The sequence below is a fragment of the Polymorphobacter multimanifer genome (assembly GCF_014205635.1).
Classification (GTDB): Bacteria; Pseudomonadota; Alphaproteobacteria; order Sphingomonadales; family Sphingomonadaceae; genus Sandarakinorhabdus; species Sandarakinorhabdus multimanifer.
In genome coordinates this window covers 55,026-110,735 of record NZ_JACIIV010000005.1, presented here as the reverse complement: position 1 = coordinate 110,735, position 55,710 = coordinate 55,026, and the positions used below count along the sequence as shown (strand labels likewise).

Below are 55,710 nucleotides of genomic sequence, written 5' to 3'. Positions count from 1 at the left end.
GATTCGGGCGACGGCGAAAGCCGGCCGAAGCGCGCCACCAAGGCACCCCCCGAGGGCGCCACCAACCGCGCCGCCCGCCGCTTCGCCGCCCGCGCCGATGGCCCTGCCGAAGCCCCCAAGCGCAGCGACCGCACCCGGCCCGGCCGCCCCGAACGCGCCGCCACCAGCGATCGCCCCCGCACCGAGCGCCCCCGCACCGAACGCCCCCGCACCGAGCGCCCCCAGCGCCCCGAAGGCCCTGCCCGCCCGGCCCGGCCCGAGCGCCCCCGTACCGAGCGCCCCCGCACCGAGCGTCCCGACCGCACCGATCGTCCCGTGCGACCCGCCCGCGCCGGCATGCCGGGCCGCCCCGGCTTTGCCCTCCACAACCGGCCCGAAGCCGCAGCCGCAGATGCCGCCGCCAACCCCGGCCGCCGCAACAACCCCGCCACACGGCCCGCCCGCCCTGCCCCCCGCAGGCCCGACACCCGCCCCGCAGATACCCCGCGCGACCGCGCACCCGCCCGCGCCGCCGCCCCCAGGCCACCCGAATCGGTCGAGCCGCAGCGCATCGCGCGGCTGCTTGCCCGCGCCGGCGTCGCGTCGCGGCGCGATATCGAGAAGATGATCACCGAGGGCCGGATCGCGCTCCACGGCGAAGTCATCACCACGCCTGCCACCATCGTGTCCGGCCTCATGGGCATCACCGTCAACGGCCTCACCATCGACAGCATCGAGCCCAGCCGCATCTTCCGCTTCCACAAGCCCGCCGGCGTGCTCACCACGGCGCGCGATCCCGGCGGCCGCCCTACCATCTTCGACGTGCTGCCTCCCGGGCTCCCACGCCTCGTCCCCGTCGGCCGGCTCGACATGAATACCGAAGGGCTGCTGCTGCTCACCACCGATGGCGGCCTCAAGCGCGCGCTCGAACTGCCGAGCTCGGGCGTGCCACGCGCCTACCGCGTCCGCGCCTATGGCGAAATCCACCAGCGCACGCTCGAAAGCCTCATCGATGGCCTCACCATCGAAGGCACGGTCTATGGCCCCATCGACGCCGGCATCGAGCGCCGGACGGGCCGCAATCTGTGGATTTCGATGATGCTCACCGAAGGCAAGAACCGCGAAATCCGCCGTGTGCTCGAATTTCTCGGCCTGCAGGTCTCGCGCCTCATCCGCATCAGCTATGGCCCGATCGAGCTCGGCGACCTCGGCCCCCGCGAGGTCGATGAAGTCCCCGCACAGCTCGTCGGCCAGCTGATGAACCAGCTCAAGCGCGGTCCGAACAGCTGATGCGCATCATCGCCGGCCAGTGGCGGGGCCGCGCGCTGGCAGCGCCGCCGGGCAAAGCCACCCGCCCCACCGCCGACCGCGTCCGCGAGGCGCTGTTCTCGATGCTCACCTCGCGCCTCGGCAGCTTCGAAGGCCTGCGCGTGCTCGATGGCTTTGCCGGCACCGGCGCGCTCGGCCTCGAAGCCTTGTCGCGGGGCGCTGCCCACTGCACCTTCATCGAAAGCGACGGTGCTGCGGCGCGCGTCCTTGCCGCAAATGTAGCCACCCTCGGCGCCGGGTCACAAGCCAGGGTCGTCTCGATGCGCGTCGAGCAGGTCGGGCGCGCCGACGCGCCGGCCGATCTGGTGCTGCTCGATCCGCCCTATGCGCTCGGCCTTGCCGTGCCCGCACTCGAGCGGCTCGCCAAGCAAGGCTGGCTGGGGCCGGCGACGCTGGTCAGTGTCGAGACAGGAAAGGCCGAGGCGCTGCAGGCCGAGGGTTTCGAGCGGCTTGTGGACCGGGTGCGTGGAAAGGCCCGGCTGCATTTGCTGCGGCCGGGCCCTTGAAGCTCTGAGAAAGGAAGAGGCGCGGGCAAAGCCCGCGCTGACGTGAGACCGGTTCGCTGAGCGAAGCTCAGCGCCCGGCTCGCCGCGCACGAGTCGGCAAATAACTTCGTTATTTGCTCGCCGTGCTGGCGGCAAACTGCCTCTCGAACAGCGGCGAAATCAGCGCCAGCGAGAACAGATGCGCATAGATCAGCCCGAGCATGCCCGATTGCACAAGCTTGCGCGCCTGGTCGCCGCGCAGGGCCTGCAGCTTCTCTTCGGACACCATGCGGAAGCCGCGATACACCGCCGGCTGGTCGAGCCCTTCGCGGTTGATGGTCACTTCACCGTCCATCAGCAGGTCGAACTTGGCCAGCTCGTCCATGAACGCGCGCGTGCGCATCACCGCCTGCTCGAACTGCTCGCAGAACTGCAGCACATTCTTGGTGAGCTCGCTCGGGTCGGTGCCGTCGAACAGCTTCTGCTCGGCATCGGCCGTCACCAGCCCGGCGCCATCGTCGAAGCACAGGCTCAGCTCTTCGCTCGTCGGCTGCAGCCGCGCGAGCATGAACGGGTGGCGGCGCACGAAGGCGGGCACATACTGGTTGGCTTCCCACATGTTGTCGGCGCCGACATAAAGGTTCTGGCCTTCCTGCAGGCCGACGAGCGCCAGCGGTGCTGGGTTTTCGCCCAGGCCGAACACGATCGGATAATGGCGCTGCACCACGGTGAACTCGTCGACAGTCACCGGGATCGCATGCGTGCCCTTGGTGAAGGCCATGTCATCGCGCGTCTTGAGGCCGAAACCCGCATGCTGCTGCGACGAGAGCGGGACCAGGTTCGAATAGAACAGGGGAAGCGTATTCTGCCCGGAAGAGCCCTGGGTTGGCGGTGTGCTTGCCATGAAATGACTTTCTCAAAGCGAATGGACGATCCGAGCCCCCATGGCCCCGATGAGTGGCGCATCCCTAGGAAACCCTGCCGCCAAGCGCAAGCCATGCTGACGAATGCCCTCCCTCGACAACCGATGGCCCGCCTGCAATGTTGCGAACAACAATTCGCACGCCGCCCGGAGGCCCATGGTCCGCATATTCAAGCTCTTGCCCGCCCTGCTGGCCCCCTTTCTGCTGGTCCCCCTGCTGGCCATATCCGCGCCCGCCGCGGCTGCCGACCCCGACATGCCCGCCATCCCCGATCTGCGCACCCAGGCCAGCGTGCGCGATGCCATCCTCTCCGCCCGGCTCGACACGGTGGTGCCGAAGCTCATGCGCAAGCACGGCGTCGACATGTGGATTCTGGTGGCGCGCGAATACAATGAAGACCCGGTGGTCAAGTCGATGCTGCCCGCCACCTGGATGTCGGCGCGCCGCCGAACCGTCCTCATTTTCCAGGATAGGGGCCCGGACGCCGGGGTCGATCGCCTCGCTGTCGCCCGCTATCAGGTCGGCGATTTCACCCCCGCATGGAACCCCGAAGAACAGAAGGACCAATGGGCACGGATCGGCGAAATCGTCCGTGAGCGCGATCCCAAAACGATCGCCATCAACATTTCCGACGAGTTCGCCCTCGCCGATGGCCTCAGCGTCTCGCAGCACCGCCAGCTGATTGCCGCCCTCGGCCCCGACTACGCCTCGCGCCTCGTCAGCCATGATGGCCTGGCACTCGGCTGGCTGGAAACCCGCATCCCCGCCGAAATGGCGCTCTACCGCACCATCATGCGTGCCGCCCATGCGCTCATCCCGATGGGGTTTTCGGAGAAGGTGATCACGCCGGGTGTCACCAGCACGCAGGATGTGGTCTGGTGGTATCGCGAGCGCCTCGCCGATCTTCGACTCGACCCCTGGTGTCAGCCGACCGTCTCGATCCAGCGCGCCGAGGTGCCCACCTTCAGCATCGCCGGCATGGCCGCCCCCAACCGCAGCAGCGGCCCGCAGATCATCGCGCACGGCGATCTGCTCCATGTCGATTTCTGCACCGGAACCCTGGGCCTCAAGACCGACACCCAGCAGATGGCCTATGTGCTGAAAGCGGGCGAGACCAAGGCCCCCGCCGGCCTCACCGCCGGCCTCCACGCTGCCAACCGCGTGCAGGATGCCGTGACAAGCAGCTTCGCCACCGGCATCACCGGCAACCAGCTGCTCGCCGCGGCGCGCGAAAAGGCGCTTGCCGCCGGGCTCGATCCGCTCATCTATACCCACCCCATCGGCATTCACGGGCATGGCGCCGGCCCCTGGATCGGCGCGTGGGAAGACCAGTCGGGCGTCCCCGGCCTCGGCGACTATCCGGTGGGCGCCGACACCGCCTGGTCGATCGAACTCGCGTCCTTCCACACCGTGCCCGAATGGAACAACCAGAAGGCGCGCTTCATGCTCGAAGTCGATGCCTTCTTCGATGGCAGCACGGTCAGGTACATCGACGGCCGCCAGACCGAGCTGCTCCTCATCCCGCGCAATCCGCAGCCCTGATGGTCAGGGCTCGGGAAGCACCTCGGGGTCGAATTCCGGCGGAGCGGACCATGTCACCCGGCTCGCCTTCAGGATCTTCACCGGCTCGGCGATCATCTGCCCCTTCATCGGCCCATCGCCCGCGGTGGGCGAGATCGGCGCAGACTGGATCGCCTTGACCACTGCCATCCCCTCGACCACCCGGCCGAACGCCGCAAAGCCCAGGGTGTCGCCGCCGGGAGGCGGTGCCGCATCGGGCTTGGCATCGAGCGAAGACAAGTCGCCGAGGATGATGAAGAAATCCCCGGTCGCCGAGCCCGGGGCCGCGCGCGCCATGCTGATCGCGCCATCGGTGTTGGAAAGCCCGGTCTGGCTCGTGGGCTCATGCGCCACCGGGGGGAGCGCCCGCTTCGCCTCGCCGCGCACGCCCCCCTGGACCAGCCCGAAGCTGCCCGGCTCGCCGATCTTCATCGCCCGGTAGAAGCCGGTGCCATCGAGCCGCTTCTGATCGACATAGCGGAGGAAATTCCGCACCGTCATTGGTGCCTTGCCGCCTTCCAGCCGCAGGATGATCGGCCCCAGCGCCGTCTCCAGCTTCACATGGGTGATGCCCGTTTCGGCCACCGGCTGCGCCGACGCCGCCGCTGCCCAGCCGAGCACGCCCATTGCCATCATCAACCGCATCCGCCGCTCTCCCGAAGCCGTGCGCCAGCCTGCCAAGCCGTGGCGCCGCCGTCCATCCCGATTCAGCACTGGACAGCGTGGCATGGTCGCCGCATGAACGAGGCGGGCAGCAGCGCCGGGGGGACCGTTCGCCTTGCAAGACTTGATGCCAGCCGCGCATGACTGACCTGCTGCACCCGCTGCGCCGCTTCCTCGGCAATGTCGGCCTCGGCCGGCTGCTCGTCACGCTGCTCGTCATCATCGCCGGCATCGGCATCGCGCGCTTCAGCTGGCAGCTTCCCGTTCTCGTCGATACCGAGCGCGGGCTTTACGACGTCCGCCAGTTCATTGCGGCCCCGGTGGTGGAGCAGGACCCGCGGATCTCGATCATCGTCTTCACCGAAGAGACGCTCGCCAGCACCGGCAAGCGCTCGCCACTCGATCGCAAGCTGCTGGCCGATGCGCTGCGCAGCATCGACACCATGGGTGCCCGCAGCATCGGCATCGACATTCTCATCGACCAGGGCCAGCCCGACGACGGATATCTGGTGGAAACCTTTCGCGCAATGCGCACCCCCACCCGCCTCGCCACCGTCGCCGAGAACGAAGCCGTCCCCACGCTGCCGCCCTGGCAGGACAAGTTCCTGCGCAGATTCCAGTCGCGCATCGCCACGCCACAGGTCGGCGGCGGCGATGTGCGCGTCGATGTCGATACCGACAATGTCATCCGTCGCTTTCCCGCGCAGCTGTCGGGTGCAAAGCCCCTACTCATGGACCTGATGGCCGCCGACGCCGGCTGGGGCGGCCGGCCGATGCGCGATTATGCCGGCGGCATCGCCTTCCGCCGCCAGAAGGATGACGAGCATCCCGTTTTCACGATGCTGCCCATCGAGCTGTTCGCCGATCCGGCGATGGCCGCAGCAATGGCGCCGCTGGTGAAGGACCGGCTCATCCTCATCGGCGCCGACCTGTCGATGGTCGATCGCTTCGAAACCCCGCTCACCCGCGTCTCGGGGCAGGACACGCCCGGCGTCGCCATCCACGGCCATCTCCTCGCCCAGCGGCTCGATGACCGCATTCTCACCCTGCTCCCCGACTGGGCCTATTGGATCGCCGCAGTCCTGGTGGTGGGCGCCGGCGCCCTCACTTCCATCTCGCCCTTCCGCGCCGCCATCACTGCCGGCATCGGTGCCGTGGAAATTGCCGGGCTCATCGGCCTGCCCTTCCTTCTGCAAAGCCTCGATATCGACACGATCGGGCTGCCGGCAGGCGGATGGGTGATCGGCTTCATCATCGCCTACGCCGCCACTGCGGCCTCCGCACGCTCGATCGGCGTCGAGCAGCGCGCCTTCGCGCAATCGGCCCTCGGCAAATACCTGCCCCCCGATATCGCGCAGATGATCATCCAGCAGCCGGAAAAGCTGGCGCTGCACGGCGAGAAGCGCCGCATCTATGCGCTGTTCACCGACATCGAGGGCTTCACCAAATTGTCGGACAGCCTGGCCGCCGAGGAGCTTTCGATCCTGCTCAATGCCTATCTCGACGATATCAGCCGCATCATCCTGGCGCACGGCGGCACCATCGACAAATTTGTCGGCGATGCCGTCATCGCCTTCTGGGGGGCACCCGTCGCAAGGCCGGACGATGCCGACCGCGCCCTCGCCGCGGCCCGCGCCATCCAGCAATATTCAGGCGAACAACTCGGGAGGAACACCGAGACCAAGGGGCCGCGCATCGGTCGCACCCGCATCGGCGTACATAGGGGCAACGCCGTCGTCGGCAATTTCGGCGGCACCGACCGTATCCAGTACACCGCCCTTGGGGATGCCATGAACACCGCTGCACGCCTCGAAGCCGCCAACAAGGCCACCGGCAGCTACACGATGGTCAGCCGCGAGGCGATCGCCAACATCCGTGAGCCGGTGTGCCGCAGCCTCGGCCGCATCACGCTGCGCGGCCGAGGCGATCCGATCGAAGTCTATGAGCCCGTTGCCGATGCGGAGAGCGCCGCCCAGCACAACGTCCTGTGGAAGCGCTTCGAGGCCGGCGATGCCGCCGCCCTCCAGGCCTTCCGCACCTTGGCCGCCGAACACCCCGATGATACCATTCTCGCAAAATTGGTCAGCCGTCTCGAAACGCTCGAACCAGGAGGTTCCTATGTCGTCTCTTAAGCCTGTTGTTGCTGCCGCCGTCGCTGCCGTGCTGCTGGCATCGGCCGCCGATGCCGCGCTTGTCGTCCGATCGGTCGGCAATGGCGCCGCGGCTTTCCCCGTCGGCCGCACCGTCATGCCCGGCACCGCCATCCAGCTCACCGCCGGAGACATGCTGACCGTGCTCGACGGCCAGGCCACCCGCACCTTTCGCGGCCCCGGCACCTTCGATCTCGGTCGCGCTGCCGCTGCCACCACCACGCTCGCGGCCGCCACCGCCGCCCTCGATGCCCGCACCGCAGAGCGCAAGCCGCGGCTCGGAACAGTGCGCGGCATCCGGGTGGTGAACAGTGCCAGCATCTGGGACGTCGATCTCGATGCCGCCGCCAGTACCCCGGCCCAGTGCGTTGTCGATCCGTCCAACGTGATCCTGCGCCGCGCGGACGCCAGCGGCGCCCGCACCCTCAGCATTGCCCCCGCCGGCAAGCCCGGCGCCGCCACGACGGTCAGCTTTGCCCAGGGGTCCGCCAGCGCGGTCTGGCCCAAGGCCATCCCCGCTAGCGGCAGCTACACCCTTGTCGATGGCGCCAACCGGCGCACCCTCACCTTCACCAAGGTCGCGGCCCCCACCGGCGATGCGACCACCGACGCGAGCGCGCTGATCAAGGCCGGCTGCACCCGGCAGCTCGAAAAGATGCTGGCAACGCTGGAAAAGCCGGCCGACTGAAGCCCTGCCTCAGTGCTTGGTGAGCGCCGCCTCGATATCGGCGATGCTGTGGCTGGTGAGGTCCTTGGCCAGTTCGGCGAGCAGCTTGGCCTCAAGCGCCTTGTGCCAATGCTTGCGAAGCTCGCCGAGCGTCTTGGGGGCGGCAATCACCACCAGCGCATCGAAGTCGTTCTCGAGCGCCTGCTTGTTCAACATCGCGGCCGCGGCCGCTGCAAAGCTGTCCTCCTCGAGGCGGCTTTCGTTGGGATTGGCGCTGCTGCTGTGATGGCGTGAACCGGCGCTCTTGTTGTCGCCGCTCGGCACCGGGGTCTCAAGCGCTGTCAGGCTGAGCGCGGAATCGGTTCCGGTGTTGCGATAAAGGTTGAGATGCTCGCCGTCGATGACGGCAACGATGGTTCCATGGGCAAGCTGCATATTTTATCCTGACGTGGACCAGAGGGTCCATGCACCCAACCGATTTTCGGCCGGTCGGTTCCGGGCATCATGCGGAGTCATCCGCCAGCCCGCTCAGCGCGCGGTTATCATCTCCCACCGGCCCGGCGCCAGCCCCTCCAGCGTCCAGTCACCGATCCGCCAGCGCACCAGCCGCAGCGTCGGATGGCCGATAGCTGCCGTCATCCGCCGCACCTGCCGATTGCGGCCCTCGGTGATGGTGATCTGCAACCAGCAATCGGGCACGGTCTTGCGAAACCGCACCGGTGGGTCGCGCGGCCACAGCGCCGGCGGGTCGATGGCCTCCACCAGCGCCGGCCGCGTCGGCCCGTCGTTCAGCACCACGCCGCGTCGCAGCTGCTCCAGCGCCGCTGCAGTCGCCGTGCCTTCGACCTGCACAAGATAGGTCTTGGGCAGCTTGAAGCGCGGATCGGCGATCCGGGCCTGCAGCCGACCATCATCGGTCAGCAGCAGCAGCCCCTCGCTGTCGCGGTCGAGCCGCCCGGCGGGATAAACGCCGGGCACCGCGACATGGTCGGACAGCGTCTGTCGCACCGCGCCCGAGCGCAGGTCGGTGAGCTTGTCGGTGAGCTTGTCGGTGAGCTTGTCGGTGAGCTTGTCGGTAAACTGCGAAAGCACCCCGAACGGCTTGTTGAATCGGATCAATGCCATCGCCAGCCCATAAGCCGGCAATCGCCCGACGAACAGCCCGCCGGATCAGCCTCACGCCCTCGGCGGCAGCGTCTGCTGGTGCTGGACGACCCGCCACTCGTCATGCGCCAGTCGGCGCATCGTCGTCGTGCAAAAGGCGGTATAATCGTCCGAATTCGCCCGCGCCGCCTTCACCTTGTAGGCAATGACGATCAGCCCTTCCTGCGGCCGCACAATCTGCTGCTCCGAAAACTCGACCGTTTCCCAGCGCGGCGTATGCGACACCGCTTCGATTGCCTGCTCGCCCTTCACCACGAACGGCGGCGCCGGCACCACCATCACGCATTCCTCGTCGATCAGCTCATGGTAATGCGCCGCATCGCCGGTCCACAGGCTCTCCTCGAACTCCCAGATCCGTCCATCTTCCATGTGTCGTTCCTCCAGATAAAAAGAGAAGGGGCGAGCCTGCGCCCGCCCCTTCATCAAGGCATGCCATCAGAAGCGCAGGATGCCCTGCACCGTGTAGCGGCGCCCCAGCGCGTCATAGGTCGAGGGGAAGGTGTTGCCGCTGTTGAACGCCGTGCTGCCCACCGATGCGCCGACGAGCGGCGGCCGCCGGTCGAACAGGTTGGTCACGGTGGCGATCAGCGTCAGGTTCTCGAGCACGTTCACCCGGCCGGTCAGGTCGAAGTTGTGATAGGCCCCGATCCGCCGGAAGCCAGGATCGACGACACAACCATCCGGATCGGCGCCCGTCGGATCGGCGCAACCGGCATCGACGGCAGCAACCACATCCTCGTCGAACTGCTGCTGCTCGAAGCGCACCGGATCGATGTAGCGCCACAGCAGCGACAGGTCGAACGAGTCGAGGCCGACCGTGGTCCGCACCGAAGACTGGAACTTCGGCTGGATCGAACCCGTGAACGAGCAATTGGGCGAATAGACGCCGATGCACTCGCGGTCTGCCGAGGACGGTGACGCCTGGAAGCGCGCATTGATCGTGTAGTTGGCATTGCCGACGATCGAGATCCGCGCATCCCCGAAGCTGGTGGAATAGCTCACCGTGCCATCGATGCCGCGGGTGAAGATGCGGCCGGAATTGGTGGTGGGGAGCGGCAAGCCAAGCGTGGTATCCGGCGGGCCATCGAGGCCGCCGGTCGCCGGATTGCGCCGGATGCCAAGGCATTCCGCGCTCGACGCACTGGCGGCGGACAGGTTGTTGAAGCACGCCCCGATCACATCGCCCGGCAGCGCCGAGGTGATCGCGTCATTCACCCGGATGTCGTAATAATCGACGGTGATCGCCAGCCCGCGCACGAATGTCGGCTGGAACACCACACCGGCAGTCCAGGTGTCGGCCTTTTCAGGGCGAAGGTTGGTGTTGCCGCTGAACACCGCATTGGCCTGTGCCGCGGTGGGGTTGAGGATGCCGCCAAGCGTCGAGCTGGGCGCACCCTGCGCCACGCAGACCGCCGCCAGCGTCGGGTTGGTCCCCGGTGCCGCACCCGAGCCTGCGCAGGGATCGATGCCGAGGTTGGTCAGCCCCACAACCGCGGGCGTGAACAGCTCGCCGATGTTGGGTGCCCGTACCGCGCGGCTGTAGTTGCCGCGCACCTTGAAGCCCCCTGCAATTGCCCAGCTGCCGCCGGCCTTCCAGGTGAAGGCATCGAAGCTCGGGTTGCCCGGCGCCTGCACGTCATATTGCGAGTAGCGGGCGCCGGCTTCCAGCGTGAGGTTCTCGAAGAACGGACGGTCCTGCACCAGCGGCGCGTTGATTTCGCCATAGACTTCCTTCACCGTGTAACCGCCGGTGATGTTGGGGTTGGCACCGCCGAAGCCGCCGAGCTCGCCGGGGGTCTGCGCCAGCAGGTCGGACGTCTGTTCCGCCCGGTACTTGCGATACTCACCGCCCAGCGCGAAGCCGATCGCGTCGCCCGCCGTGGGCAGCGCGAAGCCGAGATCGCCGGTCACCAGCGCCCGCACCTGCGCCAGGCTGGTGCGCACGGTCGAGCTGCTGCTCGCCGTCAGGAAGTTTGCCGCCTCGGGGCTGATCGACCCTTCCGGCCCGAAGAAGTTGGCCGGCACGCAGCCGCCCGCATCATTGAGGCAGGTGTTCGGGTTCGTCGCCAGCAGCGACTGGTTGGCGCGCGAGGTAAGCGCATAGCCGGCGATCGTCTGGATGTTCTCGCTCTCGCCATAGCTGCCGGACACATCCCAGTTCACCGTGTCGGTGATCTTGCCGCGCACGCCGCCATTGAAGTCGAACAGCGTCGTCCGGTAGTCGCTCTGCCGCGGCCCGAGCTCGGTGGTGCGCCGCGCAAGGCCCGCCGTCACCGTCCGATAGGCGGGGTCGGTCGGGCTGGTTGCCGTGGCCGCCGCAGCGCATTCGGCCGGGGTGAAGCGCGGCACATAGGTGCCCGACTCCCCGACATTGCTGGCGCAAAGCTGGCTGCGCACGCCCGCGGGAAGGAACGGGTTGGACAGCGGCACGGTGACGTCCGACCCGAAGACGCCCGAAGGTGCGATGATCGTCGAGACGGTGTTGCGCGAAAACAGCCCGCGGCCATAGACCTCGATCGCATCGTTGATCTCGTAGCGTGCCTGGCCGAACATGTTGTAGCGCTCGAACGGCGTGCGGAAGATGTTGAACGGGTTGAAGTTGAACGGCGAGAAGAGATTGCGCGCCGTGCCCGTCGCCGGGTCGATCTGCAGGTTGCCGTTGGGGACATCGGGGTTGGTCGACGGCAGGCCGGTGGCCGGATCGATCGGCCGCAGCCCGGTCAGCCGCGACGGGATGGCAGTGCCCGATCCGCCGGCACCGCCGGTGTAGCTGTCGATGCTGTCGAAGCTGAAGTCGCGGTCACCCTGGAACACGGCGTCGCTCTTCTGGTAGCCGAACGACAGCGTCGCGTTGCCGCGGCCATCCTCGAAATTGGCGCCGATCGTCAGGTCCCCGCGATACACCTGGCCGTCCCCGGCCTCGGTGATGCCATTGGAGACCTGCAGTTCCACGCCGCTGAAATCGCGGCGGGTGATGAAGTTGACCACGCCCGAAATCGCGTCGGCACCATAGGTCGTCACCGCACCGCCGGTGAGGTTGTCGACGCGCTGGATGAGCGTCAGCGGAATATTGTTGAGGTCGACCACGCCGGCGAGCCCGGAGGGCGTCAGCCGCGTCCCGTCGAGCAGCACCAGGTTGCGGTTCTCGCCGATTCCGCGAAGATCGACGAACGAAGCGCCGCCATTGCCGTTGTTCACCGCCGAGCCGATGCTCGGCACCACGCCCGGGATGTCGCGCAGCACTTCCTCGGCCACATTGGCGGCGCGCAGCTGGATCGTCTCGGCGGTTGTCACCGTCACCGGCTGCGACGAGACGAGGTTGGGGTTGCGGATCAGCGAACCGGTGACGACGATCGCCTCCTCCTCGACAACACCGCCGCTTGCGGCCGCCGTGGTCGGCTCGGCACCCGACGTTGCAGGCACATTTTCCTGTGGCGCCGATTGGGCAAGAGCGGGAACCGGCAGCAACGCCAGCGCCAGCGTGGCACTACTGCACCGCAGCGCGGATCCGAAGGAAGACGCGAACAAAGCCATGGGACAATCCTCTGGTAAGCAACAAGAACAAGCTGCAACCCGACCGGGCCCGGTGCAGCAGCCTTCCAAAGATCGGGCGACGCCGGAGTTCCGACAGGTCCCCACGACCCGTCGCAAAACGCAGCGAGTTTCGGCAACCGTGACTTTTTGAACACAGTCCGCGCGCGGGCGCAGCGCCCGAGCATGCGGATCGACCGGGCCGCAAGGCATGTTGCCCATCCCATCGAAAAGCTGCCCCAGAGGTTCGGCCAGCACGGCCTCTTCGAAGCAACAGCAAGCGACCGCCGGGCGCATCATGGAACACCGGAAATAGACTATCTCTGCAAGGCATTGGCTGGGGCGGGAGGATTCGAACCTCCGCGTGGCGGTACCAAAAACCGCTGCCTTACCGCTTGGCTACGCCCCAAGGCCGAAAGTTGCCCTAGGCCAGTGCTGCCGCTGCATCAAGCCCTACTCGGCCGGGTCGGGCGCTTCGGTCGAGGCATGGCCGGTGCCGCGCAGCACGGTCGCATAGACGCCGAGGCTGATCGCCAGCCAGAACCAGCCGGTTCCCGGCATTGCAAGCGCTGCGGCATTGGGAACGGCCACCATCGCCAGATAAACGGCCAGCCCGCGCGGCCAGCCGAGCGTGGCGTGCAGATGGTGGTGGAGATGGTCGCGGTCCCCCTCGAAAGGGGATCGGCCACGCGACATGCGCACCACCAGCAGCCGCACCGTGTCGAACACCGGCACCGCGAACAGCACCGCCACATCATCGGCACGCCAGTTCTCGAAGCCATGATTGTAGGTGAGGATCGCCAGCAGCCCGAGCAGTGCTGAAAGTGCATAGCTGCCGCCATCGCCCAGGAACAGGCGCTGTGTCATGTTGAACCACAGCAGCACCAGCAGCGCCGCAAGTGTTGCCGCCAGCAGCGGCCAATAGGGCGGTGGCAGATGCGCTGCCAGCACTGCGGACCAGATCAGCCCCAGCCCCAGCACCAGGCCGTCCTTGCCGTCCGCCATGTTCACGGCGTTCAACAGCCCGAGCAAGCACAGCAAGGTGAAGACCGTTCCCATCGATCCGAGCAGCAGCAGCCGCTCGGCACCGCCGAAGTGCAGGAATGCCAGCGCAAAATCCGGCGCGCTCGAGATGACAAGCACCAGCACCACCATCGCCGCCAGCAGGCGCAGCACCGGGGACAAATGGAAGCGATCGTCGCTCGCGCCGATCAGGAACATCATCGCCACCGCAAACGCCAGCCAGCCAAGATCATGCGCCACCACGTCCCCCGCCGGCATCATCACCCGGCTGGCAAACGCGGCAACCACCACCGCCAGCGTCAACGCCAGGCCGCCGACCAGCGGCGTCACCCGCGCATGGCGCTTGCGGCCGCCGTTCAGATCGGGCCAGTCCAGCAGGCCGAGGGCGGTGCCGAGCGGCTGCGCCATCAGCCCCACAAGCAACGCCAGGCCCCCGCCGATGACCGCCATGGCCAGGCAAAAGGGAATGAAGGCAGCGCCTTGCAAATAAACTCTCCGGCACTCTTCTACGAAGGTGCGATCGCAAACCCCCTAGCCCCGAACATGATTCGAGCGCAAGAGCAGCGTCGATGCCGCTCTCGTCCCTCCCCCGAACCGTCCTCGTCACCGGCGCCGCCGGGTTCATCGGCGCCCATGCCGCCGTCGCCCTGCTCGCGCGCGGCGACCGGGTGATCGGCATCGACAATCTCAACGCCTATTACGATCCCGCCCTCAAGCACGCCCGGCTGGCGCAGCTCATCGGCCCCCACCCGGCCTTCCGCTTCGTTCACGCCGATTTCGCCGATCCTGCGGCCCTCGCCGCCGCACTCGACGGGGAGGTTCCCACGCATATCCTCCACCTCGGCGCCCAGGCCGGCGTGCGCTACAGCCTCGAAGCGCCGATGAGCTATGCGCACAGCAACCTCACCGGCCAGCTTACCTTGCTCGAAGTCGCGCGCGCGCACGGCGTGGCGCACATGGTCTATGCCTCCTCGAGCTCGGTCTATGGCAATTCCAGCCCGCTGCCCTTCGATGCCGATCAGCCTGCGGACCGGCCGGTGTCGCTTTATGCCGCCACCAAGCGCAGCGCCGAGCTGCTGGCGGAAAGCTATGCGCACCTGTATCACATCCCCCTCACCGGCCTGCGCTTCTTCACCGTCTATGGCCCCTGGGGCCGCCCCGACATGGCGCTGTGGCGCTTCACCGAGCGGCTGCTGCGGGGCGAATCGCTGCCGCTCTACAACAGCGGCCGCATGCGCCGCGATTTCACCTTCATCGCCGATATCGTCGCCGGCACGCTGGCAGCGCTCGATCATCCGCCCGCCGATGACGGCACCCTCAAGCCCGGCGGGCTTGCCACCCCGCACGCGCTCTACAACCTCGGCAACGATACGCCGGAAGCGCTGGGCACGCTCATCGACATCCTCGCCGAAGCCACCGGAAAGACGCCGGTGCTCGACAATCTGCCCATGCAGCCCGGCGATGTCGAAGCCACCTGGGCTAATATCGCCCCGGCCCGGCAGAACCTCGGCTATGCCCCCACCACCAGCCTTGCAGACGGCATTCCCGCCTTCGTCCGCTGGTTCAAGGCGTATCACGCAGGCGCGTGAAATCCCCGGCGCCGGCGCCGCCGCGCCGCCGCCCCCACCAGCCCGAAACCCGCAATCAGCATCGCCCAGCTCGCCGGCTCGGGCACCATGGCACTGCCGGTCAGTCGCAGCGTGTAGGTGATCGGCGCATCGGCAAGAAACGATCCCACAGCACCGGCCTCGCTCACCGTATAGCCAGTCTCATAGGGAAACGGGTCGCCCGGGTTCTGGCTTACATAGGGTATGAACCGTTGCACGAAAAAGCTGGCCTTCCAGCTACCGCTCACGGGATCGAAAATCGCGTCGAGATAGCGCACATCCTCGGTGATCGTGTCGTTCCCGCCCTGTGGCTCGCCCGTCTCGGGATCGAAGAAGTCATAGAAGGTGATGTAATTGGCAAACAGGTTGCCATCCGAGAGCATGGCATTGCCCCCCGTCACCTTTAGCTCGACGTTGAGAGTCCCCGTCCGGTAAAACGGCAGTTCACGCGAAAAATTTGCCAGCCCGCCGAAGCCCGGCGCCGCCGTCCCGATGATCGTCAACGCCGATGCCGGCGCCGCTCCCGCCACCATCAATGCCAGTGCCGCCGCCCGCCAGTGCATCGTCATCACCCGACCCTCCCTGAACATGCTTAATCATATCCCAACAATGGCAACGCGCGAAGTCTCGATTGACGCCCCCGTCGCCGCCCGCCACGCTCAGCCATGGCCCGCTCGCTGAGACTTTCCGAATCCTGGTTCAACCGCGGCCTGTGGGTGCTGGCGCTGGTCTTCGCCGGCTTTCTCATCGGCCTCGGCGGCACCATCGTCGGCGATCTGCCCCAGGTCGAATCGCGAATCACCCAGGAAAGCTTTGTCGATCAGCGCGCCATCGCGCCGCTCCGCACACAGCGCGATGCCGCAGGCCAGGCCCTCGCACAAGCACAGGCCGCGCTCGATCAGGCCAGCCTCGCCGCAGATTCGAGCGCCAAGGTCTACGCCTCCGCACGCAACAATTTCGAAGCCTGGGTCGCCACCCGCACCGCCACCGAGCGCCCGGACCAGGACAACGAGCTGCTTGCCCGCACCGCCCAGCTCGACGAGCTGAAGGCGGACATGGACCGCACCCAGGCCGCCGTCGATCGCCAGCTCAAGGCCCGGCTCGATGCCCAGCAAGCCGCCGACCGCGCCGAAGCCGCCATGGCGCCGCTGCTCGCCGCCGCCGACGCGCGGTACGAAACCGCCCGCCGGGCCGCGGAGCTGCGCGTTTTCCTCTATCGCCTCGCGCTCACCCTGCCGCTGCTGGCCATCGCCGGCTGGCTGTTCCGCCACAAGCGAGGGAGCCAGTACTGGCCGTTTGTCTGGGGCTTCATCCTGTTCGCGCTGTTCGCCTTCTTCGTCGAGCTGGTGCCCTATCTGCCGAGCTATGGCGGCTATGTCCGCTATGCCGTCGGCATCCTGCTCACGCTGCTGGTTGGCCGCTGGGCGATCACCGCCGCCAGCGCGTATCTTGCCCGCCAGAAGCTCGCCGAAGCCCAGCCCGAAACCCAGCGCCGCCAGGAGCTCACCTACGACACCGCGCTCATCCGGTTGGCCAAATCCGCCTGCCCCGCCTGCGAACGCCCGGTCGAGGTCAAGAATACGGAGGTGGATTTCTGCCCGCACTGCGGCATCGGCCTGTTCGACCGCTGCACCAACTGCGGCACTCGCAAGAACGCCTTCGCCCCCTTCTGCCACGCCTGCGGCAGCAAGGCTTAACCCCCCAGCAGCGCCGCCACCGCGAGCAGCCGCCGCGCTTCCGCCACGTGCAGCACCTCGATCAGCTTGCCTTTATAGGTCGTCACCCCGCGCCCCGCCGCCAGTCCGTCCTCATAGGCGGCAATCAGCGCGGAAGCATCCGCCAGCTGCGCATCGCTCGGCGAAAACACCGCATTGCACGGCGCCACCTGGCTCGGGTGGATCAGTGTCTTGCCATCGAACCCGAACACCAGCCCCTGCCGTGCCTCGGCTTCGAAGCCCGCCGCATCATGAATGTCCGTGAACACCCCGTCGAACACCAGCCGCCCGGCCGCCCGCGCCGCCACCACCATCGCTCCCAGCGCATAGAGGAACGCCGTCCGCCCGGCATCGGGCACCGCGCGCAAGTCCTTCCCCAGGTCCGCCAGCCCGGCAATCAGCGCCATCACGCCCTCCACCCGCGCAATCGCCGCCGCTGCCAGCACGGCAGCCGGCGTCTCGATCATCGCCCACACCGGCAACCCGCCCGCCAGTTCGACCGCGCGCGCCGCCTCATCGGCACTGTCCACCTTGGGCACCACCACCCCGGCAAAGCCCGCTCCACGCGCCGCAGCGAAATCCGCTTCGTGCCAAGGGGTGGAAAGCCCGTTCACCCGCAGCAGCAGCTCGCGCGAGCCCCAGTCAGCCCCCGCCGCGGCACCCCCCGCCGCAGCACCCCCGGCCGCGGCCACCGCAGCATCGCGCGCCGCATCCTTGGCGTCGGGCTGCACCGCATCCTCCAGATCGAGGATCACGCAATCCGCCGGCAACCCCCGCGCCTTGGCCACCGCACTTTCCCGGTTGGCGGGCAGATACAGCACCGAACGGCGCGGACGCAGCGGATCGAACATCGGGGAACCTCCTGAAACAGCAAAGGCTCTACACCGGCTCAATCGTCCTGCCAGCCCCCAAGCTTCGTCCGCAGCTTGCCCAGCGCCGCCTTCTTGATCTGGCACACCCGCGCCGCCCCCACCCCCAGCACCTGGCCGATCTCCTCCAGATTGAGCTCCTCGACAAAATACAGCTGCAGCACCATCGCCTCGCGCTCGGGCAGCGTCTTCACCACCGCCGCAATCGCCCCGTGCATCCTCTCGCGCTCGAGCATGTCGTGCGCATCGGGCGTATCATCGGCAAACCAGCCGTTCTGGTCCGAATACACGTCATCGATGCTCTCGATATGCGTCGTCTGCATCGCCCCGAGTGCGGCGTGATAGGCGTCCAGCCCCATCTCCAGCCGCGCCGCCATCTCGCCATCGGTTGGCGCACGCCCCAACTCGAGCTCCAGCGCCGAACGCACCACCGCCCACTCGCGCCGCCGCCGCATGGCCGAGCGCACCACCGTCGCCCCCTTGCGCAGCTGGTCGATCATCGCCCCGCGCACCCGCACCGTCGCATAGGTGGCAAAGGCCGCCTGCCCCCGGTCCTCGAAGCTGCGCGCCGCCTCGATGAGCGCCACCATGCCGATCTGCACCAGATCCTCGACATCGATCGCGGTCGAAACCCGGCCATGCACATGCCAGGCGAGCTTGCGCACCAGCCCCAGATGGCACGCCACCAGCCGCTCCGGATCGGGCGGAACCCGCCCGGCAGGCGCATAAAGTGCCGGATCGATCCCCAAACGTGCATCCATCACCCGTCTCCCAAAGCATTCTGCCCACCGACAACGGCAACGACATCGACCGTCCGCTCATCGGGAATTTCGCCAAACGCCAGCACCACCGGCTGCGGCAGCCGCACCTTGAGCAGGCTCCACAAGGGCCGCCGAACCGCCGGCACCGTCACCACCGCGAAGCGCCGCCCCTCGGCCATCAGCGGCGCCGCCGCAGCGCTCACCGCCTCGCCCACGCGGCCGCCCAGCTCGGGGTCGAATGGCCAGGCTTGTCCCGGAGCAGCACGCACCGCTCCCAGCAGCAGATTTTCAAGCGCCGGGTCGAGCGCGATCGCCGCCAGCGGCTCCTTCAACCCGGCAACCGTCTGCACGATCGCCGCCCCCAGGGTGGTCCGCAGCGCCTCGGCCAGCTCGGCCGGCTCCTGCATCCGCGGCGCCAGCGCCACCAGCCCGGAAACCAGCGAGCGCAGGTCGCGCACCGGCACCGCCTCCTCCACCAGCCGCTGCACCACCTGCGTCACCACCGCGAGCGGCAGCAGCTTGGGCACCAGGGCGCCGGCAAGTGCGGGCGCACTCTCCGCCAGCGTGTCGAGCATCGCCTGCACCTCGTCCTGCCCGATCAGCCGGTGCGCGTGGAGTTGCAGCAGATGGTTCAGATGCGTGCCGATCACGCTCGCGGCATCCACCACCGTATAACCCGCCGCCGTTGCCAGGTCGGCCTCGCCGGGGTCGATCCAGCGTGCCGGAAGCCCGAACGCCGGGTCGCGCACCTCGCGCCCCGGAATCACCGCCTCCACCGGCCCCGCTTCGATCGCCAGCACATCGTCGGGAAACGCCTGGTCCTCCCCCACCACCACGCCCGAAATCAGGATGCGGTACTGGAACGGCGGCAGCCCCAGATCGTCGCGTACCCGGATCGGCGGCACCACCAGCCCCAGCCCCTTGCTCAGCTGGCGCCGGATCGCGGTGATCCGCCCCATCAGCACGCTCCCCTTGGCATCATCCACCAGCCCCACCAGCCCGAAGCCCAGCTCCAGCCCGGCAGGGGCGGTCTCGCTCACATCGCGCCATTCGATCGCCGCCATCGCCGGCTCGGGCGCATCCGCCACCACCGCCATCGCTCGGGGTGCGCGAAGCCGCCAGGCGGCAAAGCCCGCCCCCCCGGCCGCCGCCAGCAGCACCAGATGCGGCATCCCCGGCAGCAGCCCCATCAGCCCGAGCATCACCGCCACCGGCGTCCAGCTGCGGCCTTGCGCAAATTGCGCCACCACCTGCCCCGCAAGATCGAGGTCCGATCCCACCCGCGTCACCACAAGGGCGGTGGCGATCGACAGCAGGAGTGCGGGCACCTGCGCCACCAGCCCGTCGCCCACGGCAAGCAGCAGATAGATGCGCGCGGCTTCGGCCAGCGACAGGTCATGGCTCACCGCTCCCAGAATCAGCCCGCCGACGATGTTGATCGCAAGGATCAGCAGCCCCGCCACCGCGTCGCCCTTCACAAACTTGGAGGCACCATCCATGGCACCATGAAAATCCGCCTCGCGCCCCACCTGCGCCCGCCGCGCGCGCGCGTCTTCCGCGCTCAGCAGCCCGGCATTCATGTCGGCATCGATCGCCATCTGCTTGCCCGGCAGCGCATCGAGGGTGAACCGCGCCGCCACTTCCGAAACGCGCCCGGCGCCCTTGGTGATGACAACGAGATTGATGATCATCAGCACCGCAAACACGAACAGCCCGACGACATAATCGCCGCCCACCAGAAACCCGCCGAACGCCTCGATCACATGCCCCGCCGCCGCCGTCCCCTCATGGCCATGCACCAGCACCACCCGTGTCGACGCCACGTTGAGCGAAAGCCGCAACAGCGTCGCGAACAGCAGCACGGTCGGAAACACCGAAAAATCGAGCGGATGCCTGGTGTTGATCGCCACCATCAGCACGATGAGCGCGATGCCGATGTTGAGGATGAAGAACACATCGAGCAACGCCGCCGGTAGCGGCACCACCATCAGCAGCACCAGCGACAGGATCGCCACCGGCAGGATCGCGCCCAACGCGGCAGCCCCGGGGTCGGCCCCCGCCAGGCGGCCGCCACGCAAGCGGCCGAGAACGCTCGCCACGCTCATCCGCCAAGCTCGGCGAGCAGCAGATACGCCATGCGCGCCTGCGCCGGCAGCATGGCGGGAGGTGGTGCTGCAACCGGCAAGCCGTTGCCGCGCACCGGCAGATCATTGCCGCCGATCTTGCCGGCCATCACCGCCATCACTTCGGCCAGCGATCGCGGGCTGCCGTCCCTGGCAGCAAAGATTGCCCGGTTTGCCGCTGCCGCCTGCGGCACCACTGCCGCCGCCGGGGCTTGCGGGTCGGCCGCCAGCGCCGTCAGGAAGCGCGTGGCCCCCGAAGCTCCCAGAAAACTCGCCATATGCACTTCGGCTGCCGTCACCGCGCGCCCCAGCGACCGGCCAAGTGCGGCCGCATTGTCCCGCGCCAGTTCGCCCGCCATCAGGCTCGCCGCCTCGGGGCTGTCGCGCAGCGCCAAAATCGCCTCGCGCACGCCAGAGCCTGCAGCTCCCGCCTTCAACGCCTCGGCCGCCCAGCCCAAACCATGCTCGGCGCCATGCCGTCGCACCATTTCCATCCAGGTGCCGCTGGTGAACTGGAACAGCCCCCGCGCGCTCGATGACTTCGCCTGTGCCCGCGGGTCGAGCCCGGATTCACTCCGCGCCTGCGCCAGCAGAAAGCCGAAATCGGTGCCGGTGCGCGCCGCAGCGCTTCGCACCGCTGCAATCACCCCTTCCGCTGCTCGCGTCTCGATGCGCAAACCACAGTCTCCCCCGGGCCGGCAGCCCCATCGGCGCCGGTCCATCTTCTCTGTCTTTGCAATTGCCGTGCCAGCAGGAGCCGGCATCGAAGGCGGCTCTCAGCCTGCCGCCGCCCAGCGGCTCTCAGCCTGCTGCAGCCCAGCGGCCATTGCGCCCATAGGTCAGCGCCGCCGGCCGCCCGGCGCCGCTCGCCACAGCGACCAGCCTCCGCTCGACGCCGATCATCTTGGCGCGCGCCTTCAGCGCCGCTTCGGCATTGAGCCGCCGCGCCTCTTCAAGCGCCGGCCGGTCCATGGCACCTGCTTCCACATCGCGCGCCACAGCGTCGAGCGCTGCAGTCTTCGCCACCGTCGCCGCCTCGATCGAGGCTGCATCTTCGGCATCGAGCGCTGCCAGCTCGCTGCGGATCGCCATCACCAGCCGCGCGAAACTGTCAGTCCGTTCGGCGAGGCTCTCGGTCACAGCCCACCCTGGGCCATGATCGCCTCGGCAATCGCCTGCGGGTCATGCTTGTAGCGTCCGTCTGCAATCGCTTCGCGCAGGCTTGCCACCTTCGCGGCGTCCACCGGTGGGCTCGCCGCCATGTCGGCGCTCACCTTTGCCAGGCTCATCGCCTGCGCTTCGTCCCCAGCCGTCCGCTCGGGCCGCGCACCGGCGCGCTGGTCACCCGCCCGCGCTCCAGCCTCGGGCGGCGCCGCTGTAATCTGCTGCATGCGGCCAATGCCTTCGATCATGCTGCTGCTCCTTCCATATCGCATCTTCATGGCTCAATTAACGGCTGAACCAAAGCCATCGTGACAGTTAACGACCCGAAACCAGACCATTTAAACCATCTATTGCAGTCCGTCCGTCTTCGTCCACGCGCACCCGCAGCCGCCGGCCATTGCCGCCCAGCGGCCTCACCCAAAGCCGGCCATCGTGCTCATCGCCCTCGGCAATCGCCTCGAGCCGCACATCGAAACCGGCCCCCGCCAACGTCACCACGACCCGCTCGCCACGCCGGTAGCGGGGTGCACCATCGACACCGCGCGAAGCCGGCGCGTAAACCATTCCCGGCGCAGCCGGCGAATAAACAGTGCCCGGCGCAGCCGGCGCATACACCATGCCGGGCGCAGCCGACTCGCCCTGCGGTGGCAGGAACACCCGCCACGCCGGGGCCGCACAGCGCGCCTCGACCAGCGGCCCCGCCCAGGCAAAGCCAGGAGCAGCACAGGCCGGCAGCTGCAGCCGGTCATCGACCAGCAGCGCCCGCCCGGCAAAGCGCTCGGCTGCCGCCAGCAGATCGGCATTCGCCATCGTCGGAGCCGCAGCCGCCATCATCAATCCCACAAGCACGTACATTGTCACCTCGTCTGAAGTTGCCCTGCCCCAGCAAGTTCCGCGCCAGCCGCTGCCAATGCGACGAACCGAACAAGGAGAGCGCCACACCCGGCAATGCCTTGCCGCATCCCGGCAAAGTCTTGCCGCGCCGCCCCTCGCCCACCGAGCGACGCACAACTGGCACGGCGTTTGCACAGCCCCGGCCATGGCAATCCCCGATCTCATCGACCGCCAGTTCGGCATCCATGGCCAGGCCATGCAGCTTCGCTCGCAGCGGATGGCGCTCATCGCGTCCAACATCGCCAACGCCGCCACCCCCGGCTACAAGGCGCGCGACGTTGATTTCGCCGCCGCCCTCAAAGCAAGCAGCAATCGGGCCAGCGGCAGTCCGTCGACCAGCTTCGCCACCGCGCTCCGCTACCGCGTCCCCGTGCAGGCCAGCCTCGATGGCAACACCGTCGAGCTCGCCACCGAGCAGACCGCCTTTGCCGAAAACGCCCTCCACTACCGCGCGTCCTTGAGCTTCCTCACCAGCCGCATCCAGACCCTCACCACAGCGCTGAAAGGCGAATGATGGCCGAGCTCTCCACCTTCGACATCGCCGGCCGCGCCATGAGCGCCCAGCTCGTGCGCCTCAACACCATCGCCTCCAACCTCGCCAACGCCGGCAGCCTCTCGGGGAGCGCCGAAACCGCCTATCGCGCCCTCAAGCCCGTTTTCGCCACCGCCTATGGCCGCTCGACCGCCACCGTCGATGTCGCCGGCATCGTCCAGACCGGCACGCCTGAATCACGCCATGAGCCCGATCATCCCCTCGCCGACGCGCAGGGCAATGTCTGGACCGCCGCCGTCGATCCCAACCAGGAGCTCGTCGAGATGGTCGAGACCGCACGCCAATATGCCAACACCGTCGAGGTCCTCGCCACCGCGCGCGGCCTCGCCCTCGACACGCTGCGGCTCGGCCGCTGAGGAGCCATCATGTCCGTCATCCCGTCAGGCATCCGCCCCGTCCAGACCGGCCCCGAAATCGTGCCCCGCGGGCCGAAAACCCTCGGCCAGGCCGATTTCCTCGCCCTGATGACCGCGCAGCTCAAGAACCAGGATCCGACAAAGCCCGTCGATAACACCGAATATGTCGCGCAGATGGCGCAATTCTCGATGGTCGCGGGTGTGAGCGAAAGCAACACCACGCTCAGCCGCATCGCCGCCAGCCTCGACACGCTGCTCGCCCGCACCCCCATTCCTCAGGAGTAACCCCCATGGCCTTCTACACCGCCCTTACCGGCCTCACCGCCGCGCAGACCGAGCTTTCCACCCTCGCAAACAACATCGCCAACGTCGGCACCCATGGCTTCAAGCGGTCGCGCGTCAGCTTCGGGGACATCATCTCCTCCACGCCGCTGCAAAACCCCAACCGCGTCGTCGGCTCGGGCACCGCGGTCCGCGCCGTCGCCCAGCAGTTCACCCAGGGCGCCATCGAAAGTTCGGACAGCGCGCTCGATCTCGCGGTCTCGGGCCAGGGCTTCTTCACCGTCAAGGGCGGGGCCGGCGGCACCGAGATCAGCTACACCCGCTCGGGCAATTTCTCCGTCACCGCCGATCGTTTCGTCGTCGATTCCGCCGGCCGCCGCCTCCAGGTCTTCCCCACCACCACCGATGGCGCGCTGCTTTCCACCGAGCTCGCCAGCACCATCCCCGCCCGGCTGCCTCTCCTCTCGGGCGTCCCCGAGGCCACCTCCAACATCCGCATTTCGGTCAACCTGCCCGCCAGCGCGCCGATCATCGCCGACAGCCCGATCTATACCCCCGCCAACCCCTATGCCTTCGATCCCGCCAACCCCGCCACCTTCAACGCCAGCACCTCGGCGACCGTCTACGACAGCGCCGGCCACCCGCTCGATGCGAGCATCTACTATATCAAGACCTCCTCCCTCACCCCCGCCGATCCCGCCCACCGCTGGGAGGCGCGCGTCATCGTCGCCGGCAACGAACTCACCGTCGGCGGCGCACCCGCCATCCCGCTCGAATTCGACGCCACCGGCGCCCTCACCAGCCCCATCACCCCCTTCACCTTCGATGCGCTCACCCTGCCCGGCGGGCTGCAACCGCTGTCGATCACCATCGATCACGGCATCGCCACCACCCAGGCCACCGGCGCCTTCGCGCGCAACAGCCTCGAGCAGGACGGCGTCCCCGCCGGCACCCTCGAAAGCGTCGCCGTCGATCGCCAGGGCGCGCTGCGTGTCAGCTTCACCAACGGCGACATCCAGTTCATCGGCCGCGTCGCACTCGTCAATTTCAACAACCCGCAGGGCCTCAAAGCAATCGGCGACGCCAGCTATGTCGGCACGCCCCAATCCGGCCTGCCCACCCCCGGAGAAGCCGGCCGCGGCGGCTTCGGCAGCATCCTCTCGGGCAGCCTCGAACGCTCCAATGTCGATCTCACCACCGAGCTCGTCAGCCTCATCGCCGCCCAGCGCAACTTCCAGGCCAGCGCCAAGGCGATCGAGACCGACACCACCCTTCTCCAGACCATCATCAACCAGCGCTCATAATCATGGACCGCCTCATCTACACCGCCCTCTCGGGGCTCACCGCCCGCCAGCGCGGCCAGGCGGTCACCGCGAACAACCTCGCCAACGCCGAAACAACCGGCTTCAAGCGCGAGATCATCGCCGCCGAAGGCCGCTGGCTGCGCGGCGATCTCGCCCTCGGCGCCGGGTCGATCGCCCGCGCCCAGGCCGGCGCCCCCAGCCTCGCCACCTCCGCCAGCCATGGCAAGCTGCTCCCTACCGGCCGCCCGCTCGATATCGCCGCCGCCGGCGAAGCATGGTTCGCGATTCTTGGCCCGGTGGTCGGCGGCACCGCCACCGAAGCCTATACCCGCCGCGGCGATCTCCACATCAGCCCCACGGGCCGCCTCGAAAACGGCGAAGGCCGCCCCATGCTCGATATCGGCGGCCAGCCCATCCAGGTCCCCCCGAACGGCACCCTCGAAATCGCCGCCGACGGCACCCTCTCGATGCTCACCGACGGCATCACCGCCCCCCTCACCCGCCTCAAGCTTGTCGCCGGCGGCAGCAAGGAGACCGGCTTCGACAAGGGCCCCGACGGCCAGTTCACCAGCCGCGACCCGCTCCCCGCCGACCCCGCCGCCCGCCTCGTCACTGGCACCCTCGAAACCGCCAACGTCCAGACCTCGGCCGCCCTCGTCGAACTCGTCGAACAAAGCCGCGCCTTCGACGCCAGCGCCCGCCTGCTCCGCACCGCGCGCGAAATCGACGAGGCGGGGTCCCGCCTTATCCGCATGGAGTCGTGATGATGAAGAAGATGCCTCCGGCGGCTGGGGCCTCAGGCCCCAGACCCCTTGCGTTGGGCAAGTCCCAAACCACCGCAGTCTTGGCCCGAACCCACATCATGGGTCTGGGGCCCGAGGCCCCAGCCGCCGGAGGCACGCTCGCATGACATCTGCCCTCCAGATCGCCCGATCCGGCCTCGACGCGCTCGACCAGCGGATGAAGGCCATTTCCAACAACCTCGCCAATGTCGGCACCACCGGCTTCAAGCGCGACCGGGCCGCGTTCGTGACGATGCTGTATGACGATCCGCGCGCGGCGGGGGCGCCGGCGGGTGGGGACAATCAATATGCCACCGGGCTCGGCACCGGCACCGGCGTTCGCGTCGCGGGCATCGAGCGCATCCATTCGCAGGGCCAGCTTGTGAACACCGAGGGCGCGCTCGATCTCGCGATCGAGGGCAGCGGCTTTTTCACCGTGGCCATGCTCGATGGCACCCAGGCCTATACCCGCGACGGCTCGTTCAAGCTCAATGTCGAGGGCGAGCTTGTCACCAACGCCGGGCTGCGGCTGCAACCCGCGATTGCGATACCCGAGGGCGCGCAGAGCATCACCATCGCCCCCGATGGCACGGTGTCGGTCACCATCGCGGGTCAGGCGGCGCCGGTCGAGGCCGGGCAGATCCAGCTGGCGCGTTTCGTCAACCCCGCCGGCCTCACCCCGCGCGGAGAGAACCTCTACACCGAGACGGCGGCTTCGGGCGCGCCGCAGCTGGCGGCCCCCGGCCAGGAAGGCTCGGGATCGCTCCGGCAGGGTGCGCTCGAAGGCTCGAACGTCAGCACCGTGCAGGAACTGGTCGAGATGATCGAAACCCAGCGCGCCTATGAGATCAACGCCAAGGTCATCAACGCCGCCGACGAAATGGCCCGCTATGTCACCCAAAACAGTTAAACTTCGCACAGTTAGCCTGCTGGCGCTCGTGGCGCTGCTCCCGGCGTGTTCGGACGAGGGCTTCGGCCGCGCGCGCGGAATCGCCGCCACCCTGCCGCTCCCCGCCCCGCCGCTCACCCCCGATCCCCCGGCCCTCACCGCGCCCGGCGGCTTTACCGGCAGCCTCTATCACCCCAGCCGCTATGTCGGCCTCGCGTCGGACCGGCGCGCCGGCCGCGTCGGCGATCTCGTCACCATCCGCCTCATCGAGCGCACCCAGGCGCGCAAATCCTCGTCCGCCGACAGCGCGCGCAGTTCGGACAATGCGCTCAACCTCCCCGCCATCCCGCCGCTCACCCTCATCCCCGAGGCCGCCACTCGCGGCGGCTCGACGCAGAACTTCACCGGCAGCGGCTCGGCGGCGCAGGACAACCAGCTCATCGGCGAGCTCACCGTCACCGTCGCCGAAGTCCTCCCCGGCGGCGTGCTCCGCGTCGCGGGTGAAAAGCGCCTCACCCTCAACCGAGGCGAGGAGCAGATCCAGCTCACCGGCCTCATCCGCATTGCCGATCTGGGCTTCGACAACAGCATCCCCAGCACCCGCGTGGCGGACGCGCGCATCCGCTACGCCGGCACCGGCCAGATCGCCGACCAGGGCAAGCAGGGCTGGCTGGCACGCTTCTTCGCCAAGGTAAGCCCGCTCTGATGCGCCACCCCAGCCTTCGCCATCCCAAGCCGCTGCTCATGGCGCTGCGCCGCCTGCGTTGGCGGCTGGCGCCCTTCGCCGGCCCGCTGGCGCTGCTCATCGCCACCCTCGCCTTGCTCAACCTCGCCGCCCCCGCGCGCGCCGAGCGGCTGAAGGACATCGCCCGCTGGCAGGGCGTCCGCGCCAACGCGCTCACCGGCTATGGCATCGTCGTCGGCCTGTCGGGCACCGGCGATCAGAACCTCCCCTTCACCGTGCAATCCCTGCTCTCCGCCACCGCGCGCCTCGGCGTGCTGCTGCCGCCGGGAATCAACCCGCAGCTCAAGAACGCCGCCGCGGTCATCATCACCGCCGAGCTTCCCGCCTTCGCCAGCCCCGGCCAGCGCCTCGATGTCACCGTCTCCGCGCTCGGCCAGGCACGAAGCCTGCGCGGCGGCACGCTGCTCATGGCGCCGCTGCAGGGGGCGGACGGCGAGGTCTATGCCCTCGCCCAGGGCAATCTCGCCGTCGGCGGCTTCGGTGCGGAGGGCCGGGACGGCTCGAAGATCGTCGTCGGCACCCCCAGCTCGGGCCGCATCCCCGGCGGTGCCGCGGTCGAGCGCGCCGTCCCCTCCCCCTTCGCCTCGGCCGAGACCATGGCGCTGCAGCTCGTCGAGGCCGATTTCAGCACCGCAAGGCTCGTCGCCGAACGCATCAACAGCGCGGTTGGGGCAGGCACCGCCAGCACCGAGGATGCCGTCACCGTCCGCATCGCCGCCCCCGCCAGCATCGCCGCGCGGGTGGCGCTGGCTGCGCAGATCGAGATGCTCGACATCGCCCCCGCGGCCCCGCCGGCGCGCGTCATCGTCAACGCCCGCACCGGCACCGTCGTCATCGGCGGCGAAGTGCGCATCCTCCCCGCCGCCGTCGCCCATGGCAGCCTCACCGTCCGTATCACCGAAAACCAGCAGGCGAGCCAGCCGAACGCCCTGGGGCGCGGCCAGACCGCCATCACCCAGCAATCGAGCGTCGAAGCCTCCGAAGCCCCGTCGCGCATGGCGCTGTTCGCCCCCGGCGTGGCACTCTCCGCCATCGTCGATGCCGTCAATGCACTTGGAGCAGCGCCGGGCGATCTCGTCGCCATCCTCGAAGCGCTCAAGGCCGCCGGAGCACTCCGCGCCGAGCTGGTGGTCATCTGATGGAAATCTCGCGCACCCCCCGCAGCTTCCCGCTGCAAGCTGCCGCCACCAAACCCTCGGCGGTCAAAGCCGGCGAAAAGTTCGAAGCCATGCTCATCGCAAAACTCCTCGCGACCACCCGCACCCCCGGACCCGGCCTCGCCGGGGACACCCCGCTGGCCGCCGGCGCCGCCCAGCGCCACGAGCAGATCGACCGCCTCCGCGCCGAAACCCTCGCCGCCGCCGCTCCGCTCGGGGTGGCCAAGCTGATCGAGAACAGCAAATGAGCGATCTCCTCACCATCGGCGCCGCCGGCGTGCGCGCCTATCAGGCCGCCCTTGCCGTCACCGGGGACAATGTGGCGAATGCCGATACCCCCGGCTTCAGCCGCCGCACCGTCGCCCTCGAAACCGCCCCCGGCGGCACCGCCAGCATAACCCAGCGCATCCCCGTCAGCGGCGTCGGCGTGCGCACCGGCGCCATGGCGCGCGCCGGCGATCCGCTGAAGACCAACGCCGCGCGCGTCGCCGCCGGCGATCACGCGCGCATGTCGGCCCGCGCCGATTGGCTGGCCCGCGCCGAAACCGCGCTCACCGGTGCCGGCGTCGAAGCCCGCCTCGCCGGCGTCCACGCCGCCGCCGCCGATCTCGCCGCCGGCCCCACCTCCATCGCCGCGCGCGCGCTCTTCCTCGATTCGGTCGGCCAGGCCGCCAGTGCCTTCCGCACCCTCGGCGACACTCTCGCCGCCCTCGCCACCGACATCGAAACCGCCACCGCCAACACCGCCACCCAGATCAACGCCATCACGTCCAGCCTCGAAGCCACCAACGCCGAGCTCCGCCGCACGCCCCCCGGTGGTGCGGCCAGCCTCGGCCTGCTCGATGCCCGCGACACCCTGCTCGCCGATCTCGCCAGCCGCGTCCGAATCAGCGTGAGCGAAGAGCCCACGGGCGCCGTCACCATCCGCCTCGGGTCCGGAGCCGCCGCCCCCCTGCTCCTCCCCGCCTTCGGGACGGCAGTCCGCGTCGCCGCGCAGGACGGCCCGAGCGGCGCCGAGCTGGTGCTCGATCCCACCCACCGCGCCGAAGCCGTCCGCCTGCCGCTCTCGGGCAGCCTCGCCGGCCTGCTCGAAGCCAGCCGCTCGGTCGCAGCACTGCGCGCCGACATCGACAGTCTCGCCACCCGCTTCGCCGACGATCTCAACAACTGGCACACCCAGGGCACCGATCTCGCCGGCAACCCCGGCCTGCCCTTGCTCGCCACGGACAGCCTCGACCTCACCCCCGGCCGCGCCAACGCCGGGACCGCTGCCATCGATTTCACCCTCGCCGAAGGTGCCGCCCCCGTCAGCTACACCCTCATCGCCGACGCCGGCACCTTCACCCTCAGCCGCACCGACGGCTCCGCCACCATCACTGGAGCTGGCGCCCTCACCCTCGACGGCCTCACCGTCCGCCCCGGAGAGGGCGCGCGCAGCGGAGACGTCTGGACCCTCACCCCCCTCACCGGCGCCCGCGCGCTCGCCCCCCGCACCCTCGCCCCCGAGCAGGTCGCCGTCGCCAGCCGCTTCCAGTCCGATGCCAGCCCCCTCAACACCGGCCAGGGCCGCCTCGCCATGACCCTCGATCCCGCCGCCGCCGCCTTCGCCGCCCCGCTGCCGCTCGATGCCACCATCACCGCCGCCGGCACGCTCGACCTGACCGACGCCACCGGCACCATCATCGCCACCCTCGCCTTCACCCCCGGCACGCCGATCGAAGGCAATGGCTTCAGCTTCACCCTGTCCGGCACCCCCGCCGTGGGAGATCGCTTCCGCCTCCTCGCCACCGGCCCCGGCAGCGCCGACAATGGCAACATCCGCGCGCTGGAAGCCGTCCGCAGCCGCCTCGGCCCCGGCGGCACCCTCGAAGCGGCCTTCGATGCCGGCACCGCCGGCCTCGGCACCCGCCTCGCCGATACGAAACGCCTCGCCGCCGCCGCCCTTGCCGTCCGCGACGACACCGCCCGCGCCGCCGACGCCGTCTCCGGCGTCGATCTCGACCGCGAGGCCGCCGAGCTCACCCGCCTGCAAATGGCGTATCGCGCCAACGCCCAGGTCATCGCCGCGGCGCGCGACCTGTTCGACGCCATCCTCGGCGCCGCCCGATGAGCCTGCCCCCCAATGCCATCGGCACCCGCGCCGCGCACGACGCAAGTGTCGGCCGCATGACCAGCCTCTCGGCACGCATCGAAGCCGTGCAGACGCAGATCAGCACCTCGAAGCGCATCGCCGGCCCCTCGGACGACCCGATCGCCTTCGCCCGCGCCGCGACGCTGCGCCGAACCCAGGCCGCCGACGCCGCCACGACCCGCGCCATCGACACCGCCGCCCGCCGCCTGCGCAGCGCCGATATCACGCTGGGCTCGGTCGGCGAGCTCGTGCTGCGCGCCCGCGATCTCGGCCTGTCGGGCAGCAGTGCCACCATGAGCCCTGAAAATCGCGCCGTCCTGGCGCTCGAAGTCCGCGAGCTCGCCGCCAGCTTCGCCGGCCTCGCCGAAGCCCGCGATGCCGATGGCGTGCCACTGTTCGCCGGTGCAGCCGCCCGCGGCCCCGCCTATGCGCCCGATGCCACCGGCGTCGTCCGCTGGCAGGGCCAGGGCACCGCCCCACCCCTCATCGCCGGCAGCGCGCTCGTCGAGACCGGCGTCACAGGCCCGCAAGCCTTTGGCCTGACCTCGGACCCCACTCCCGAGCGCGCGCAAGGCACCTCCGATCTCTTCGCGACCTTCACCGGCCTCGCCGCAGCCCTTGACGAACCCGACCCGACCCTCCGCGCCGCCGCCCTCACCCGGCGCCTCACCGAGATGGAAGCCCATACCACCCGCCTCGCCGACGCCCAGGCCAGCCTCGGCGTCCGCGGCGCCCGCCTCGAAGCCGAGCAGACCCGCCTGCAAAGCCAGTCGCTCGCCACCGCGTCCGATCTCAGCCGCCTCGAAGACACCGACATGGCCAGCGCCATCGCCGAGCTGCAACGCCTCCTCACCGTCCTCGAAGCCGCCCAGGCCAGCTTCGCCCGCACCGCGTCGCAGAGTTTGTGGGACCAGCTTCGCTAACCTGCGTTAACCCCGTCATCGTTAACGCCCACCCCGCCGCCGCCGTAACTCCCTTCGCACGCGCCACAGGGAGCCGATTGAAACTGCATGATTTCGGTGATCGGTCTTGTCGTGCTGCTGGTGATGGTGTTCGGCGGCTTCGCGCTCGCCGGCGGCAACCTGCTGGTCATCATGGCCGCCCTGCCGCTGGAAATGCTCATCATCGGCGGTGCCGCCGCCGGCGCCACCCTCGTCGCCACCGATATCGCCGGCATCAAGCAAATGGGTGCCGGCCTCGGCCTCGTCGTCAAGGGTCCCAAATACAAGAAGGCCGATTACAGCGCCGCCATCTTCCTCACCGCCCGCCTGATGAAGATGTTCCGCACCGAAGGTGCTGTCGCCGTCGAGCCGCATATCGAGGACCCCAAATCCTCCAGCCTCTTCGCCGAATACCCGCAGTTCCTGAAAGATCCCTTCTTCCTCCACCTGCTCTGCGATTCGATGCGGCTCCTTGTGGTCAGCACCGGCACGCTGAGCCCCCAGGCCGTCGACGACGTCATCGAAACTGCCCTCGACACCCACCACGCCGCCGCCCTCAAGCCGTGCGATCGCCTCACCACCATGTCCGATGCGCTGCCTGCGCTGGGCATCGTCGCCGCGGTGCTCGGCGTCATCAAGACGATGGCGAGCATCGACAAGCCCCCCGCAATCCTCGGCGGCATGATCGGCTCCGCACTCGTCGGTACCTTCCTCGGCGTGCTGCTCTCCTATGGCATCGTCGGCCCGCTCTCGGCGCGGCTGCGCTCGATCATCGATGCCGATGCCGAAATCTACCTCGTCATCCGCCGCGTCATCGTGGCCTCGCTCAAGGGCCAGCCGCAGCCGCTCGTCATCGAAGCCGCGCGCACCGCCATCGATCCCGCCAACCAGCCGAGCTTCGCTGAAGTCTTCGATGGCCTGCGCGCCGCCAAATGAAACCCGAACTCCACATCGAGCCCGAGGTCGTCTACCGCAAGCGCAAGGGCCATGCCCATGCCCATCACGGCGGCGCCTGGAAGATCGCCTATGCCGATTTCGTCACCGCGATGATGGCCTTCTTCATGCTGCTCTGGATCCTCGGCGCCACCAACGAGGACCAGCGCAAGGGCATCGCCGATTATTTCGCCCCCACCATCATCCAGATGCAGAACAGCGGCGGCTCCAACGGCATCATGGGCGGCCGCGCGCTGCAAACGCAGGACGGCAACGCCCCCGCAGCCATTCCCAACGGCGCCAGGCCGGTCGCCACCCCCGGCGGCGGCGGTGGCCCGATGACCGCCGAGGTCACCAGCCCCGACAAGGCCGCAAACCCCGGCCGCCGTCGCACCGCCGACGAAACCCGCTTCCGCATGGTCCAGCGCATCATCGACGCCCGCCTCGCCGGGGATCCCACCTTGAAGGGCCTGCGCGGCCAGGTGCGGCTCGTCCGCGTCCACGACGGCCTGCGCATCGACATCATCGAGCGCGCCGATTTCAGCATGTTCGGCAGCGGCACCGCCGCCTTCACGCCGCAAGCCCTCGCCCTCATCCGCCAGATCGCCGCCGCCGTCGCCGAAACCCCCAACCGCCTCACCGTGCGCGGCCACACCGACAGCGTCCCCTACGCCGCCGGTCCCGCCAACAACTGGACGCTGAGCACCATCCGCGCCGACACCACCCGCCGCATCCTCACCGCCAGCGGCATCGACGAAGCCCGCTTCCGCCGCATCGAGGGCGTAGCGGACACCGATCCCTACAACCCCAAGGACCGCCGCGACCCCCGCAACCGCCGCATCTCGATCACGCTGTTGAACCAATAGTCCCCTCTCCCGCAACGCGGGAGAGAGAGGGGCCCGCGCGCCGCATAGCGCGTGGGAGGGTGAGGGTTCACGCGCGAAGACCCCGCAGCCGCCGCGGCGAAGCCGCGCCGGGACAGGCAGCGGTGCGGGTTGCGAGGACTCGAAAGGCAGCAAGAAAGTGCAAGAAAGAGCGTGGCAAAGCCACGCCGTCGGACGGGTTCGGCGCGCTCCGCTCGCGCCGCCCCGCCGGCCGCGCTTGCGCGAGTCGGAAAATAGCGCCGCTATTTTCGCGCCGCGCTATCGCGTCGCCAGCAGCGCCACCGTCGCCACACTCGTCAGCAACCCACCGATGATCCCCGTGATATCCCGCGCAATCTCGAGCCGATACAGCGGGTCGATGTTCTTCGGCACGATGATCGTGCTCCCCGGCGGCACCACGCCCTCATAGCCGCGGCCCCAGCCACGGCCCGCCAGCGGCTGCGCCGTGCCATCGGGCAGCACGATGAAGATCCGCCGCCTGTCCGCCGTCGAGATCGTGCCGCCCACCTCGCGCAGATAGGCGTCCGCCGTCTTGCCCGCCACGAATTGCAGCGCCCCGGGGTTCGCCACATCGCCCAGCGCCAGCACGAAGCTCGGCCGCTTCGGCATCACGATCGCATCGCCGCTCTCCAGCACCGTGTCGAGGTCGCTGCGCAGCGCCAGCACGCGCGGATCGGCTTCCACCACCACGCGCCCCGCCGATTCCACCGTCGCCAGCTGCTGGATGAGCTGCTGCCCCGCCACCACGCCGCCGCCCGTCGAATCGCGCTGCCGTGCCGCCAGGCTCAGCAGCCCGGTCGTCAGCTCGCGGCTCGTCCGCCGCAGCCCCTCCTGCTCCAGCTCCTTCACCGATCGCCGGGTGAAGATCGCCCCATAAGGATAGGCCTGGGGCGAAAGCCCGCCCGCCCGCGCGGTCAGCTGCGAAAGCGTCTCGCCCTTGCGGATCGAATAGAGCCCCGGCCGGTTGAACTCGCCCGCCAGCAGCACCGCCCCCGCCTCGAACTGCGGCTGCGCGGCATTGAAGCGCAGATCATCGCCCGCCCCCACCAGCGTCTGCTCCAGCACGCCCGGCCGCTCGGCGAGCAGCACCTGCTCCGACACCACGCTGCCACCGGCCCCGCGCGACACATCGAGCGACAGGTCGCTCGCCCCGCTCAGCACGCCCTCCGCCACCGAGGCCAGCACCGCCGCACTCACACTGCCCGCCACCGGATAGGCCCCCGGCCGCCGCACCGCACCACCCACCGCCACGGCATTCTCGATCAGCAGCGGCAGCAGGTCGGGCTCTTCCTCGAACACCAGCGGGCATTGCTCGGCCGCTGCCTCGCGCCGCGCCCGCAGCGCCGCGTCGCTGCGCTCGTCGAAGCCGGCCTGCTGCGGCGCCTCGTCGACCGCCTGCACCTGCCCTGCCCCCGCTCCCGCCAGCGCGGTGCCGCTGCGCAACCCCGCCTCGGTCGATCGGGTCGCCACGTTCAGCCGGCCGCCGGTCGCCGCCACATCGGTCTGCCCGCCGCGCTCCACCAGAAACGCCGAGCGTGTCACCACATTGAACCGCAGCGTCTGGCTGTCGCGCACCAGCGTCTCCAGCCGGTCGAGCGACCGGCATCCCACCAGCAAGTTCGGCTGCCCCAGCACCACCCGCCGCACCGCTGTGCGGTTGATGAACTCGACATCGCCGCGGCTGAACAGGAACAGCCGGTCCTCCGATTGCAGCGCCACCGGCTGCCGCCCATCGAGCGCCTCGCCCAGGTTCACCGGCACGAAGCGCCGCGCCGCCGTCGCCGCGTCGCGCCGCACCAGCATCGCCAGCGGCAGATAGGTGTCGCGCTTCAGGTCTTCGATGCTGCCGAGCAGGTCGCGCACCGTCGGCACCAGCGCAATCGCCCGCGCCCCCGGATTGTCCACATGCCCGCGCAGCAGCACGCGGCCCGAAGCCCCACCGGCGCTCCCCGCCAGCAGCTGCACCGCATCGCCCGCCATCAGCCCCGTCGCCATGGTCGCGGCGCGGATGAACTGCTCGCCGCCATCGGCGCCAATCCGGCTGATCGCCACCTGGTTGCCGCGCGGCCGCACCGCGCCACCCGCATAGTCGATCAGCGCCCCGACCGACGCCGTGCCGCGAAGCTCATAGATCCCCGGCCGCGTCACATTGCCGGCAATCGCCACCGTCGGCCCCAGCACCGGCACGATCACCCGGTCGCCATCCTGCAGCCGCACGCTCGGCGGCGCGCCGATCCCGAGCAGCCCGTAGAGATCCACCTCGATCGTGCCGCCGCTGCCGCGCACCACGCGCACCCGCCGCAGCGAGCCGCCGCGCCGCACGCCGCCGGCCTGCGCCAGCGCCACCGCCACATCGGTCAGCGCCGTCAGATTATACTGTCCCGGCCGCTCCACTTCGCCGCCCACGAACACGCTCGCCGAGCGAACCGTGCCCAGCGACACGAACACATCGGTGCCGAGCAAGGTCCGCGACGTCGCCGCGGAGAGATCGCGCCGCACTGCGCCCAGCGGTCGCCCGGCGGCGCGCACCGGGGGCAGGGAAGCCACCACCAGCGAGCCCTCGCGGTTCACCCGCACCGTGCGGCTGTCGCTCGTCGCCCCCTGGAATTGCACCACCAGCTCGTCACCCACGCCGAGCACATAATCATCGCCCACCGCCCCGGTCACCGCCCCCGAAGCCGCACTCGTCGAAGCGAAAAGCTCATAGCCGAACTGCCGCAGCCGCGGCTCGGACAGGCGCTGCTGATAGTCGCGCTCCACCGCCGAAGGCCGGTAGAGCCGCGCCAGCTGTGCCTCGGCCTCGGCGCGCCGCAGCGTCTGCTCCTCGCGCGTGTCGATCCGGCCCTGCGGCAGCGCCTGGCCGAAGCCCTGGCCCGCCGACCCGCCCTCGCGGCGCGATTCATCGATTGCATCGGGTGCCTGGCCGGCGCCGAGCTGCCCCTGCACCTGGCGCAGCACATCGGGGTTGATCGCCTGCGCCTGCGCCATCGTTGCAGCTGCCAGCAGCGCAAGGCCGATCGCCAATCGCGGCGCGCCTGCATGGCCACGCATCGCATCGCCGGCCCGGGTTTCCATCTGCCAGCGTTCCATCATTGCGCAATCATCGTTGGTAGGTCCCCGCCAGTCTCTTGGCCATAGGGACAGGCCCATGCAAGGTCAACGCGGCGGCACAGCGAGGTGGTTCCTGGCGGTCGCGTGCGCCGAAGTCGGCGTCAGCCGCTGGTGCGGGACGTCACCGCATCGTCTGCCGGGGCTGCAGCCAGTGCCAGCGCCAGCGCATCGGCGCGCTCGAAGGCAATGCCCGACGCCGCGCCGGCGCCCACCAGCCCGGCATCGACATGTCGCGCCGCCGGGGTCATGTCCACCCGGTCCTGCCCCTGCGAAACCAGCGTCGGCGCCACCCAAAGGCCCAGCGTCAACACCGCAAGCGCCACAGCCTCGGCAATCCGGCGACCGACGGATCGCGAGTTCAGTTCCAGATCATTCTTCATAACACGCATGAACCAACCCAATTTTTCAACCCGATCAACGGCGGATGGATCCACCCTGGATTGAATACGTCGCAACACAGGAGAGGTTGCATCCTTTACGTTCGAAGCGCGCACATCTTGTGGCAGCAGTGGCGCCGTGGCCGCAGCCCGCCGTCCCGGCGCCTCGCTTCACCGCAAACCATGCCAAAGGCTCAATGATTGAGGCGCCTGTGCACCAGGTCGGCATAGTCCTGTGCCAGCCCCAGCGTCGTCGCGCCAACCTCGAAGCGCCACGGCCCGATCTCGGCGAGCGGCGTCACCTCAGCCGCACTGCCGGTCAGGAACGCCTGCTCGAAGCCTTCGAGTTCCTCGGGCCAGATCGCCCGCTCCACCACCGTCAGTCCGCGGCGCTCCGCCAGCCGCATCACGCTGCGCCGGGTGATCCCGTCGAGGAAGCAGTCGGGCGTCGGCGTGTGCAGCGTATCGCCCTTCAGGAAGAACACATTGGCGCCGGTCGCTTCCGCCACCTGCCCGCGCCAATCGAGCATCAGCGCGTCCTGGTATCCCTGCGCCTCGGCCTCGTGCTTGCTCATCGTGCAGATCATGTAGAGGCCCGCCGCCTTGGCGTGGATCGGCGCCGTATAGGGTGCCGGCCGCCGCCACTTGGCAATGCCCAGCCGCAGCCCCTTCTTCAGCGCGTCGGCACCGAAATAGGCGCCCCATTCCCAGCACGCCACCGCCATATGCGGCTTGGTCGCCTGCGCGCTCACCCCCATCTGTTCGGAGCCGCGCCACGCCACCGGCCGCACATAGGCGTTGGTCAGTTCGTTGGCCTTGAGCGTCTCCATCACCGCCGCATCGATCTCGTCGCGGCTCCACGGCAACGGAAAGCCCATGATCGCCGCCGAATCGATCAACCGCTGGCTGTGCTCGGACAGCGCGAACACATTGCCGTCATAGCAGCGCGCGCCTTCGAAGACCGCGCTCGCATAGTGCAGCCCATGCGTCAGCACATGCACATTCGCCTCGCGCCACGGCCGCAGCGCTCCATCGAACCAGATGAAGCCATCGCGATCATCAAACGGCAGCATTCGCACCACTCCAGAAGCCAGACATATTCTTGCGCCGCGCTAGGCTTTCATGCAAGATATGTCAATATGACTGTCCCAATTCCAGCCCCAAGCCCGCCCGCCGCGTCGGCGCTCTTCCTTCGGGAAGACGAGATCCGTCGCGGCATCGAGCTGCTGTACTTCGGCTATGCCAGCATGATCCGTGGCCCCGATGCGCTGCTCGATGCCGAGGGGCTCGGCCGCGCCCACCACCGCGCGCTCTACTTCATTGCGCGGCGCCCCGGCCTCGCCGTCGGCGAGCTGCTGCGCCTTCTCGCCATCACCAAGCAATCATTGGGCCGCGTCCTCACCGAGCTGCAGGAGCGCGGCCTCGTCGCCCAGGCCATCGGCACCCAGGATCGCCGCCAGCGCCTGCTCCGCCTCACCGCCCAGGGCGAGGCGCTCGAAGCCGCCCTGTTCGCCCAGCTCCAGCGCAGCATGGCCGCCGCCTATGCCGAGGCCGGCCAATCCGCCGTCACCGGCTTCTGGAACGTCCTCATCGGCCTCATCCCCCCGGCCGACCGCCCCCTCGTCAACGCCTTGCAGAAATAGCCCGGCAAAAGCCGGCATCATCCCTCGGCGTCGATCATCGCCTGCACCTGCCGATAAAACGCCTCGCGCGCCTCATTCTCCGGCCCCTGCGTCGCCCGCGACCAATTGGCATTGCTGGCAATCACCAGCCGCCGCTTCGGATCGATGAAGATCCCCTGGCCGAAGATCCCGCGCGCCGCCACGGTGCCATCGTCATAGGTCCACCATTGGTAGCCATAACCGCGTCCCGGCCGGCCGATATCGATCTGCTTCGTCGTCGCGGCGGCAAACCAGCCATCGGGCACCACGCCAGCACCGCCGGCGAGCACGAACTGCCCCATCCGCGCAAAGTCGCGCGTCGCCGCCTGCAGGCAGCACCCCGCCACCTCATGCCCGGTCTTGCCCAGCAACCAGGTCGCCTCGGCCGCCATGCCCGCCGGCTGCCAGATTTTCTCCTCCAGATAGCGCGCCAGCGGCTTGCCGGTCGCCGAAGAGACCAGCACCCCGATCAGGTTGGTTTCCCCGGTGTTGTAGTGCCACACCGTGCCCGGCGGATGCGCGCGCTTCAGCTTGCGCATGTAGCTCACCGTCGCATCCATCCCCGCGTCGGGTGCGACGACATTGAACCGCGCCACATCGGCGTTCGGGTCCTCGTAATCCTCGTTCCACGCCACCCCCGAGCTCATCATCAGCAGCTGGCGCACCGACACATCATCATAGGCCGAGCCTTGCAGATCGGGGATGTAGCGGCTCACCGGATCGTCGAGGCTCTTGATCGACCCATCCTTCACCGCCGCCCCCACCAGCGTCGAGGTGAAGGATTTCGCCACCGAAAAGCTCGTCCAGCGCCCCTCGGCGTCGAAGTCCAGCCCATAGCGCTCATGCCGAACCTTGCCGTCCTGCAAGATCACCAGCCCCGCCAGATTCTGGCTGCGCGCATAATCCTCGATCCCCGGGATCACCAGCTCCCGCCCCGCCGGCAAGTCCAGCGGCCGGTCGGAGGGCGCCACCTTCCGCGATGCCGCAAGCACCGGCATCCGGTCCATCGCCCTAAACCCGGCATCGCGCTGCGGCTGGGACCAGGAGAGCACATCGGCATTGGTCGGCAGCGTCGCCAGCAGGCCCCGCGTCTCCCGGTCGAGGCTCGCAAACCAGCCGGCACCCGCCAGCACCACGATCGCCAGCACCGCCAGCACCCATTTCCGCATCATTCGCCCCCCAGGCTCTTCGATCGCGCCGCCGCTGCCGCCACCGTATCCACCAGCAGCGGACCCAGCCCGGGCATCAGCACCGCCAGCCCCGCTGCCGTCGTGCCGCCCGGCGAGGTCACCCGCCGCCGCAATTCATCCGCCGCCGCCGGGTCGTTCGCCGCAAGCGCGGCCGCCCCCGTCACCGTGCCTCGCGCCAGCGCCATCGCAACATCGTCGGAAAGCCCTGCCGCACACCCCGCCGCCGCCAGCGCCTCGATGAAGCCGAACACATAAGCCGGCCCCGATCCGGAAACCCCGGTCAGTGCATCGAAGTCGGCCTCGTCCTCGAGCCACACCACCGCCCCCGCCGCCTCGAACAACGCCCCCGCCACATCGCGCGCGCCCGCGTCCGCCGACCACAGCCCCGTCACTCCCTGGCCGATCGCCGCCGGCGTGTTGGGCATCGCCCGCACGATCCGCGCCCCCGGAAGTGCTTCGGCCAGCGCCGCCGCCGTCACCCCCGCCATCACCGAAATCACCACGGCGCCCGCCACCCGGCCCGCCAGCGGCGCCACCACTTCGCGCCAGACCTGCGGCTTCACCGCCAGCACCACCACCGCCGGGTCATCATCGCCCGCACCCCGCACCGCCCCGTCCGGCGCATCCGCCTTCGCCGGGTCGATCACCCGCCACGGCCCGGTTCCCGCCGCAATCCAGCGGCCGAGCAGCGCACCGCCCATGTTGCCACAGCCCAGCAGCCAGTGCGTGCCCGGCCGCGCCTCGTTTCGCACGTCAGGCTTCGCCAACGGTCTCGAGCAACGCCGCCACCATCGCCGCTGCCGGTGCGGTATCGGCAAACAGCACCAGCTGGAACACCGGGAAGAAGCGGTCGAACTCCTCCACCGCCGCATCCACCAGCACCTCGGCCTGTCCCAGCGTCAGGTCCGGCGACGCCTGGCCCTCCGCCGCATCGAGCAACGTCGCATGGCGGAAGATGATCGTGCCATCGGCCGACCACAGCTCGAAATGCCCCATCCACAGCTGCTCGTTGATCAGCCCCAAGGCCTCATACGCCGCCGACCGGAGCTCATCAGGGGCCTGCAGCTCGGCGCGCGCGATCAGCTGCAGCACCCGGTCTTCCTCGCGCCACAGCGCCCGCAGCTCATAGGCCGCCCAGCTGCCGACCACCGACGTCGAGATCTCCTCGTCGCCCGAGCGCTCGAAAGCCCAGCCATTGGTGTCGAACACATGCTCCAGCATGTCGATCGGCGCTGCAGGAGCGGGCACCGCGTCCATTTCGATCAGGCTCATCCGCGTGACCTCCGCCTCGATTGGCGCAAAGACTGTGCTTCCACGCCCGATTCGGCAAGCACAGCCGCCGGAGGCCGGCATATGAAGCTGTGGATAATCACGCCGGGTTCGTGCCTTCCGGCGGCTTCATCCCCGCCAGCTGCGCCCGCAATCCCGCCACTTCGGCCTTCAAGACTTCCACCGCCTCGCGCGCCGCCGACGCATTGGCCTTCACCGCCTCGAACTCGTCGCGCGAAATCGCCTCGTCCCCGGCCACGAACTCGCGCGCCCGGCGCCGTGCCTGCTCTTCCACTTCGCGCCCCACGCCGGCAATGGTGCCCATCGCCGAGGTCGCCACCTTGGAAAGGTCCTCGAAAAGCTTGTTCTGGCTCTGCATCGTTCACACTCCCATCTGCATGGCACTGGCAACCGGGTTCAGCTGCCAGATCGCCGCGTTCAGCCCGCCGGCAAAGATCAGCCACGCGATATAGGGCAGCATCAGCCCGGCCGCCACTCTCGAAACCCCGGCAAATCGCCACGTCGTCCAGATCGCCAGCCCCAGCATCACCAGGATGATCGCCAGCGCCGCCTCGATCTGGTGCGCAAGAAAAAACACCGGGGACCAGCTCCAGTTCACCACCATCCCGATCGCGAACAGCCCCAGCGCCTGGCTGCGCTGCACCCCCCGCCCCTTCGCCCACACAATCGCTGCCGCCACCGCGATCATCGTGTACAAGATCGACCAGGCGATCCCGAACACCGGCCCCGGCGGCTGCAGCCGCGGCAGCGTCAAAGACTGGTACCAGAGGTTCTCCTCGGTCGATCCGCTCGCCCGCGCAATCAGCCCCCCCACCACCAGCAGCAGCGGCACCAGCACCAGCAACGCCCGCACCAGTCGCCCCCGGTCCAGTCGCCCCCGGTCCAGTCGCTCCTGGTCCAGCGTTCCTGCGTCAAGCGGCGGCACTGTCATCGATCGATCCATCTTGCCTTCCTAGCCCCTGCCGCCGCCCGCACCAAGCCATCAACTATCCTTCACCCCCGCCAGCAGCCACTCGCGGTTGCCCTCCGGCCCGGTGATCGGGCTCTCCACCAGCCCCAGCACCCGCCAGCCCTCCTGCGCCGCCAGCCACGCCGCCGCATCGGCGCACACCCGCGCCTGCACCGCCGCATCGCGCACCACCCCGCCCTTGCCCACCTCGCCCCGCCCCGCCTCGAACTGCGGCTTCACCAGCGCCACCAGCCAGCATCCCCCAGCACTTCTGGCCGCCGCAAACCCCAGCGGCACCTCGAGCACCTTGGCCAAAGAAATGAAGCTCGCATCACACACGATCGCCCCCACCGCCTCGGGCACATGGTCCGCCGTCAGCAGCCGCGCCGAAAGCTGCTCGAGCACCACCACCCGAGGGTCGCTCCGCAGCTTCCACGCCAGCTGGTTGGTGCCGCTGTCCACCGCATAAACCCGCTCCGCCCCGCCGCTCAGCAGCACATCGGTAAACCCCCCCGTGCTCGACCCGACGTCCATCGCCACCACGCCCGCCGGATCCAGCCCGAAATGTGCCAGACCATGCGCCAGCTTCACCCCGCCCCTGGAAACCCAGGGATGATCCCGCCCCTTCACCACTACCTCGGCATCGACGGCCACCATCTCGCCGGCCTTCACCACCTTCCTTGTGCCCACCAGCACCAGCCCCGCCAGAATCAAGGCCTGCCCCCGCGCCCGGCTCTCCACCAGCCCCCGCTCCACGAGCAATTGATCGATCCGAATTTTCGCCATGCCCGCCCATAGCGCGAAACAGAAGGAAAGCGATGCCGCCGGCGAAGGGTGCCCATCGATGCAAGCTTCGATGCGGCCCGGCTGGTGCCTCGGGCCCCAGACCCCATTCAACGCCCCATTCATGGGATTCCCTAAACCACGCGCGTTCGTTACCAACGCTGCGTGACCATCGAAGACTTCATCAAGAAATGGCAGGGCCGCGCCGGCGGCGCCGAGCATGCCAACTTCCAGCCCTTCATCATCGATTTCTGCGCCGCCCTCGGCCTCCCCAAGCCCGAGCCCGCCGAAGGCGGCATCCTCTCCGATTATCGCTTCGAAGCCCCCGCCAGCCCCGATGCCGCCTATTCCAGCAAAAAATCCGGCCGCATCGATCTCTACAAGCGCCGCTGCTTCATTCTCGAAGCCAAGCAGCCTCCGCTCGCCGATCTCACCCGCGCCGCGCTCACGCCGGAAGCGCCAGCCGCCATCACCGTCAAAACCCTCTTCGGCGAGGAAACCATTGCCGCCGCAACCGCCAGGCCCAAAGCCCCCGTCCGGCGCTACGATACCCTCATGGAAGCCGCCCTCGCGCAGGCCAAGGGCTATGCGCTGGCGCTGCCTGCCGATCATGGCTGGCCGCCCTTCCTCATCATCTGCGATGTCGGCCGCGCCTTCGAGCTCTATTTCGATTGGGCCGGCAACGGCAAAGGCTATGGCTTCTTCCCCGATCAGCAGCGCTACCGCATCGAGCTCGAAGCCCTTCGCCTCCCCGACAACCAGGCATTGCTGCGCGGCATCTGGACCGATCCGCGCTCGGTCGATCCGCGCCTGCGCGCCGCCGATGTCACCCGCGATATCGCCCGCCGCCTCGCCGCCGTCTCCAAATATCTGGAAAAGGACGCCACGGAAAAACTCACCGGTCGCGCCCTCGCCGCCAGCCGCCCGCTTGCCGATCACGAGCATTCGCTCGGCATCGAGCGCACCTCCATGTTCCTCATGCGCCTGCTCTTCTGCATGTTCGCCGAAGATGTGGCGCTGCTGCCGCCCGGCAAATTCGAGGAGTTTCTCGGCCGCGCCCGCACTGCCACCCAGCGCTTCTGGCGCGATGGCCTGCAGGATCTCTGGACCAACATGGGCACCGCCGCCCTCCCCGAACGCTATTGGGCAAATGGCGATACCTTCGTGCGCTACTTCAATGGCAACCTCTTTGCCGATCTCGACATCTACGACCTGCCCCCTGAACAGAAGGGCGAGCTTTACGCCGCCGCCAAGGCCGATTGGACCAAGGTCGAACCCGCCATTTTCGGCACCCTGCTCGAACAGGCCCTCACCCCGGCCCAGCGCGCCCAGCTCGGCGCCCACTACACACCGCGCCCCTATGTCGAACGCCTTGTCGAAGCCACCTTCATGGCCGACCTCCGCACCGAATGGGAAGCCCTGCGAAACGCCCCTCTCCCCTTGCGGGAGAGGGAGGGGCCCGAGCCCGAAGGGCACGGGAGGGTGAGGGGTCCCGCCCCCGCCGAACCAACCCCAACCCCCGATCCCGCTGCCATCCACGCCTTCCACCACAAGCTCGCCGGCTTGAAAATTCTCGATCCCGCCTGCGGCACCGGCAATTTCCTCTGTGTCGCCATGGAGCTGCTGCTGCGGCTGGAAACCGAAGTCATCGTGCTGCTGGATCAGCTCGGCCAGCCTGCTCCACCGCGCATCGGCCCCAACCAGTTCCTCGGCCTCGAGCTCAACCCCCGCGCCGCCGTCATCGCCGAGCTCGTGCTCTGGATCGGCTGGCTCCGCTTCCGCCTCGCCAACGATCCCGCCAGCATCACCGAGCCCATCCTCCCCACCCTCACCAACATCAATTTCGGCCGCCACGGTGGCTATGATGCGCTGCTCGCCGCATCCGATGTCGATCGCGTCGATCTCATCAACCCGCGCGCTGCGGAATGGCCGCAAGCCGATTACATCATCGGCAACCCGCCCTTCATCGGCGGCAAGGATCTGCGCAGCAAGCTCGGGCTCGGCATCACCGCCGCCATCTGGGCCGCCGCCCCCAGCATCCCCCGCAGCGCCGATCTCGTCATGCACTGGTGGGATCGTGCCGCCACCGAACTGCGCCGCCCCGGCACTCGCCTCCACCGCTTCGGCTTCGTCACCACCAACAGCATCACCCAGACCTTCAGCCGCCGCGTCATCGAAGCCCATTTGTGCCCCTCTCCCGCAACGCGGGAGAGGGAGGGGCCCACTCCCGAAGGGCGTGGGAGGGTGAGGGCCACAGCCCCCGCCGCCCCCCAGCCCCTCTCCCTCATCTTCGCCATCCCCGATCACCCCTGGACCCGCGCCAGCGACAAGGCCGCCGCCGTCCGCATCGCCATGACCGTGGCCGAAGCCGGAACCCACCCCGGCGCCCTCCACACCGTCACGTCCGAAGCCGGCCTCGATTCCGATGAGCCGCACATCCAGACCAGCAGCATCACCGGCCCCATCAACGCCGATCTCACCACCGGCACCGATGTTACCAAGGCCGTGCCACTCAAAGCCAACGACCGGCTCTGCTCGCCAGGCGTCAAGCTGCACGGAGATGGCTTCATCGTCAGCCCCGCCGAAGCCGCCGCCCTCGGTCTTGGCCAGCGCGAAGGGCTGGAGGCGCATATCCGCCCCTATCGCAATGGCCGCGACCTGCTCCAGAATCCGCGCGGCGTCATGGTCATCGATCTGTTTGGCCTGTCCGAGGCGCAAGTCCGCCAGCGCTTCCCCGAAGTCTATCAGCACCTGTTGGTGACCGTGAAACCCGACCGCGACGCCAACAACCGAGCCACCTACCGCACCAACTGGTGGATTTTCGGCGAACCCCGCCGGGAAATGCGCCCGGCGCTCGCAGGCCTTTCTCGTTATATTGCGACGGTCGAAACCGCGAAGTACCGCATCTTCCACTTCCTCTCGGCAGAAGTTCTTGCCGACAACAAAATCATCTGCGTTGCCTCCGACGACGCCGTCGTCTGGGGTGTGCTTTCATCACGTATTCACGAGCAATGGTCACTTATCGCAGGCGGCTGGTTGGGCTTTGGAAATGACCCGGTCTACGTCAAATCCAAGGTCTTCGACCCCTTCCCGTTCCCCGACGCCACCCCTGCCCAGCGCAGCACCATCGCCGCAATCGCCGAGGAGCTCGACCTCACCCGCCGCGCCGGCCTCGCCGAAAGCCCCGGCCTCACCATGACCGGGCTCTACAATCTTGTCGAAGCCATCCGCGCCGGCACACTGCCCGCAGCGCAGGAGGCCGAAGCGTCCCGCGCCCGCGCCCGCATCGTGGCGAAACTCCACACCGATCTCGATGCCGCCGTGGCCAACGCCTATGGCTGGCCCGCCGATCTCACCCCGGCACAAATCACCGTCAACCTCGTCGCCCTCAACGCCGCCCGCGCCGCCGAAGAAGCCACTGGCCAAATCCGCTGGCTCCGCCCGGACTATCAGGCCCCCATCTCGACAAATTGAACCAAATGGGTTATGCAAGGCGAATGCAGAAGCCCGGCTCAACACCCCTCTCCCGCAACACGGGGTGTGGGAGGGGCCCTTGCCCGTCAGGGCGTGGGAGGGTGAGGGTGTGCGAGCAGGCGGAGCCCCAAAAAACCGCGTTTCGTGTCAACTTCGTCCACTTCGTCAACCCGACCTGGACACATTCGACTCGCCTACGCCCTCCCGCTAAAGCCCCCGGATGACCCGTTTCGTCTTCCACATCACCGCCACCGATGGCCCCGCCCGCACCGGCGCCATCACCATGCGCCGTGGCACCATCCGCACGCCCGCCTTCATGCCCGTGGGCACCGCCGCCACGGTCAAGGCGCTGCGCGCTTCCGAAGTTGCCGCCGCGGGGGCGGACATCATCCTCGGCAACACCTATCACCTCATGCTCCGCCCCTCCGCCGAGCGCATCGCCCGATTGGGCGGCCTCCACAATTTCATGGGCTGGCACGGCCCCATCCTTACCGACAGCGGCGGCTATCAGGTCATGTCGCTCTCCGCGCTCACCAAACGCTCGGAGGAAGGGGTGAGCTTCGCCAGCCACCTCGATGGCACCCGCCACATGATGTCGCCCGAGCGCAGCATGGAAATCCAGCGTCTGCTCGGCTCCGATATCGTCATGGCCTTCGACGAGCTGGTCGCTCTCCCAGCACCCCGCGAAGCCGTGGAGGCCGCCATGCACCGCTCGATGCGCTGGGCCCGGCGTTCCCGCGACGCTTTCGATGCCGGCGGGGAACATGCCGAAGCCGCCGCCCTGTTCGGCATCCAGCAAGGCGGCCTCGACGAGCGTCTTCGCGCCGAATCCGCAAGCCACCTCCAGGAGATCGGCTTCGATGGCTATGCCATCGGCGGCCTCGCCGTCGGCGAAGGCCAGGAGGCCATGTTCGGCTGCCTCGACCATGCCCCCGGCCAGCTCCCCGAAGCCGCCCCGCGCTATCTGATGGGTGTTGGCAAGCCCGACGACATCGTGGGTGCGGTCCAGCGCGGCGTGGACATGTTCGATTGCGTGTTGCCCACCCGTTCGGGCCGCAACGGCCAGGCTTTCACCCGGTCAGGCCCCCTCAATCTGCGCAACGCCCGCCACAATGAGGACCAGGCCCCCCTCGACGCCGAATGCGGCTGCCCGAGCTGCCGCACCGGAGTGAGCCGCGCCTATCTCCACCACCTCGTCAAATCGGGCGAGATGCTCGGCGCCATCCTGATGACCGAGCACAACATCTGGTTTTACCAGGAGCTGATGGCCAATCTGCGCGCCGCCATCGCCGCCGGCACCCTCACCAGCTTCGCAGCCAGTTTCCTCGGCCGCTACAAGAACCGCGACGCATCATAGATGCCCGCATCGGCCCGCACTCCCGTCAGCACATCGGCGCACAGCGCCGCCACCGCCGGCGCCGTCTGGATGCCGAAACCACCCTGTCCTGCACACCAGAAAAGCCCCTCGACGACCCCATCACGCCCCAAAACCGGCCTTCGATCACCCGAAAACGTCCGCAAACCCGCCCAGCTCGTCTCCAGCTTGAGCACTTTCGACGTGCTGGCGCGTTCGAAACGGTCGATCACGACCGCAATGTCCAGCTCGTCGGGCCGCACGTCATGCGCCACATCGGGCGTCTCGTCATGCGGGGAGAGCCACAGCCGGTCACCATCGGGCTTGAAGTAGAACCGCCCGGCAGCATCCATTACCACCGGCAGATCCGCCGGCGGCGGCGGATCGAGCCGCAACACCGCCATCGTCCGCCGAAGCGGCGTCAACCCCTTGGTTTCACAACCGAAAACCGCCCCCACAGCATCCGCCCAGGCCCCCGCCGCATTCACGACCACCGGCGCTTCCACAGCATCATTCAGCCGCCAAAACCCTTCGAAACGCTCCACTTTTTCCACCCGGAAGTCCGGAATCACCTCCGCCCCCCGCAAATACCCCTGATGCAACGCCGCCACATCGATATCATGGCAATCCGGCTCGAGAATTCCCGCAGACCGCCATTCCGCCCGCAGCATCGGGTACCGAGCCAACCAATCAGCATCAACCCATTGATATTCAACGCCCCCTTCATCGAATTCCGCCGCCACAGCGTCCAGAGCCCCCGGCATATCCGGCGGCGCCAGATGCAGCGCCGGCCGCAAGGTCAGCAGCGTCCCGAATCCCGCCGGCGGGTCCATGAAAAACCCCCGGGAAGCCTTGCTCAGCGGCACGATCGAAGGCCCGCCATAGCTCTCCACCCAGAACGCCGCCGAGCGGCCGGTGGTATGATACCCCGGCTGCGACTCAGCCTCGAGCAGCACCACCTTGAGCCCGCGACGCCGCAATTCCCAGCCCAGGCTTGCCCCGGCAATCCCGGCACCGATGATGGCAATATCGAACTGTTTCATGGGGTTGAAAGAAAGCCCTTGATCATTTTCATCACTCTCTGCCGCACCACATGCCGTTCCCGAAGCAACTCATGTGCCGCCCCTGCCACAATCTGCGCATCGGCAAAAAGCCGCCGCGTCGCCGCATTGTCCACCAGCGCCTCGGTCTCTGCCATCAACACCAGAAGCGGCGTCTGGACCGGCCGCAAAACTGCAATCGACCGCAACGCCGCCGCCAGCCACCCCCAGGTAATGCCGCCGATTGCAAGCTCCGGATGCTGCGCCACCCACCATTTCTCATCGGCATATCGCGCCGCATCCGAGGTCAGCAGCGGCTGCCGCTTGTCCGCCCCCTGCCCATAAGGCCCGGCCCCCATCACCCACTCACCACCCCGCCCCAACCGCACCATCAGCCGCGCCAGCCGCCCCGCCGCCCCCGGCCCGAGCGGGGCCGCGCTGATCCCGATCATGGGTGCGAGCAGCACCGCCCGCGCCACCGCCTGCGGCTGCTCCGCCAGATGCCGCAGCAGCAGATGCCCACCCATCGAATGCGCCACGGCGAAGTGCGGCCCCGGCATCACCTTGTGAAACCACTCGAAAACCACCGCCAGATCAGCCCGAAGCGGCTCAAAGTCATCGAGATGCCCATGCCCCGGCGTCCTGCCCAGCCGCCCCGATCCGCCCTGCCCTCGCCAGTCGAACGTCGCCACGCCCCAGCCGGCCTCGGTCCAGTCATGCAGCGACTCGCAATATTTCTCGAAGAAATCCCCCCGTCCGGTGATGAACAGGATCGACCCCCGCCGACCTTCCCAGCGCGCAGTCCGCAGCACCCAGCCATCGGCCATCACCAGCGGCGCCACCACGCCTCCGGCCGGCAAGCTGCGCCGCCGTTTCAGGGCTTCGGAGTCCGCGGCCATGCGACGGGCTTAGCCGGATGCCCGGGGTTTTGCCAATCCGGCCTTGCCACGCTGCCTCGCCTCGGGCCATGGAACAGTCATGACAATCGATTCGACCCTCATCGCCGTCGCCATCATAGCCCTGTTCCTGGGGCTTTTCATCGGCTTCGCCATCCGTGCGCCGCTGAAGCGCCGCGCCGCCGTGCTCGGCGAGCGCATCACCGGGCTGGAGCGCGAACGCGCCACCCTCGCCACCGACCGCGATCGCCTGCTCGGCGAGGTCAAGGCGCGCGATGCCCAGATCCGCCCGCTCTCCGACGAGCTCGACAAGCTGCGCCGCGATTTCGCCCGGTCCAGCGGTAATGAGGCGGTGGCCGAGGGTCGGCCGGTCAACCCCGAGGATCTCAAGCAGATCAAGGGCATCGGCCCCAAGTTTGCCGACAAGCTCGCCGCCGCCGGAATCACCCGCATCGATCAGATCGCCGGCTGGACCGAAGTCGATGCCCAGGTGATCGACGGCCAGATGGGCGAATTCAAGGGCCGCATCGCGAGCGACCAGATCATCGAGCAGGCCCGGCTGCTGCACGAAGGGCGCCTCACGGAATATGAGACGCGCTTCGGCAAGCTCGCCTAGCTTTTCGCCCGCAGCGCCGCCTGTGCTGCCGCCAGCCGCGCGATCGGCACGCGGTAGGGCGAGCAGCTGACATAATCGAGCCCGAGCTTCTCCACGAACGCGATCGACGCCGGATCGCCGCCATGTTCGCCGCAGATGCCGAGCTTGAGGTCTGGCCGGGTCGAACGGCCGCGTGATGCGCCAAGCTCGACCAGCTCGCCCACACCCTCCTCGTCGATCCCCACGAACGGATCGCGTGGATAAATCCCTTGGTCGACATAAACGCCGAGGAAACGCGCGGCATCATCACGGCTGATGCCCAGCGTCGTCTGCGTCAAGTCGTTGGTGCCGAAGCTGAAAAACTCGGCATGGCGGGCAATGTCCGCCGCACGGAGCGCCGCACGCGGCAGTTCGATCATCGTGCCAATCAGATAATCCAGCCGGTGCCCCTGCTCCTCGAACACCGCTTCGGCCTCGGCCTCGATCACCGCCTTCGTGATCTCCAGCTCGCGCGCCGTCGCCACCAGCGGCACCATCACCTCGGGCACCACCGCCTCTCCGGTGTCCTTGGCCACGGCAATCGCCCCTTCGAAAATGGCGCGCGCCTGCATCGCATAGATTTCGGGGAAGGTGATTCCCAGCCGGCAGCCGCGATGGCCGAGCATCGGGTTGAACTCGTGCAGCTCGGCAATCCGTCGGCGCACCGTAGCGGGCGCGATGCCGGTGGCGGCGGCGACATCGTCATAGCCTGTCTCGTCATGCGGCAAGAACTCGTGCAGCGGCGGGTCGAGCAGGCGGATGGTGCACGGCAGGCCCGCCATCACCCGGAAGATCGCCTCGAAATCCGCGCGCTGTTCGGGCAGCAGCTCGGCAAGCGCCTCGGCGCGCGTCGAGGCTTCTTCGGCCAGGATCATCCGCCGTACCGAAGTGATCCGGCTCGGCTCGAAGAACATGTGCTCGGTCCGGCAAAGGCCGATGCCCTCGGCGCCGAAGCCGCGCGCCGTGCGGCAATCGGCCGGGGTTTCGGCGTTGGTGCGCACCTTCATCCGGCGATATTTGTCGGCCCATTCCATCAGGGTTGCAAAATCGCCGGCCAGCTCGGGCTCGACCGTGCTCACTTCGCCCAGCATCACCTCGCCGGTGGCGCCATCGAGGGTGATCCGATCCCCTTCCTTCAGCACATGGCCCGGCACGCGCACGGTGCGCGCCGCCAGGTCTATCGACAGGGTGCCCGCGCCGGAAACACAGGGTCGACCCATGCCACGCGCCACCACTGCCGCATGGCTGGTCATGCCGCCGCGCGCCGTAAGAATGCCGCGCGCTGCGTGCATGCCGTGAATATCCTCGGGCGAGGTTTCGGTGCGTACGAGGATGACCGCCTCACCCAGCCGCGACCGCGCCTCGGCACTGTCGGAATCGAGCACGATGACGCCCGATGCGGCACCCGGCGATGCAGGCAGCCCGCGTGCGATCACCTGCCGCGGCGCCTTGGGATCAAGCGTGGGGTGGAGCAGCTGGTCGAGCGCGCCTGCTTCCACACGCAGGATCGCTTCGGCCTCGGTGATCAGCCCTTCATTCGCCATGTCCACGGCGATCTTGAGGGCTGCCTTGGCGGTGCGCTTGCCCGAGCGGGTCTGCAGCATCCACAGCCGGCCGTCTTCGACCGTGAACTCGATGTCCTGCATATCCCGGTAGTGGATTTCGAGCAGCGCGAACACGCGGTCGAGCTCGGAATAAACCGCCGGCATCGCCTCTTCCATCGATTCGGCGCGCGCCCCGGCCCGCTCGCGGGCTGCCTTGGTGAGATATTGCGGGGTGCGGATGCCTGCGACCACATCTTCGCCCTGGGCGTTGATGAGGAATTCGCCATAGGTCACGCGCTCGCCGGTCGAGGGATCGCGGGTGAAGGCAACCCCGGTCGCCGAAGTGATGCCGCGGTTGCCGAACACCATCGCCTGCACGGTGACGGCGGTGCCCCAGCTTTCAGGAATGTCGTTGAGGCGGCGATAGGTGCGCGCCCGGTCCGATCGCCACGAGCCGAACACAGCGCCGATCGAGGCCCAGAGCTGCTCGTGCGGATCCTGCGGAAATTCATCGCCCCAGGTCTGTGCGACGATCGTCTTGTAGCGGGCGACAAGCCCCTGCAGGTCTTCGGCCGAAAGCTCGGTATCGAGGGTGACGCCGCGGTCTTCCTTCAGGATTTCAAGCGCATCCTCGAACAGGTAGTGATCGAGCCCGAGCACGACATCGGCGAACATCTGGATGAAGCGGCGGTAGCTGTCCCACGCAAATCGGGGGTTGCCAGAGGCGGTGGCAAGGCCTTCGACGGTGGCATCGTTGAGGCCGAGGTTGAGAACGGTGTCCATCATGCCCGGCATCGAGACGCGCGCACCCGAACGCACCGACACCAGCAGCGGATCGGCCGGGTTGCCGAATATCTTGCCCGTCACCGCCTCGACATGCTTGAGCGCATCGAGCGTTTCCGTCTTCACGCTCTCGGGCAGCTTGCCGCCGGCATCGTAAAAGGCCGCACAGACCGGGGTGGCGATGGTGAGGCCGGGGGGCACCGGCAGGCCGATGCTCGCCATTTCGGCGAGGTTGGCGCCCTTGCCGCCGAGATGGTTGCGCAGGTCTGCTGCACCATCTGCGGTGCCGCCGCCGAAACGATAGACGGATTTCATCATCCTTCGATCCTCGAAAAGTCTGCAACGGTATGAACGGCATCGCGGAAGCGCGCCAGCAGGGCAAGACGATTGGCACGCACCACAGGCTCGGGCGCATTGACCATCAGATCGGTGAAGAAGGCGTCAACCGGCCCGCGCAGGCTGGCGAGGGCGGCCATGGCAGCGGTGAAGTCTTCCGCTGCGACTGCGGCGGCGGCGGTGGGCAGGGCGGCGTCGAGCGCTTGGGCGAGGGCTTGTTCGGCAGGCGCGCTGAGCGTGGCCGCGTCGAGGGCTGAGGCGGTGTGGGGACCGTCCTTTGCATCCTCGGCTTTCAGGATGTTTGCGGCGCGCTTGTAGCCGGCGAGCAGATTTGTGCCGTCTTCACCGATGATGAAGGCTTGTAACGCTCGAACGCGGGCAAGGAGGCGCACGAGATCGTCTTCGCCGCCAAGCGCGAACACGGCATCGATAATGTCCGGGCGGACACCAGCTTCGCGCTGCTGGACCTTGAGTCGGTCCGCAAAGAAGGCCGCGACTGCTTTTTCCAAATTGCCCTCAAAAACACGCTCGAACTTCGCAAGATCTTCGCCGGCAGCGGCCAGCAGCACTCGCTCCATCCGGAAGCGAAGACCATTGGCAAGGATGATCGCAATAACGCCAAGTGCCGCCCGTCGAAGCGCGAAAGGGTCTTTCGACCCTGTTGGCGGCTCGCCAATCATGAAGAATGCAGTGATCGTATCCAGCTTGTCGGCAAGCGCGACTGCAACACTGAGCGGCGCCAATGGGGCGTCGTCGCCTTGGCCGGTTGGCTTGTAATGCTCGGAAATTGCATTCGCGAGGGCCTTGGACTCGCCGTTTGCCACCGCCAAGTAGCGTCCTGCAATCCCCTGCACTTCAGGAAACTCGCCGACGGTCGCGCTAACCAGATCAGCCTTGCAGAGGCGCGCGGCGCGCTCTGCTAACTCAGCTACGCCGCTGGCCTGTGGAACCTCCCCCGGCCCCTCCATGAGAGGCGGGGAAGAAGAAGGGACGGCGCCGCTATCGACCAGCCAGCGAGCAAGCTTGGCAACGCGCTCGACCTTGTCGGCGACGGTCCCAAGCTTCTCGTGGAAAACGATGTCCTTCAGCTTCGGAAGAAACGCTTCCAGCCCGCCGGCCTTCACCACCGCCAAATCCTGATCCCAGAAGAATTTGGCGTCGCTCAGCCGCGCGCTCAGCACCCGCTCATTGCCGGCGACCACTGCCGTGCCGCCGTCATTCGCGTCCATGTTGGCGACGCAGATGAAGGCTGGCGCCAGTGCGCCCTCCGCATCGGCCAACGAAAAGTACTTCTGGTTGGTGCGCATCGTCAGCTGGATCACTTCGCGCGGCACCGCGAGGAACGCCGGGTCGAAGTGGCCGAGCAGCGGCACCGGCCATTCGGTGAGGCCGGCGTTCTCGATTTCCAGCCCCTCGTCGGGGATGACCGTCAGCCCTGCCGCCTCGGCAAGGGCGGCGGCGCGGTTGGCGATGAGTGTGCGGCGCACGAAACTGCTGACATAGACATAAGCGGCGCGAAGCTGGGCGGCGTAGGTATCGGCGCTGATGATCTCCAGCGGGCCGGGCGCGTGGATGCGATGGCCGCGGCTGGTGCGGCCGGTGGTGATGCCGTGCACCGTGGCGGGCACCACGGCATCGCCGAGCAGCGCCACGATATGGGTGAGCGGGCGCACCCAACGCGGGCTTGCGGTGCTGGCGGAAGCACTGCCCCAGCGCATCGACTTGGGCCAATCGAAGGCGGTGATGATCGCGGGCACGATCTCGGCCAGAATGTCGGCGGCGGAGCGGCCTTCGCGCTTGATCACCGCGAACAGGAACACGCCCTTTCCGGTGTCACGCTCTTCGAGCTGGTCGCGCGCCATGCCGGTGCTGCGGAGGAAGCCCTGCAGTGCTGCGTCGGGGGCATCGGCGCGCGGGCCACGCCGCTCCTCACTGGTGGCGGCGCTGGCATCGGCCAGGCTGTCGGCAATCAACCATAGCCGGCGCGGGGTGGCGTCGGCGCTGACATGGCCGTGCGCCAGCCCGGCAGCGGCACAGGCCTCGGTGAAGCGCTTGGCCAGCTGGGCGGCTGCGGCCGCCTGCATGCGCGCAGGGATCTCTTCCGAGCCGATTTCGAGGAGAAAACGGCTCATATGATCTTGGCCATCTGGCAATCCGCCACCGCTTTCACGAGATCGCGCACCCGGCCGATATAAGCCTGGCGCTCGGCGACCGAGATGACGCCGCGGGCGTTGAGCAGGTTGAAGATATGGCTCGCCTTGATCGCCTGATCATAGGCTGGCAGCGGCAGGTCGGCCGCCACCAGCGCCCGGCATTCCTCGCTCACATCCTTGAAATGCTGGAACAGCCGCTCGGTGTTGGCGTGCTCGAAATTATAGGCGCTGAACTGCTGCTCGTTTTTCTTGAACACATCGCCATAGCTCACGCCGGAGCTGTTGTAAGCGAGATCGTAGACATTCTCGACGCCCTGCACATACATCGCCAGCCGCTCGAGGCCATAGGTCAGCTCGCCCGCGACCGGCGTGCAATCATAGCCGGCAACCTGCTGGAAATAGGTGAATTGCGTCACCTCCATGCCGTCGCACCACACTTCCCAGCCAAGGCCCCAGGCGCCGAGCGTGGGGCTCTCCCAATCATCCTCCACAAAGCGGATGTCGTGCCTGGCGCGGTCGATGCCGATGGCGTCGAGGCTGCCCAGATACAGGTCGATCAGATCATCGGGGC

General features: G+C 68.3%; 52 protein-coding genes, 1 tRNA gene and 1 pseudogene (2 of these 54 running past the window's edge). 24 read left to right on the top strand and 30 right to left on the bottom strand.

Annotated features, from left to right (window positions below):
- Window positions 1–1,269, top strand: partial view of a pseudouridine synthase gene (locus tag FHS79_RS04380; protein WP_184195956.1) — the 3' portion only. The gene continues 105 nt to the left of window position 1, outside the view; only the last 1,269 of its 1,374 coding nucleotides appear in the window; its start codon lies beyond the left edge, outside the window; its stop codon occupies window positions 1,267–1,269.
- The gene (gene rsmD / locus FHS79_RS04375; protein ID WP_184195952.1) at window positions 1,269–1,814 is read left to right on the top strand and encodes a 16S rRNA (guanine(966)-N(2))-methyltransferase RsmD; all 546 of its coding nucleotides are present in this window, start codon (window positions 1,269–1,271) and stop codon (window positions 1,812–1,814) included. The genes FHS79_RS04380 and rsmD overlap by 1 nt, the downstream gene beginning before the upstream one ends.
- Before the next feature lie 109 nt (window positions 1,815–1,923).
- On the opposite strand, the gene FHS79_RS04370 is transcribed toward rsmD, so the two are convergent.
- Window positions 1,924–2,697: a SapC family protein gene (locus FHS79_RS04370; RefSeq protein ID WP_184195949.1), complete on the bottom strand. Its 774-nt coding sequence runs from the start codon at window positions 2,695–2,697 to the stop codon at window positions 1,924–1,926.
- Window positions 2,698–2,872: 175 nt separating this feature from the next.
- On the opposite strand from FHS79_RS04370, the gene FHS79_RS04365 reads away from it, so the two are divergent.
- Window positions 2,873–4,258: a M24 family metallopeptidase gene (locus FHS79_RS04365; protein ID WP_184195946.1), complete on the top strand. Its 1,386-nt coding sequence runs from the start codon at window positions 2,873–2,875 to the stop codon at window positions 4,256–4,258.
- A 3-nt stretch (window positions 4,259–4,261) separates the two neighbouring features.
- Here the strand turns inward: FHS79_RS04365 and FHS79_RS04360 are convergent, their stop codons facing one another.
- Window positions 4,262–4,921 carry a peptidylprolyl isomerase gene (locus FHS79_RS04360; protein ID WP_184195943.1) on the bottom strand — a complete coding sequence of 220 codons (660 nt, stop codon included), beginning with the start codon at window positions 4,919–4,921 and terminating at the stop codon, window positions 4,262–4,264.
- Between the two features lie 158 nt (window positions 4,922–5,079).
- On the opposite strand from FHS79_RS04360, the gene FHS79_RS04355 reads away from it, so the two are divergent.
- Both FHS79_RS04355 and FHS79_RS04350 read left to right on the top strand, forming a co-directional pair.
- Entirely contained in the window at window positions 5,080–7,071 is a 1,992-nt protein-coding gene (locus FHS79_RS04355) for an adenylate/guanylate cyclase domain-containing protein (protein WP_184195941.1), read from the top strand.
- Window positions 7,058–7,777 (top strand): hypothetical protein, encoded by a 720-nt coding sequence (locus FHS79_RS04350; protein WP_184195938.1) that lies wholly within the window; start codon window positions 7,058–7,060, stop codon window positions 7,775–7,777. Before FHS79_RS04355 ends, FHS79_RS04350 begins: the two co-directional genes overlap by 14 nt.
- 9 nt (window positions 7,778–7,786) lie before the next feature.
- On the opposite strand, the gene FHS79_RS04345 is transcribed toward FHS79_RS04350, so the two are convergent.
- The 6 genes from FHS79_RS04345 to FHS79_RS04320 form a co-directional block, all read right to left on the bottom strand.
- Window positions 7,787–8,191 (bottom strand): host attachment family protein, encoded by a 405-nt coding sequence (locus tag FHS79_RS04345; RefSeq protein ID WP_184195935.1) that lies wholly within the window; start codon window positions 8,189–8,191, stop codon window positions 7,787–7,789.
- Between the two features lie 93 nt (window positions 8,192–8,284).
- Window positions 8,285–8,881: a pseudouridine synthase gene (locus FHS79_RS04340; RefSeq protein WP_184195932.1), complete on the bottom strand. Its 597-nt coding sequence runs from the start codon at window positions 8,879–8,881 to the stop codon at window positions 8,285–8,287.
- Window positions 8,882–8,932: 51 nt separating this feature from the next.
- Window positions 8,933–9,289 (bottom strand): DUF4440 domain-containing protein, encoded by a 357-nt coding sequence (locus FHS79_RS04335; RefSeq protein ID WP_184195930.1) that lies wholly within the window; start codon window positions 9,287–9,289, stop codon window positions 8,933–8,935.
- A 66-nt stretch (window positions 9,290–9,355) separates the two neighbouring features.
- The gene (locus FHS79_RS04330; protein ID WP_184195927.1) at window positions 9,356–12,454 is read right to left on the bottom strand and encodes a TonB-dependent receptor domain-containing protein; all 3,099 of its coding nucleotides are present in this window, start codon (window positions 12,452–12,454) and stop codon (window positions 9,356–9,358) included.
- Between the two features lie 331 nt (window positions 12,455–12,785).
- A tRNA-Gln gene (locus FHS79_RS04325) sits at window positions 12,786–12,860 on the bottom strand.
- 44 nt (window positions 12,861–12,904) lie between these two features.
- Window positions 12,905–13,924, bottom strand: coding sequence for an MraY family glycosyltransferase (locus FHS79_RS04320; RefSeq protein WP_184195925.1), 1,020 nt, complete (start codon window positions 13,922–13,924; stop codon window positions 12,905–12,907).
- Window positions 13,925–14,043: 119 nt separating this feature from the next.
- Between FHS79_RS04320 and FHS79_RS04315 the strand changes: the two genes are divergently transcribed.
- Complete coding sequence (locus tag FHS79_RS04315) at window positions 14,044–15,063, top strand: NAD-dependent epimerase/dehydratase family protein (protein ID WP_184195922.1); 1,020 nt, start codon at window positions 14,044–14,046, stop codon at window positions 15,061–15,063.
- Here the strand turns inward: FHS79_RS04315 and FHS79_RS19405 are convergent.
- Window positions 15,048–15,152: pseudogene (locus FHS79_RS19405) on the bottom strand (PEPxxWA-CTERM sorting domain-containing protein); the annotation flags it as partial. The gene FHS79_RS04315 and the pseudogene FHS79_RS19405 sit on opposite strands and share 16 nt — an antisense overlap.
- A 594-nt stretch (window positions 15,153–15,746) precedes the next feature.
- Here FHS79_RS19405 and FHS79_RS04305 point away from each other — a divergent pair.
- On the top strand, window positions 15,747–16,778 hold the full coding sequence (locus FHS79_RS04305) for a zinc ribbon domain-containing protein (protein ID WP_184195919.1): 1,032 nt from the start codon (window positions 15,747–15,749) through the stop codon (window positions 16,776–16,778).
- Here the strand turns inward: FHS79_RS04305 and FHS79_RS04300 are convergent.
- The 7 genes from FHS79_RS04300 to FHS79_RS04270 form a co-directional block, all read right to left on the bottom strand.
- Window positions 16,775–17,647, bottom strand: a complete 873-nt coding sequence (locus FHS79_RS04300) for an HpcH/HpaI aldolase/citrate lyase family protein (RefSeq protein WP_207792214.1) — start codon at window positions 17,645–17,647, stop codon at window positions 16,775–16,777. The genes FHS79_RS04305 and FHS79_RS04300 overlap by 4 nt on opposite strands.
- A gap of 38 nt (window positions 17,648–17,685) precedes the next feature.
- Entirely contained in the window at window positions 17,686–18,426 is a 741-nt protein-coding gene (fliA, locus tag FHS79_RS04295; RefSeq protein WP_184195916.1) for an RNA polymerase sigma factor FliA, read from the bottom strand.
- On the bottom strand, window positions 18,426–20,414 hold the full coding sequence (locus tag FHS79_RS04290; RefSeq protein WP_243452654.1) for a flagellar biosynthesis protein FlhA: 1,989 nt from the start codon (window positions 20,412–20,414) through the stop codon (window positions 18,426–18,428). Before FHS79_RS04290 ends, fliA begins: the two co-directional genes overlap by 1 nt.
- 113 nt (window positions 20,415–20,527) lie before the next feature.
- Window positions 20,528–21,226 (bottom strand): transglycosylase SLT domain-containing protein, encoded by a 699-nt coding sequence (locus FHS79_RS04285; RefSeq protein ID WP_184195910.1) that lies wholly within the window; start codon window positions 21,224–21,226, stop codon window positions 20,528–20,530.
- A 124-nt stretch (window positions 21,227–21,350) separates the two neighbouring features.
- A complete protein-coding gene (locus FHS79_RS04280; RefSeq protein WP_184195907.1) occupies window positions 21,351–21,689 on the bottom strand; it encodes a hypothetical protein in 339 nt (112 codons plus the stop codon).
- A complete protein-coding gene (gene flgM / locus FHS79_RS04275; RefSeq protein ID WP_184195904.1) occupies window positions 21,686–21,961 on the bottom strand; it encodes a flagellar biosynthesis anti-sigma factor FlgM in 276 nt (91 codons plus the stop codon). The genes FHS79_RS04280 and flgM overlap by 4 nt, the downstream gene beginning before the upstream one ends.
- A 67-nt stretch (window positions 21,962–22,028) precedes the next feature.
- A complete protein-coding gene (locus FHS79_RS04270) occupies window positions 22,029–22,568 on the bottom strand; it encodes a hypothetical protein (RefSeq protein WP_184195901.1) in 540 nt (179 codons plus the stop codon).
- 184 nt (window positions 22,569–22,752) lie between these two features.
- Here FHS79_RS04270 and flgB point away from each other — a divergent pair, with 184 nt between their 5' ends.
- The 13 genes from flgB to FHS79_RS04205 all read left to right on the top strand — a co-directional run bounded on the left by flgB (window position 22,753) and on the right by FHS79_RS04205 (window position 33,546).
- Window positions 22,753–23,121, top strand: coding sequence for a flagellar basal body rod protein FlgB (flgB, locus tag FHS79_RS04265; protein ID WP_184195898.1), 369 nt, complete (start codon window positions 22,753–22,755; stop codon window positions 23,119–23,121).
- On the top strand, window positions 23,118–23,516 hold the full coding sequence (gene flgC, locus FHS79_RS04260) for a flagellar basal body rod protein FlgC (RefSeq protein WP_184195895.1): 399 nt from the start codon (window positions 23,118–23,120) through the stop codon (window positions 23,514–23,516). The genes flgB and flgC overlap by 4 nt, the downstream gene beginning before the upstream one ends.
- Window positions 23,517–23,525: 9 nt before the next feature.
- Complete coding sequence (locus tag FHS79_RS04255; RefSeq protein ID WP_184195893.1) at window positions 23,526–23,801, top strand: flagellar hook assembly protein FlgD; 276 nt, start codon at window positions 23,526–23,528, stop codon at window positions 23,799–23,801.
- A 5-nt stretch (window positions 23,802–23,806) separates the two neighbouring features.
- A complete protein-coding gene (locus tag FHS79_RS04250; RefSeq protein WP_184195890.1) occupies window positions 23,807–25,102 on the top strand; it encodes a flagellar hook protein FlgE in 1,296 nt (431 codons plus the stop codon).
- 2 nt (window positions 25,103–25,104) lie between these two features.
- Complete coding sequence (locus FHS79_RS04245) at window positions 25,105–25,866, top strand: flagellar basal body rod protein FlgF (RefSeq protein WP_184195887.1); 762 nt, start codon at window positions 25,105–25,107, stop codon at window positions 25,864–25,866.
- 142 nt (window positions 25,867–26,008) lie between these two features.
- Window positions 26,009–26,794, top strand: coding sequence for a flagellar basal-body rod protein FlgG (flgG, locus tag FHS79_RS04240; RefSeq protein ID WP_184195884.1), 786 nt, complete (start codon window positions 26,009–26,011; stop codon window positions 26,792–26,794).
- Window positions 26,775–27,479 carry a flagellar basal body L-ring protein FlgH gene (locus FHS79_RS04235; RefSeq protein WP_184195881.1) on the top strand — a complete coding sequence of 235 codons (705 nt, stop codon included), beginning with the start codon at window positions 26,775–26,777 and terminating at the stop codon, window positions 27,477–27,479. Before flgG ends, FHS79_RS04235 begins: the two co-directional genes overlap by 20 nt.
- A gap of 38 nt (window positions 27,480–27,517) precedes the next feature.
- The gene (locus FHS79_RS04230; RefSeq protein WP_184196112.1) at window positions 27,518–28,657 is read left to right on the top strand and encodes a flagellar basal body P-ring protein FlgI; all 1,140 of its coding nucleotides are present in this window, start codon (window positions 27,518–27,520) and stop codon (window positions 28,655–28,657) included.
- Window positions 28,657–28,923 (top strand): hypothetical protein, encoded by a 267-nt coding sequence (locus FHS79_RS04225; RefSeq protein ID WP_184195878.1) that lies wholly within the window; start codon window positions 28,657–28,659, stop codon window positions 28,921–28,923. The genes FHS79_RS04230 and FHS79_RS04225 overlap by 1 nt, the downstream gene beginning before the upstream one ends.
- Window positions 28,920–30,785, top strand: coding sequence for a FlgK family flagellar hook-associated protein (locus tag FHS79_RS04220; RefSeq protein WP_184195875.1), 1,866 nt, complete (start codon window positions 28,920–28,922; stop codon window positions 30,783–30,785). Before FHS79_RS04225 ends, FHS79_RS04220 begins: the two co-directional genes overlap by 4 nt.
- Window positions 30,782–31,729, top strand: coding sequence for a flagellin N-terminal helical domain-containing protein (locus FHS79_RS04215; RefSeq protein WP_184195873.1), 948 nt, complete (start codon window positions 30,782–30,784; stop codon window positions 31,727–31,729). Before FHS79_RS04220 ends, FHS79_RS04215 begins: the two co-directional genes overlap by 4 nt.
- An 87-nt stretch (window positions 31,730–31,816) precedes the next feature.
- Entirely contained in the window at window positions 31,817–32,683 is an 867-nt protein-coding gene (motA, locus tag FHS79_RS04210) for a flagellar motor stator protein MotA (RefSeq protein ID WP_184195870.1), read from the top strand.
- Entirely contained in the window at window positions 32,680–33,546 is an 867-nt protein-coding gene (locus FHS79_RS04205) for a flagellar motor protein MotB (protein ID WP_184195867.1), read from the top strand. Before motA ends, FHS79_RS04205 begins: the two co-directional genes overlap by 4 nt.
- 276 nt (window positions 33,547–33,822) lie before the next feature.
- Here FHS79_RS04205 and FHS79_RS04200 read toward each other — a convergent pair whose 3' ends face one another.
- From FHS79_RS04200 to FHS79_RS04190, 3 genes are all read right to left on the bottom strand, one after another.
- Window positions 33,823–36,657, bottom strand: a complete 2,835-nt coding sequence (locus tag FHS79_RS04200) for an SLBB domain-containing protein (RefSeq protein ID WP_184195864.1) — start codon at window positions 36,655–36,657, stop codon at window positions 33,823–33,825.
- 119 nt (window positions 36,658–36,776) lie between these two features.
- Window positions 36,777–37,064 carry a hypothetical protein gene (locus FHS79_RS04195; RefSeq protein WP_184195861.1) on the bottom strand — a complete coding sequence of 96 codons (288 nt, stop codon included), beginning with the start codon at window positions 37,062–37,064 and terminating at the stop codon, window positions 36,777–36,779.
- A gap of 182 nt (window positions 37,065–37,246) precedes the next feature.
- Entirely contained in the window at window positions 37,247–38,125 is an 879-nt protein-coding gene (locus FHS79_RS04190) for a branched-chain amino acid aminotransferase (protein ID WP_184195858.1), read from the bottom strand.
- Window positions 38,126–38,191: 66 nt separating this feature from the next.
- Between FHS79_RS04190 and FHS79_RS04185 the strand changes: the two genes are divergently transcribed.
- Window positions 38,192–38,695: a MarR family winged helix-turn-helix transcriptional regulator gene (locus FHS79_RS04185; protein WP_184195855.1), complete on the top strand. Its 504-nt coding sequence runs from the start codon at window positions 38,192–38,194 to the stop codon at window positions 38,693–38,695.
- 17 nt (window positions 38,696–38,712) lie between these two features.
- Here FHS79_RS04185 and FHS79_RS04180 read toward each other — a convergent pair whose 3' ends face one another.
- The 6 genes from FHS79_RS04180 to FHS79_RS04155 form a co-directional block, all read right to left on the bottom strand.
- Window positions 38,713–39,885 (bottom strand): serine hydrolase domain-containing protein, encoded by a 1,173-nt coding sequence (locus FHS79_RS04180; RefSeq protein WP_184195852.1) that lies wholly within the window; start codon window positions 39,883–39,885, stop codon window positions 38,713–38,715.
- Entirely contained in the window at window positions 39,882–40,655 is a 774-nt protein-coding gene (gene proC, locus FHS79_RS04175; RefSeq protein WP_243453307.1) for a pyrroline-5-carboxylate reductase, read from the bottom strand. The genes FHS79_RS04180 and proC overlap by 4 nt, the downstream gene beginning before the upstream one ends.
- A 1-nt stretch (window position 40,656) precedes the next feature.
- Window positions 40,657–41,175 carry a type III secretion system chaperone family protein gene (locus FHS79_RS04170; protein ID WP_184195846.1) on the bottom strand — a complete coding sequence of 173 codons (519 nt, stop codon included), beginning with the start codon at window positions 41,173–41,175 and terminating at the stop codon, window positions 40,657–40,659.
- 97 nt (window positions 41,176–41,272) lie between these two features.
- The gene (locus tag FHS79_RS04165) at window positions 41,273–41,551 is read right to left on the bottom strand and encodes an accessory factor UbiK family protein (protein WP_184195843.1); all 279 of its coding nucleotides are present in this window, start codon (window positions 41,549–41,551) and stop codon (window positions 41,273–41,275) included.
- Between the two features lie 3 nt (window positions 41,552–41,554).
- Entirely contained in the window at window positions 41,555–42,136 is a 582-nt protein-coding gene (locus tag FHS79_RS04160) for a TspO/MBR family protein (RefSeq protein WP_184195840.1), read from the bottom strand.
- A gap of 39 nt (window positions 42,137–42,175) precedes the next feature.
- Complete coding sequence (locus FHS79_RS04155) at window positions 42,176–42,928, bottom strand: TlyA family RNA methyltransferase (RefSeq protein WP_184195838.1); 753 nt, start codon at window positions 42,926–42,928, stop codon at window positions 42,176–42,178.
- A gap of 162 nt (window positions 42,929–43,090) precedes the next feature.
- Between FHS79_RS04155 and FHS79_RS18695 the strand changes: the two genes are divergently transcribed.
- Window positions 43,091–46,399 carry a DNA methyltransferase gene (locus FHS79_RS18695; RefSeq protein WP_243452643.1) on the top strand — a complete coding sequence of 1,103 codons (3,309 nt, stop codon included), beginning with the start codon at window positions 43,091–43,093 and terminating at the stop codon, window positions 46,397–46,399.
- 220 nt (window positions 46,400–46,619) lie between these two features.
- The gene (gene tgt / locus FHS79_RS04145) at window positions 46,620–47,756 is read left to right on the top strand and encodes a tRNA guanosine(34) transglycosylase Tgt (RefSeq protein ID WP_184195835.1); all 1,137 of its coding nucleotides are present in this window, start codon (window positions 46,620–46,622) and stop codon (window positions 47,754–47,756) included.
- Here the strand turns inward: tgt and FHS79_RS04140 are convergent.
- Both FHS79_RS04140 and FHS79_RS04135 read right to left on the bottom strand, forming a co-directional pair.
- Entirely contained in the window at window positions 47,732–48,796 is a 1,065-nt protein-coding gene (locus tag FHS79_RS04140) for an NAD(P)/FAD-dependent oxidoreductase (RefSeq protein ID WP_184195832.1), read from the bottom strand. The genes tgt and FHS79_RS04140 overlap by 25 nt on opposite strands.
- Window positions 48,793–49,692 carry an alpha/beta fold hydrolase gene (locus FHS79_RS04135; RefSeq protein ID WP_184195829.1) on the bottom strand — a complete coding sequence of 300 codons (900 nt, stop codon included), beginning with the start codon at window positions 49,690–49,692 and terminating at the stop codon, window positions 48,793–48,795. The genes FHS79_RS04140 and FHS79_RS04135 overlap by 4 nt, the downstream gene beginning before the upstream one ends.
- 79 nt (window positions 49,693–49,771) lie before the next feature.
- Between FHS79_RS04135 and FHS79_RS04130 the strand changes: the two genes are divergently transcribed.
- Window positions 49,772–50,305: a hypothetical protein gene (locus FHS79_RS04130; protein WP_184195826.1), complete on the top strand. Its 534-nt coding sequence runs from the start codon at window positions 49,772–49,774 to the stop codon at window positions 50,303–50,305.
- Here the strand turns inward: FHS79_RS04130 and ppdK are convergent.
- The 3 genes in view from ppdK to FHS79_RS04115 are tightly spaced (each overlapping or abutting the next) and all read right to left on the bottom strand, a layout consistent with a single transcriptional unit that may run on beyond the window.
- Window positions 50,302–52,968, bottom strand: coding sequence for a pyruvate, phosphate dikinase (gene ppdK / locus FHS79_RS04125; RefSeq protein WP_184195822.1), 2,667 nt, complete (start codon window positions 52,966–52,968; stop codon window positions 50,302–50,304). The genes FHS79_RS04130 and ppdK overlap by 4 nt on opposite strands.
- Window positions 52,965–55,118 (bottom strand): glycine--tRNA ligase subunit beta, encoded by a 2,154-nt coding sequence (gene glyS, locus FHS79_RS04120; RefSeq protein WP_184195819.1) that lies wholly within the window; start codon window positions 55,116–55,118, stop codon window positions 52,965–52,967. The genes ppdK and glyS overlap by 4 nt, the downstream gene beginning before the upstream one ends.
- Window positions 55,115–55,710, bottom strand: the 3' portion of a protein-coding gene (locus FHS79_RS04115; RefSeq protein ID WP_207792222.1) for a glycine--tRNA ligase subunit alpha. Its footprint extends 259 nt past the window's final position; only the last 596 of its 855 coding nucleotides appear in the window; its start codon lies beyond the right edge, outside the window; it ends in the stop codon at window positions 55,115–55,117. Before FHS79_RS04115 ends, glyS begins: the two co-directional genes overlap by 4 nt.

What these genes read in the sequence shown, in the direction of transcription:
- FHS79_RS04305 (WP_184195919.1), top strand. Translation starts at nt 15,747, where the DNA reads ATGGCCCGCTCGCTGAGACTTTCCGAATCCTGGTTCAACCGCGGCCTG.
- FHS79_RS04140 (WP_184195832.1), bottom strand. Translation starts at nt 48,796, where the DNA reads ATGAAACAGTTCGATATTGCCATCATCGGTGCCGGGATTGCCGGGGCA.
- FHS79_RS04360 (WP_184195943.1), bottom strand. Translation starts at nt 4,921, where the DNA reads ATGCGGTTGATGATGGCAATGGGCGTGCTCGGCTGGGCAGCGGCGGCG.
- FHS79_RS04250 (WP_184195890.1), top strand. Translation starts at nt 23,807, where the DNA reads ATGGCCTTCTACACCGCCCTTACCGGCCTCACCGCCGCGCAGACCGAG.
- FHS79_RS04230 (WP_184196112.1), top strand. Translation starts at nt 27,518, where the DNA reads ATGGCGCTGCGCCGCCTGCGTTGGCGGCTGGCGCCCTTCGCCGGCCCG.
- rsmD (WP_184195952.1), top strand. Translation starts at nt 1,269, where the DNA reads ATGCGCATCATCGCCGGCCAGTGGCGGGGCCGCGCGCTGGCAGCGCCG.
- fliA (WP_184195916.1), bottom strand. Translation starts at nt 18,426, where the DNA reads ATGGATGCACGTTTGGGGATCGATCCGGCACTTTATGCGCCTGCCGGG.
- FHS79_RS04290 (WP_243452654.1), bottom strand. Translation starts at nt 20,414, where the DNA reads ATGGTGGTGCCGCTACCGGCGGCGTTGCTCGATGTGTTCTTCATCCTC.
- FHS79_RS04160 (WP_184195840.1), bottom strand. Translation starts at nt 42,136, where the DNA reads ATGGATCGATCGATGACAGTGCCGCCGCTTGACGCAGGAACGCTGGAC.
- FHS79_RS04270 (WP_184195901.1), bottom strand. Translation starts at nt 22,568, where the DNA reads ATGTACGTGCTTGTGGGATTGATGATGGCGGCTGCGGCTCCGACGATG.
- FHS79_RS04370 (WP_184195949.1), bottom strand. Translation starts at nt 2,697, where the DNA reads ATGGCAAGCACACCGCCAACCCAGGGCTCTTCCGGGCAGAATACGCTT.
- flgB (WP_184195898.1), top strand. Translation starts at nt 22,753, where the DNA reads ATGGCAATCCCCGATCTCATCGACCGCCAGTTCGGCATCCATGGCCAG.
- FHS79_RS04220 (WP_184195875.1), top strand. Translation starts at nt 28,920, where the DNA reads ATGAGCGATCTCCTCACCATCGGCGCCGCCGGCGTGCGCGCCTATCAG.
- FHS79_RS04345 (WP_184195935.1), bottom strand. Translation starts at nt 8,191, where the DNA reads ATGCAGCTTGCCCATGGAACCATCGTTGCCGTCATCGACGGCGAGCAT.
- ppdK (WP_184195822.1), bottom strand. Translation starts at nt 52,968, where the DNA reads ATGATGAAATCCGTCTATCGTTTCGGCGGCGGCACCGCAGATGGTGCA.
- FHS79_RS04200 (WP_184195864.1), bottom strand. Translation starts at nt 36,657, where the DNA reads ATGATGGAACGCTGGCAGATGGAAACCCGGGCCGGCGATGCGATGCGT.
- FHS79_RS04350 (WP_184195938.1), top strand. Translation starts at nt 7,058, where the DNA reads ATGTCGTCTCTTAAGCCTGTTGTTGCTGCCGCCGTCGCTGCCGTGCTG.
- FHS79_RS04190 (WP_184195858.1), bottom strand. Translation starts at nt 38,125, where the DNA reads ATGCTGCCGTTTGATGATCGCGATGGCTTCATCTGGTTCGATGGAGCG.
- FHS79_RS04255 (WP_184195893.1), top strand. Translation starts at nt 23,526, where the DNA reads ATGTCCGTCATCCCGTCAGGCATCCGCCCCGTCCAGACCGGCCCCGAA.
- tgt (WP_184195835.1), top strand. Translation starts at nt 46,620, where the DNA reads ATGACCCGTTTCGTCTTCCACATCACCGCCACCGATGGCCCCGCCCGC.
- FHS79_RS04155 (WP_184195838.1), bottom strand. Translation starts at nt 42,928, where the DNA reads ATGGCGAAAATTCGGATCGATCAATTGCTCGTGGAGCGGGGGCTGGTG.
- FHS79_RS04225 (WP_184195878.1), top strand. Translation starts at nt 28,657, where the DNA reads ATGGAAATCTCGCGCACCCCCCGCAGCTTCCCGCTGCAAGCTGCCGCC.
- FHS79_RS04320 (WP_184195925.1), bottom strand. Translation starts at nt 13,924, where the DNA reads ATGGCGGTCATCGGCGGGGGCCTGGCGTTGCTTGTGGGGCTGATGGCG.
- FHS79_RS04205 (WP_184195867.1), top strand. Translation starts at nt 32,680, where the DNA reads ATGAAACCCGAACTCCACATCGAGCCCGAGGTCGTCTACCGCAAGCGC.
- FHS79_RS04315 (WP_184195922.1), top strand. Translation starts at nt 14,044, where the DNA reads ATGCCGCTCTCGTCCCTCCCCCGAACCGTCCTCGTCACCGGCGCCGCC.
- FHS79_RS04135 (WP_184195829.1), bottom strand. Translation starts at nt 49,692, where the DNA reads ATGGCCGCGGACTCCGAAGCCCTGAAACGGCGGCGCAGCTTGCCGGCC.
- FHS79_RS04170 (WP_184195846.1), bottom strand. Translation starts at nt 41,175, where the DNA reads ATGAGCCTGATCGAAATGGACGCGGTGCCCGCTCCTGCAGCGCCGATC.
- flgG (WP_184195884.1), top strand. Translation starts at nt 26,009, where the DNA reads ATGACATCTGCCCTCCAGATCGCCCGATCCGGCCTCGACGCGCTCGAC.
- FHS79_RS04340 (WP_184195932.1), bottom strand. Translation starts at nt 8,881, where the DNA reads ATGGCATTGATCCGATTCAACAAGCCGTTCGGGGTGCTTTCGCAGTTT.
- FHS79_RS04330 (WP_184195927.1), bottom strand. Translation starts at nt 12,454, where the DNA reads ATGGCTTTGTTCGCGTCTTCCTTCGGATCCGCGCTGCGGTGCAGTAGT.
- FHS79_RS04195 (WP_184195861.1), bottom strand. Translation starts at nt 37,064, where the DNA reads ATGCGTGTTATGAAGAATGATCTGGAACTGAACTCGCGATCCGTCGGT.
- FHS79_RS04180 (WP_184195852.1), bottom strand. Translation starts at nt 39,885, where the DNA reads ATGATGCGGAAATGGGTGCTGGCGGTGCTGGCGATCGTGGTGCTGGCG.
- FHS79_RS04300 (WP_207792214.1), bottom strand. Translation starts at nt 17,647, where the DNA reads ATGTTCGATCCGCTGCGTCCGCGCCGTTCGGTGCTGTATCTGCCCGCC.
- motA (WP_184195870.1), top strand. Translation starts at nt 31,817, where the DNA reads ATGATTTCGGTGATCGGTCTTGTCGTGCTGCTGGTGATGGTGTTCGGC.
- glyS (WP_184195819.1), bottom strand. Translation starts at nt 55,118, where the DNA reads ATGAGCCGTTTTCTCCTCGAAATCGGCTCGGAAGAGATCCCTGCGCGC.
- FHS79_RS04130 (WP_184195826.1), top strand. Translation starts at nt 49,772, where the DNA reads ATGACAATCGATTCGACCCTCATCGCCGTCGCCATCATAGCCCTGTTC.
- FHS79_RS04235 (WP_184195881.1), top strand. Translation starts at nt 26,775, where the DNA reads ATGTCACCCAAAACAGTTAAACTTCGCACAGTTAGCCTGCTGGCGCTC.
- FHS79_RS04365 (WP_184195946.1), top strand. Translation starts at nt 2,873, where the DNA reads ATGGTCCGCATATTCAAGCTCTTGCCCGCCCTGCTGGCCCCCTTTCTG.
- flgC (WP_184195895.1), top strand. Translation starts at nt 23,118, where the DNA reads ATGATGGCCGAGCTCTCCACCTTCGACATCGCCGGCCGCGCCATGAGC.
- FHS79_RS04215 (WP_184195873.1), top strand. Translation starts at nt 30,782, where the DNA reads ATGAGCCTGCCCCCCAATGCCATCGGCACCCGCGCCGCGCACGACGCA.
- FHS79_RS04185 (WP_184195855.1), top strand. Translation starts at nt 38,192, where the DNA reads ATGACTGTCCCAATTCCAGCCCCAAGCCCGCCCGCCGCGTCGGCGCTC.
- FHS79_RS04245 (WP_184195887.1), top strand. Translation starts at nt 25,105, where the DNA reads ATGGACCGCCTCATCTACACCGCCCTCTCGGGGCTCACCGCCCGCCAG.
- flgM (WP_184195904.1), bottom strand. Translation starts at nt 21,961, where the DNA reads ATGATCGAAGGCATTGGCCGCATGCAGCAGATTACAGCGGCGCCGCCC.
- FHS79_RS04355 (WP_184195941.1), top strand. Translation starts at nt 5,080, where the DNA reads ATGACTGACCTGCTGCACCCGCTGCGCCGCTTCCTCGGCAATGTCGGC.
- FHS79_RS04165 (WP_184195843.1), bottom strand. Translation starts at nt 41,551, where the DNA reads ATGCAGAGCCAGAACAAGCTTTTCGAGGACCTTTCCAAGGTGGCGACC.
- FHS79_RS04335 (WP_184195930.1), bottom strand. Translation starts at nt 9,289, where the DNA reads ATGGAAGATGGACGGATCTGGGAGTTCGAGGAGAGCCTGTGGACCGGC.